Here is a 57,671-nt window from a genome sequence, read left to right as displayed (position 1 = left end):
TTTTTCCAAACAAGGTCGGAACTGCAGCCAAACCACAGTAAAAACTGTCAGATCCAGTGATATTTTACGCCTGCATACTATCTGTATCCATATCCCATCCTGCGAGACTGCGGCTATCATCACGTAATCCGACGGACCGGAGGAAAGACGAAGAAAGACAAAATGAGCTTGCGCGCAGACGGACGCAAAAACCGGCAACGCATTCTTGATACGCCTACACGTGCGGGCGTGCTCTACCCCTGTGCCATGCGGATATCATCGGTCACGAGAGGCCTTTTGGGTTTCGATCGATGGGGCTTGCTTTACCAGTCATTTGGACAGCCCCAAAAAACAAAACCCCGATCAGCTACGCCAATCGGGGTTTGTTTGTGTCACCGTGTCACCCGGCATTCCGGGTCAACAGACTACAGGCTACAGACTACAGACTACAGGGCAGCCTTGTACTTCAGACGGTAAGCGTGCAGCAAAGGCTCGGTATAACCGCTCGGTTGCTCTTTACCTTTGAAGATCAGGTCAGACGCAGCTTGGAAGGCAATGCCGTCCAGCGCCGGAGTCATGGCGGTGTATTCCGCATCACCCTCGTTCTGGCCATCCACGATAGCGGCCATACGCTTGAGGCTGTCTTCAACCTGCTCTTTGGTACAGACGCCGTGTTCCAGCCAGTTGGCAACGTGCTGGGAAGAGATACGCAAGGTTGCGCGGTCTTCCATCAGGCCAACGTTATTGATATCAGGCACTTTGGAACAACCAACTCCCTGGTTAACCCAACGCACAACATAACCCAGAATACCCTGACAGTTATTGTCGATTTCACGCTGGATCTGTTCTTCCGTCAGTGCAGCTTGCTGCTCTCCACTCATCAACGGGATGGTCAGGATATCGTCAACCGATGCGAAATCACGCTTCTTCAGCTCTTCCTGTACCGCAAAGACATCCACTTGATGGTAATGCAACGCGTGCAGGGTAGCGGCTGTTGGTGAAGGCACCCAGGCGGTGTTGGCACCGGCTTTTGGATGGCCGATCTTCTGCTCCATCATCTGGCCCATTTCATCCGGAATGGCCCACATGCCTTTACCGATCTGGGCGCGCCCTTGCAGACCGTATTTCAGACCAGTATCAACGTTCCAGTTTTCATAGCTGTTGATCCACAACTGCTGCTTCATGGTGGTTTTGGGTACAAAAGCCCCTGCCAGCATGGACGTGTGGATTTCATCACCGGTGCGATCCAGGAAGCCAGTGTTGATAAAGACAACCCGGTCTTTGGCAGAACGAATACATTCGGCCAGGTTAACCGTGGTGCGACGCTCTTCGTCCATGATGCCCATTTTCACGGTAAACCGTGGCAGACCCAGAGTATCTTCTACCCGGCCAAACAGTTCGTTGGCATATGCCACTTCTTCCGGGCCGTGCATTTTCGGTTTTACGATATTGACCGAACCCGTGGTGCTGTTCTGGAACGGGGCATTGCCGTTCAGGTCATGCATGGCGCACAAGGTCGTGACCATGGCGTCCATGATACCTTCCGGCACTTCGTTACCGTCTTTGTCGAGCATCGCCGGGTTGGTCATCAGATGGCCAACGTTACGAATAAACAACATCGAGCGGCCTTTCAGCTTCACGCTGTCGCCATTCAGACCGGTGTATTCACGATCCGGATTCATACGACGGGTAAAGGTCTTGCCGCCTTTGGTGACCTGTTCTTCCAGGTTACCTTGCATCAGACCAAGCCAGTTGCCATAGGTGATGACTTTATCTTCCGCGTCTACCGCCGCAACCGAGTCTTCACAATCCATAATGGTGGTCAGAGCCGATTCCATCAGGATATCTTTGACTCCGGCAGAATCAGTGGCGCCAACCATGCTGCTGGCGTCGATTTGCAGTTCAAAGTGCAAACCGTTGTTAACAAACAGAATCGCCGTCGGTGCCGCCGCATCGCCCAGGAAACCTTGCAATTGCGCTGCATCGGCCAAACCAGTGGTCGAACCGTCTGCCAGTGTAACCTGCAACTGACCGCCAACAATGGTATACGCGGTGCTGCCAACGTGTGAGCCGGTCGCCAGCGGAATCGCCTGGTTCAGGAAATCACGGGCATAAGCAATTACCTTGTTACCACGTACTTCGTTATAGCCTTTGCCTTTTTCGGCGCCACCATCTTCAGCAATCACATTGGTGCCGTACAACCCATCGTACAGCGAACCCCAACGGGCGTTGGCGGCGTTCAGCGCAAAACGGGCGTTCATCACAGGAACTACCAGCTGCGGGCCTGCCATCTGGCCGATTTCCGGCTCGACGTTTTGGGTTTCTGCTTCAAATTGATCCGCTTGTGGCAGCAGATAGCCTATCTCTTGCAGGAATGCTTTGTATTCTTCTGCGTTGTGAGGCTGACCTTTACGCTCGGTGTGGTACAGATCAATCCTGGCTTGCAGGTCGTCACGCTTGGCCAGCAACTGACGGTTTTTAGGGGCCAAGTCGTTGACCACTGCATCAAATCCGGCCCAGAAAGCATCGACATCCACGCCGGTGCCAGGAATTGCTTTTTCATTTACGAAGTCATACAGGGCTTGGGCAATCTGAATGCCACCCTTCTGAACGTATCCAGTCATTTTTGGGCCTCTATGGTCATAATAGCTCCGGCAAAATACAGCTTGGATACCGGAGTAACTCAGGAACTCGCGAGCTATATTGCCCGCTTATGTTAATCATTAATACAGCGGCCAGTATAGCCGTCCATCCCTCACCCTGATAACCGGTATGAAGGACATACTTGCCATTCATCAAACAAATAGAAGATAACGGTATAATGAAGATTGGACGACCAAAACAGCGCAACCACCGTCTCACGATCAATCAGCATTCCTCTGGGCCTCCCTTTGATCGTTGCTTCAATGTTATATCCAGCAGGCTGTTGATTTTATCCCTGCTGCCTACTGGCTTCGGTAAAATGCTCTTTTTCAATGAATTCCCGGACTCCCCATGCGTGGCGCTGACAATCCATTCCTCCGGAGCGTTTATTGAGAGCCTTGCTGCTGCAAATCCTCTTCAGAATTCGCAGCGAACGGCAGCTGGTCGAGCAGATTCAGTACAACTGCTCTATCGCTGGTTTGTCGGCCTGAGCATTGATAAAGCCCCATCTCTTTGAGATGTCTCCGCTTTTGCTAACGAATAAAGAACCGAATCCAGCAAACACAGGTTTTCTCGGTTCGCAGGCTGTAGCCGCGGGTGCGCATAAAGCGGCGAATGCCATTGAGAAAGGGGCTGGAAGTCATGGATCACTCCTTGATCTGATATGTATGCATATCCAGTATAATTGAAAGTTTGCCCAAATTAATGCGCGCTTTTTCAGAAACCTTGCGCGCTTTCCCGGACGTTGTTATCGTTAAGGCATTGATATACGGAAAATTGTTGCGCAGGATTACAGATTAATGCACAAGGTACACAGGAGTTAATGCGCATGCTCGCCTTCACAGAATGGACTGATCTGGAAATGGATTTTACTTCCTATCATTCAAGTAGTTACGGTAATTTCCCAGGAACCGGCTTGCCCAGAAACCGCGCATGCGCACTAATAAACTGTTAGCTAAAAAGGTGCATAGGGAATTTATGACAAAAGCTACTCAAATATTCACACCAGGATCCTTCCCCACACACACTTTTATTGACGACCATCTAAAGGCGAAGAGGGAGCAGTTAATTGACACTCTGGATATGGGATCGATGCTTATTTCCATTTCTGGGCCATCAAAGTCGGGAAAGACTGTTTTCGTTGAACAATGTCTAGGGCGGGAGAATTTAATCCAGGTTACTGGGGCTAGTGTAAATCAACCTGAAGACCTGTGGTTGAAGGTTTTCGATATAATAGGCACGCCTGTTTCGCGCTCCACTTCTTCTACATCTGGTAGCGGTGGCAAAGTGGGAGGTTCCGGCCAGATCGAAGGAGAAATAGTTATAGCTAAAGCTAAGGCAAGCGTATCTACTGAGTCGTCCCATTCGGATAGTGAAACTACCTCGTCAAGCTTGGCAATTGATTGCTTGCAACTTCTAATTCGAGAAGTGGCAAACACCGACTTTGTTATTTTTATCGACGACTTTCATTACATATCGAAAGAGGCACAAAAAGAAGTTGCGAGACAGATTAAGGAGGCCATTCGTCAAGGCGTGAAGTTTATTTGCGCCTCTGTGCCTTACCACTCTGACGACGTAATAAGAAGTAATCCTGATTTGCGAGTCCGCGTCTTTTCAATCGATTTTCAGTATTGGAATAAGGATATTCTTCAAAAAATTGCCTACAAAGGCTTTCCTGAGTTAGGGATTTCCTACCGTAATACGGCCGTTGATGTTCTGGCCAGCGAAGCCGCCGGTTCTCCGCAACTGATGCAGTACCTCTGTCTGAATTCATGCTATGAGCTGGGAGTTCGTGAATCTGGCAGTGAGGCCGTAGAGATTGCCAATGATCCGTCATTGTTACAAAAGATATGCCGAAGGACTGTGCTGTCCACTGATTATGGGTCAATAGTCGAAAAGATGAAGGAAGGCCCCAAAACGCGAGGATCCGACCGGCTAATTCACAACACATCCTATGGATGGAGTGGTGATGTTTATCGTCTTCTTGTCAAGGCGCTGTCACTTGATCCTCCAATGCTCACTTTCCGATACGGACCGCTAAATGAGCGCATCACAGGTATGTGCAGGGAATCGACTCCAAGTGGATCGAGTATTACTGGTGCTTGTGAACATTCCGCTAGAATCGTAAACGATGCGGCATTAGACCGTATTGTTGAATGGGACGGAGGAAGCGATGTTTTTGACATACGTGATCCATACTTGCTCTTTTTCCTCCGCTGGTCAGATATGACCGATAGCTAACAAGGCAATGCACGCGACGAGCGCGTGATTGCAGCGTTAAGTGTCTAGTCTGCTATATAAGTAATCTGGGATATAAAATGACAAAAAAGGTATTTATTAGTTATGCGCACGAGTCTGAGCAGCTCTCAGATTCTGTTTTAGCTCTATCTAATTATCTGCGCAGCAAAGGCATTGATTCAGAAATTGACCAATATGAAGAAGCTCCTCAGGAAGGGTGGCCCAAATGGATGACGAGACAAATCCAACAAGCCGATTACGTATTGGTTGTTTGCTCTGAGTTGTTTTATAAAAGAGCAAATGATCATTCAGGAGATGAGAGCGGTCTTGGCGTAAAATGGGAAACAACTTTAATTATTCAGCAACTGTATAATCTAAATTCAAAAAACGACAAATACATTCCCGTCATAGCGAATAATTCCGATTCGAAACATATTCCTCTTCCTTTGCAACCATATACATATTATCAATTCAATAATCAAGAGAGCTTAGAAAAATTAAAGAACAGAATATTGGGTCTTTCAAAATCAAAAAGACCAGAACTGGGTGCAGAGCCGGAAGTTGAAGTATCCGTCAAACCTCTTGACCCGAAAGAAAGAAAATCAATGTTTTTTAGTAGCATAATAGACGTTGATTTGTGGAATAAGGCGAAGTGGAGAGGAATGGCCTTTGTAAGCGACCCAAGTTTGCAAGCTGCTCCTATTGCAGGGTTTTTATTCGAAGATGATGCTGCTGGAGAAGAAATATTTTCATCATTAAAAAAACAGTTCGGTGATGTAGATATTGAAGATGAAATCAGACTCAGTTTTATTGGAGAAATATCTGATAAAGCCCCTTTAGACTATAAAGTTCATATTGGATCTGAGCGGCAGGCAATCGTAAAAAAAATGAAATCAGCAGGTTTAAACCCATATGAATCACTTTTTGTGGGGGTTACTCGCACACATGAAATGAATCCACCAGCAGGGTCTAAAAGCCTTGAAGTTTTCAAGCATGCCTATAACTATTTTAAAAAATACTACATCACAAACATCAAAGTAATAGGTGGGCAACTGCAACCTGAGCTTCGCAATCTGATAGAAAAGAAAAAAGTGCATTTTAGAAATAAATCAGATGTTATAAAAAACTCGAATGATGAAGATATTGTCGTATTTGGTCGTGAATAAAGCACTTAACAAGCGGCTGCTAGGGACTGCATTAAGCTGCGTTCCATGCAGCCCCAGAGCCGAGCGTTAAATTTCCGAGTATGAAACTACTATCAAATAAAGGAATAGATGAGATTGAAGGGGCTCTAGCAGGCTGTTGATTTTATAAGGCGGAAGAGCTTCTATCAGCGAATCAGATACGAATTTCAACGGCCTGCTATATGTGGCACCAGCCGATACTCCAGAGAAAATCAGCTGACGCAAACCGCCTGATCCTTTGACCCCTTGCTACCTTAACGACTTTTAACGGCTCTTAACGGCTTTCGAGCCACTGTTGATTAACGCGGGCATATTGGCGCGACAAGGCCGAAGACATATCGTAACAGGCCGCCAGCACCTCCGCGTCACACAACAAGCTGGCCTCTCCGGCCGCCATCACCCGACCGTCCCGTAACAACATCACCCGGTCAGCCCAGGATGCCGCCAGCGCCACATCGTGCATCACGGCCAAAGCCCCGATGGCCGGGCCAACCATAGAGCTGACCAGATCCATCACCTCATGCTGATGGGCCGGGTCCAGCGCCGAGGTACATTCATCCAGCAGGATATAAGCCTGCTGGCCATTACTTTGGTACTGGTAATGCCAGAGTTGTAACAGCACCCGCGCCAATTGCACCCGTTGCTTTTCCCCGCCGGATAATTGCGGATAAAGACGATGCTGCAAATGATGCACTTCTGTGGCTTTCATAACCTCTTGTTGCCATTCCAGGGTCTGCTGTTCGTCTCCCCAGGGAGAACGCCCCATCGCCACCACTTGCCAGACCCGGAACGGAAACACCAATTCCACCTGCTGTGGCATCACGGCGATACGCTGCGCCCGTTGTTCTGGCAACAGTTCCTTCAGACTATCGGCACCCAGCCACACTTGCCCGTCGTAGTCGGTATTCTCGCCACACAAACAGGATAACAAGGTTGATTTTCCGGCACCGTTCGCACCCAGTACCGCCAGCCGCTCACCAGTGCATAACACCATGGAAGCCGAGTCCAGCAGCGTACTTCGCCCTTTAACGACCGATACCGCATCAGCCCGGATCATCGTGACTGCCCTCCATTCTGCTGCATCAACAACAGCAGGAAAACCGGCCCACCCAGGAGCGCCATGACCAGCCCGACCGGTAAATCGGCCGGGGCCATCCAGGTGCGGGCCAGCGAATCAGCCAACAGCAACAGCAATGCTCCGCCCATCGCCGCCGCCGGAATCAGGCCACGATGATCAGAGCCCATTACCATGCGTAACAGATGCGGCACCACCAGGCCAACAAAACCGATAATACCGGCTACCGCGACTCCGGCTCCTACCATCAAGGCTGCGAAAGCCAGTAACCAGCGTTTCGAACGCTGCACATCAAAACCCAGATGAATCGCCACTTGTTCGCCCATCAACAGCGCATTCAGAACCCGTCGATAACGCAGGCTCAGCAGTAACGGCACACCAATCAATCCGGTCAGGGCGGCCACATCCTGCCAGCGACCACTGGCCAGACTGCCCATCGACCAGAACGTCATATCCCGCAGTTGCTGATCGTCAGCGGCATAGGTCAACACCCCGGTTGCGGCGCCAGCCAGTACATTGATGGCGACCCCCGCCAGCAGCAGCATTCCTACCTGGGTTTGGCCACCGCGAGTCCCCAGCCGATAGATCACCAGCGTCACGCCCAGCCCACCCATAAAGGCGGCCAGTGGCAATGCCAATGGCCCGGTCAGCGACACCCAGCCAGAGAGCAATGTTTCGTTCAGCACAATAACAGCCACAGCGGCCAACGCCGCGCCACTGGACACCCCAATGAGGCCAGGATCTGCCAGCGGGTTACGAAACACTCCTTGAGTAATAACGCCTGCCACGGCCAATCCTGCGCCGACAATCATCGCCAGCAAGGCCCGCGGCAACCGCAGTTCACGCACTACCCAGTCGTTGGCTGACCCGATCGGGGCAAAGGTGATCGCTCGTTGCAAACTCGACCAGACGTCATTAACGGCCACCGACACCGGTCCAATCGTCAATCCCAGAAGGAATACCAGTACCAGCATCACAGCCATCAGCAATAACACCAATCGCTGACCGGTCGCGCCCTGCGCCACAATCGACTCACGCCAACCATAAACAACATCACTCAGACGCCGGGAGAACAACAGAGCACGCATCATTGTTACATCCCCGTCGCCCGCGACTTACTCACCGGCTCATTGGTCTGGGGGTACAGAATGGTCTGTAACTGCTGGATAGCATCAGGTAACCGCGGCCCAAACCCCAACATCAGGCTGACATCCACCGTATGGATACGACCTTGTTGACTGGCAGGCGTCATGGCCAGGGACTGCTGCAGTGATTCTGGCACCTCATCATCAAGCTGTGCCACCAGCACCACGTCCGGTGCAGCCTGCAAGGCACCTTCGGCGCTCACCGGCTTATAGCCGCTGTAACCCATGGCATTGCTGGCTCCGACCAGCGCCAGCATGGCATCGGCCTGCGTACCGGAGCCTGACGCCATCATGCCCCGGCTACCAGCGCCGAGCAGAAACATAACGGATGAGGCATCATCCGCCGGCATCTGCTGCAGCAGTGCCTGGCTGCGCTGATGAATACGTTCAACCAATGCCTGCCCTTCGCTCTCTTTACCCAGCGCTCCGGCAACAGCGGTGATTTTATCGAGCACCCCCTGTAACGAATAATGATTCGCTACCCGCACAACCCGTATGCCAGCCTGCTTCAGCTGGGTAAAGACCATCTCTGGCCCAGCGGCCTCGGTCGTGATCACCAGATCGGGCTGCATCGACAAGATGCCTTCAGCGGACAGTTGCCGCATATACCCGACATCGGGTAATTCAGTCGCGGCTTGCGGAAAACGGCTGGTGGTATCCACCGCCACCAGGCGATCCTGGGCGCCCAGCTGATAGATGATTTCAGTAATCGAACCGTCGATACTCACCACCCGCTGAGGTGCCCCTGCCGCCTTCCCATCCTGCGCCCACGCCGTAACGGGAAACAGCAGACCGGCAAAGACCGTCGCCGCCGACATAAAGGCAAACAGCGACAATATGGCGAACAACGACGCCAGCCGGTCAGGGCATTCAGCCGCGATTGACCGACTCTCGGCACCACGTGCCGCTGACGACCGGTGCAGGTTATCCATCAGGCAACTCCTTCTTGCTCCAGCGCATAGTGCTGTTGCAAGTTTTCCAGAATCAACCGCCAGCCTTCCAGTTCTGGCTGGCCGTTTTTACGTTCACCAAACATCAGGGCCAGCTGATTGCCATCGCCGTCGTACAGTTCCAATGAACTGACCACGCCATCCACGGTGGGTTTCCGCACCAGCCAGGCGCGATCAATCAGGGTGGTTTTGGCATGCAGGTTGAAGCCTTTATCCATGATATTAAACCAGTCGCCGGTACGTACCAGGTTGCTGATCGGGCCAGTATGAATCTGGATCACGCCCTCACTGCCAACAAACAGCATGATCGACAACCCCGAAGCCTGCGCCGCTTCCAGCGCGGCAACAAACACCTCCGGAGCCAGTTCGGTCGCGTATTCCTCACCAATCACTTCGTAGGCATTTATCCGGTTCAGGTGGTACTTTTTCAACAGCGCCTGAAAATGATGAACATCCTTCAATGCCGACCAGTCCTGACGCAGCGCCGCCACATCCAGATCGGCAGGTGTGGTTTCGGGTGCGGTTTCAGGCGTTGTCTCTGGCAAAGGCTCCAGTACCATCCCCGGGGTTTGGTCCTCGGATTGAAAACGTGCCAGCAGCTGGGTGTATTGCTCCTGATCCGAAGCCTCGGTCAGATAGATCTTGTGTACGGCCTCTCCACGGCCATTAAAGAATTGCAGGCTGCATCGCATGCCGTCGGCACCCGGCAGTGGCTCTTCCACCGCAAAGCCATAAACAAAACGACTAAAGAAAATCCGCAGGTCTATAACGCCCAGCGCCAGGCCCATATTGCCGTTAACGGTCAGGCCTTTGTATTGACCGGTCTTTTCATGAACCATGGCGTTATTACGCGTCAATGCCATAACCTCACCGAGCAATTCGATATCCCGCAGCAAGCGCTTGAAATCACCGCCGAGCCGCACGACGCGACCGCCCCCGGACTCACCGTCAAGCAAGCGGGTCGCCAACAGCTCCCCCTCACTGGCGCCCAGCCGTAACGCGGCGTCCCGAATCCGCATTTTGGGTTCTTGCTGCCGCAACGATTGCCATTGCTCCGCCAACACGTGAATATTAGTAACGTTCGTCATTATTACTCTCCTGTCGACATTGTTTGAAAGCGGATTTCCGGGCTGCCGGATGCTCCCAGGCTGTAATAGTCCGACACTTGCAGCGTGAAGTAGCTGGCACTGTCATCAGTGCTGTCGGTATCAATCAGATAGGTACGGAAGTTGGGCCACAGCAGATGTCCGCCATTGAGGTTATAGGCGTACCAGCTGTCATCCGAGAATGGATTGGAGCTGCTGTCTTCACTGTAGTGGCTGGAAATATCATAGCTATCAACCAGCGTGGCACTGGTGTAATCCGCCAGCTCGGTCGCATCAATGGAACCAAAGACGGCACCATCACCATCGCCATACACTCCGCCATTGGTCCAGATATTAATTGCCCGGTTGCTGGTATCGACTTCATAAAGCAGGTCCCAGTCGGCACTGTTTTCGTCACAATCCACTTCGCTGGCGCTATCCAGATCCAGACATAACATGGTTGCATCGTCCGCAAAAGTGGCGCTGACATTCTGTTCTGTCCCGGCAAACTGCGCAGTATCCGCTGCCTGCGTTGTAAAACGGGCGGTGATATCGGTGTAACTGGCCACATCCAGGAAGACCTTGCTGTAGGTCTCGCCATCGGCATGGCGCAACAACCATCCCACCGTCGTATTGGCCGCAATCTGATGGGTGCTGGTATCGTATTCATACCAGTCAGCCCAGGCCGCTTCGTTGGCATCGGTGCTGAACGTCAAGGCGCTGGTATCGTAACTGACCTCCAGAGCAGCTGCTTCGGTATCGGCAACCGCATTGGTAAAGACCGAGACATCGGCTGCGCCGTCGTCATCGTAGAATTCGTCTTGTGCATCCGCCAGTGCCACCTGCACATTGCCACTGCCAGATACCCCACCATTCAACTTGATGGCCGTACGACGAAAAGCCAGCTGCCAGTCCGTCGAGGTAGCGGCTTCTTCATCGGTCAGATCCAGCGTTGCCCCGGTTGTCAGACTGACGTAGACCCAGGCATCGTAATCCGCGGCGTTGATTTGCAAGCTGCTGTAGCTGACATCCTCCGCACCGGAATCGCTGTCATCACTGTCGCTGTCATCGCTGCTGCCACAACTGGCCAGCAACATGGCAGCCATCAGTACTGAAAAAGATTGGTATCGCTGTTTCATAAAACACTCCGTTGAATAGCGTTATTGTTGTTAAACATGTGAACCAGCTATGTAAGTTCACGATGTAAATTATCGATATGCGTTCACTGCATGGATTAACTGCACAGCTTGCCGGCATGGCCTGAGCCACCAGAATCAGAAGGTCAGCTCAAACCCGGCATAAGGAAAGCGGCCCTCTGTCGGGCGGCGATCATAGGAGTCACTCGGGTCGCGGACGCTGTCAGTCAGATTATTGACCCCGGCATACCAGCGTAACGCCGGGTTGAACTGCCAGTTGCCTTTGATATCCCACTGCCAATAACCCGCCGACATCTGGTTTTCCGTGCCGCTGTCTTCATCTTCCACCTCGGTATAAGACGAACCGACGTACTCCGATATCAATGTCAGGTCGACCGTGTCGCTGACATCCCACATCCACAAGCCTTTGGCGTGATGCCGCGAACGCTCTGTCAGCGCGACGCCCAGTTCAAGATCGCGGGCATCCAGCAAGGAATACGACAGGCGTTGCTGAAAACGGGGAGAAAACTGCCACTGGACGGCAACATCAGCACCTCGCGTCATGGCACTGGCAATATTGCTGTAGCGATAAATCACCACGGTGCCGCTCTGTTCTGTCTCGCCAGTAGAAACCGCTTCGATCAGATCCGTGATCTGGTTATGGTATGCCGACACTTCCAGGTGTAGCCGCTTGCCATCCGTTATTGTCGCCGACAGTTGCACACTGCGGCTTTGCTCCGGCTGCAGGTCTTCGTCTCCCAGCACCTTGTAGCCGTTCACACTGTGATCAAACACGTAATAGCGATTTTTCAGATTGGGCACCCGGTAACCCATCCCGATCGATTGTCGGGTCTGGATCTGCCAGTCACCCTTTCCCAGAGACCATTGCCATTTCTGGCGACTGGCCAAAGCCGGCGACAGATAACCGCCAAAATCACTGTCGTTTTGCCAACGCAATCCCGGCGACAGCTCCAGCTCAACCAACCCGGCACCCTGTTGGCTTCCTGAATATTGCTGCGTCAAGGTTCCCTGCATAAAAGCCTCGACACTGTGGCGGGTTTCGTTCGGCACTTCGACGGTATCCACCAGGCAATAACCACTATCCAGAGTGGTGGTGGTCGAGGTGCTGCCAACACCGGAGCAACTCAGCTTGATCTCCTGCTTCTGCTGTTCCATTTGTTCGCCAAAATGTTCAAGGCCGGTCACCATCTGCAGTGACGTACTTCCCAGCGTCCATTGCGGCGCTTGCCACTGGGTCATCAACTTGTATTGGCTATAATCGGCTGAACGCCAGAGATTACCGGCCAGAATGGCGTCATCCACCACCAGCTGGGCGGTATCATCCGTCTGCTGTTCGTACAACACGCTGGCTGACAGCCGCCCAGCCAGCAGCGCCTGATCAACATTGGCGGCCAGTCGCCAGCGTTCCAGCTGCTCTTCCTTGGCGCCTTCTTGATTGCTGCTGGTCAACTGTCGGTTAACCAGATCTTCTTTATATTGCTCTAGTCGTATCGTCGCATGGCCATCCACCGCTCCGGGCCCTGCACTCCCCCAGCGTTCCTGCCAGGATGCCGCCAGCGTGGTTTTGGTACCGTCAAAGCCGTTACTGCTCCAGCTGTCGTCGTACAGATCGATATCCGAGCTTTTGCGCTGATCGGCACTCAGACTCAGCTGACGGTGACTGCTCAGGGCCAGATCGGCGGTGGCCAGATAATGGCGCTGGGGCAACAGCTCATCCGACAACTCCCGCTCCTCGCCATAACTGCCAGCATCCATCGCCAACCGGTAACGGGTTTCGCCTGTCATATCGCGAGTGATGATATTCACCACACCCCCCATTGCCGCACTGCCATACAGGGACGACGCAGCCCCCGGTATCATTTCGATATGGTCGATATCCAGTGCAGACAGTTGCGACAGATCCACCATTGAACCGGTGGTTGCCGATACCGGCATACCGTCCACCAGAATCAGTACCCGCTCACCGTCCAACCCTTGCACCTGAATCGACTCACCGGTCTTGCCGTGAATTTCCCGCATCTGCACTCCCGGTATCACCCGCAAGGCATCACGGATATCCCGGGTGTGTAAGCGCTGGATCGTGGTTTCATCAAGAATCAGAGTCCGAACCGGGGTATCGGCCAAGGGCCGCTGGCCACGCGCTGCCGTTACCACCAGGGTATCCAGATAAAAGACATCGGCGTCTTCCTGAAGCGGCGTTTCTGCCGCAACGTCTTCCGCGATAACAACAGGCGTATATGTCACAACCACCAACAGGCCAACCGCCAGACAACTGCATCGCATTTGCTTTACCGTACCTTTAACAACACATCAGAGAGATAAAAGACCCAAATGGGAATGAGCCTCATTATCCACAACATTCATTAAAATACAACGCTAATACGAATCAGTATCAATAATGACATTAAAAAAACGCCTTCCCGCAATGCGACAAAGCGCTTCAGAACAACCGGCCTGGCCATCGGCCAATCAGTCACAAGGAAGAGTCAGACGTCAATGATTGTGGACATCAGGCGATATCAGGCAGGCCAAGCAAACAGGTGTGAGCCAGAAACATAGGTGCTTGCCACCACGACTTCCGGAGTAGCAAACACATCGGCAACGGCAATTTTGAGGATTTTGGGTACCCGGTCATACGTCACCAGAAAATAGCGACCATCTTTCGTCAAGGTCACTCCCCGCGGCCGTACCAGCGTCAATGAATGCACCATGCGCTGTTCGGCAATCGACCAGAAGGTCACCAGGTCGGCATCAGGATGTGTTACCAGCGCCATGCCGTTGGCAATCGCGACACTGAGGGCTTCACCTGTCATGCGTTTAACAATGGCTTCCGGTTGTGTCATCGAGGCCATCGGCAACCCTTGCGGACGAATACTGACACCGCCGTTTGCACGGAGGCTCATGCCAGTACGTGGCGCAGATACCACTACCAGACTGCCATCTTCCGCAATCGCCACATGGCCGGTATTGAGGTCCGTGCGGGTCAACACCACCCGTTCAAGCAATTGCTGGCTGGCCACATCCACATAACAGACGCAAGGTATTGCTCCCCCTATTGGCCCACCGGCATTGGTGATCACCAGTGTTTTACCATTATCAATCAGGGTGCACTCATGAGGCTCTTTGCCATAGCTGGGGAATTCCCCGAGATACGCCAGCGAGTCTGCATCACGCACCGCAATAACACCCTCCAGGCCATCCAGACGGGTTTCTGTACTGAACAGCTGCTGATTGTCAGCGGAATAAGCCCCGTGCCCGTAAAAATAGCGCCCGGGACGAGCATCGATTTTACGGCTCAGACGCCGCGCCCCCAGATCTACCTCGGCGGCATGTGGGCCTTTTTTCTCAAACACCGCCAGCCGGTCAGGGGCGTCAGGGTGCCAGTGAATACCGTGCGGGAAAAAATCCAGATCGATCAGATCCGTCTGCTGTTGCTGCAGATCCACCAGCGCCAGCACGTAGCGCTGGCCGCTGCCATCCGGATTCATAAAACGACCACCGCCCAGCAGCAAATCGCCTTGGCGCTGACTGCAGCCGGTGGCCATCACCGACAAGGCCGAGACAGACAAGGACATGGCCGGCACCGCTGCCAACCAGCCAAGCAAATTACGTCGCGATAGCGTCATGAGGCAGCCTCGTCTGATCAGCTTGTGCAAGTTACCCTGGTGGTTAAGCCAGCTCGTCAACCGCTACCTTGTAATTGGGGTCTTCGATCACGTTGACCTCACACAAGCTGCCAGCCTGTTTCAGCAAGGTGCGACATTCCTGACTCAGGTGCAGCAAATGAATTTCCTTGCCCTCGGCAATATAACGCTCCGCCAGTGTATCAATGGCTTCCAGCGCAGAATGATCCATGACCCGACTATCGGCAAAATCGATAATCACCTTGGTCGGATCATTGCTTACATCGAACAGATCCTTGAACGACGCCACCGACCCAAAAAACAGCGGCCCATACAGCTTGTAGACCTTGGAGCCATCCTCCTGCTTCTGGCTGAGCACATGGATACGCTTGGCACCCTGCCAGGCAAACACCAGCGCCGACACCACGACACCAATAATCACCGCAATGGCCAGATCCGTCAGTACCGTCACCACGGTCACCAGCACCAGCACAAACAGGTCGTGTTTTGGGATCTTGCCGACCATACGGAAACTGGCCCACTCGAACGTGCCAATCACCACCATAAACATGACCCCCACCAGCGCGGCGATCGGAATTTGCTCGATCAGCGGAGAAGCGAACAGGATAAAACTCAGCAGAAACAGCGCCGCCGCAATACCCGACAAACGACCACGACCACCCGAGCTGACATTGATAATCGACTGGCCAATCATGGCACAACCACCCATGCCGCCAATAAAGCCAGTCACAACATTGGCTGTCCCTTGGGCAACACACTCCTTGTTGCCCCGGCCGCGAGTGTTGGTCATCTCATCGATCACTGTGACGGTCAGCAGCGACTCAATCAAACCAATGGCCGCAAAAATGGCCGAATACGGCAGGATAAACATCAGGGTTTCCAGATTGAACGGCACATCCGGCACACCGATCGGCGGCAAGCCCCCGGCAATACTGGCCAGATCACCCACTGTACGGGTATCCAGATCCAGACCAAATGCCAGTAGGCTGGCCACCAGAATACCGGCCAACGCCGACGGCACGGCCTTGGTCAACTTGGGCAGGTTGATGGTGATAAACATGGTCAGCGCAATCAGGCCAAGCATCACGTACAACTGCATGCCACTGAACCATTCACCGCTCAACCAGCCCCATTTACCTTCGGGGGTGCTGATTTGCAACTGTGGCAACTGCGCCAGGAAAATCACAATCGCCAGGCCATTCACAAACCCCAGCATGACAGGATGAGGCACCAGGCGGATAAACTTGCCCAGTCGCAACGCCCCGGCCGCGATCTGGATAACCCCCATCAGCACCACCGCTGCCAGCAAATACTGCAGCCCCATGCCATCGCCATACATGCGTTCGGCATCGGCCACCAGCGCCACCATCACCACCGCCAAGGCACCAGTTGCACCGGAAATCATCCCGGGACGACCACCGATACAAGCCGTAATCAGACCCACCATAAACGCGGCGTACAACCCCACCAGAGGATGAACACCGGCAACAAAAGCAAACGCCACCGCTTCAGGCACCAGCGCCAAAGCCACCGTCAGACCGGATAACACATCCGTTTTGATGTTGGGAGAGAATGTTTCAGCAAACTCACGAAAGAAAGACATGGTATTGGATACCCCCAGGAACCGGAAAGCCGCGCACTATACCAGCACAAGGCGCCAAATTCAGGATCGATCGACAGCAATGCGCTCATATCCATTCAGAAGCCATCGTCGCCAAACAAAGAGTGTCACTCCAAAGGTAATATGCGCATCAAGCGCCATACAATCCAATATTTCCAACACAATCCATCAAAAGGCAACAACCCCATTCGTTACCCCCCTTCACCAAAGCTCACCAAAGCCGACGAAACGGAGTGATACCTATTTACCCCTGGGTGGTGGATCTTTTGGTCATGGGACTGATTTGCCCGGCTTCCGGTATTTCTGAACCAGTAATCAGCCAATAAGCGTATTCTGGCCATAATTTTCCCAAGGCTTCCAGCTCTTCCGCATAGGGCTTGGCTATCTTGCTACTCATGTTTTCCCAACGCTTTGCCTTGATCCCAGTCGCTTTTTCAAGCATCGGACGAGTGTATCCCTCTTGTTTTATAACAAGATTGATCCGTTCAACGAGTTCCATATTCCAAACCAGAATTTCCCTAAACACCAGGGATTCCCTAATATTTAGGGTGAGTGTTGAAGCCACTCGTTAGTATTAACCCAAACCCGAAAGCCTATCACAAACTGCCACTTTCCCGGCAGCCTCGCGGAACAAGGAGGTTTTGTGTCTTGTTTGTGAACTCATATGATCGCCGTGAAAGCCAATTGATAACAGGGCAGCCGGAAGAGATGCGGCAGCCAATCACCGGCAATTATTTCGCATTCGAGTCATGTCACCCGCGCATTTTTATACCCAATGGTAAGGAAGGAACCTGTGCAACCGATTCGTTGGAGCCCGGAATTTGAAACCGGCATTGATATTATTGACACTCAGCACAAGCGTATTTTTGACTACCTACAAGAAGTTGAGACTGCCATCAAGCAACGGGATGACCAGAAAATTCGAGCCGTCGCCAAAGCACTGATCGACTATTCCATTTCACACAACGCCTTCGAAGAAAAACTCATGGAGCAAGCAAATTATCCAGTATTAAAGGCCCATGCCAAAGTGCACGAAGCCTTTCGGCGGCGAGCGCTCAGCTACGATCAGAGACTGGAAGATGGCGAAGACAGCATCAAAGTCGCCAAAGAAGTGCGCTCAGACATTGGCTTGTGGCTGACCAATCACATTCAACGCGATGACAAGCATTATGTCCCTTATGTCAAAAAAACGCTGGAGGGCAACTTTGTTCGACGCATGGTGAAACGCTTTTTCGCTTAAATACAAATAAAGCCAGTCTGCATCCGTGAACAGAATGCACTCTGACTCTGAATGCAAAGACTTTTTTTTGGGGGGGACTATACAGTCTGAACGCTTTACTCACCGGCAAATCATGAGCGAAATCGAGCAACTTATCCGAGAGCAACAAATTGTTATGTAGAAGCTTTACTTGATGTAGAGAGAAACACACCTGCACTGATAAAAACACCACCAGTTATTCTATTAAAATATTTAGCCCTACCTTCTTTTAGCAACCAATTTGACGACTTAGCTCCCAAGTATGAATATATCGTCAACCAAGAAATCTCCATAACTGCAAAAGTAATTGCGAACACCCAATACTGTATTAATAGCGACTCAGATGTGTTAATAAATTGAGGAAATAAAGCAGTAAAAAACACTATTGCTTTTGGGTTACTGGCCCCAACAATGAAGCCACCAACATAAAGAGATTTTTTTGTGACCACTGACATTGTTTTTTCTTGTTCAGATATTTTATAAGTTTCTTGCTTGGAAGCAAAAGATTTATATCCTAAATATATTAAATAAATTGCACCAGACCATTTTATAATATTAAAAGCCACTTCTGATGTAGCAATAACCACCCCTAGACCAGAAAATGACAAGGTCATTATACTAACAATTGCTGTAAGACTGCCTAAAGCAGTAAACATAGAATTTCGAAAGCCTTCAGTTACAGCCTTAGTCATACATAGCAGAACGCTAGGGCCTGGAGAAGCAGTTAATATTAATACCGCTAGTGAATAGTAAAACCAAGTTTCTATATTCATATATCTACCAATTTAAAGTTGTTTTTTAACTGATATTTCTTCGTCGCAGACACATAACACCGCATTAAGATGTGAGCAACGCCACCACTCAACCTACTGCACCGTAACCCACTTGACCATGAAAATCACCATGAAAATAAAAGACATTTGTATGTAGGTAACAACAACTTCATTGGCTGACTCGCCATTTGAAACAACAACGGAGCCTTTATCTTGATTGGCTTGCTTGCAGAGTTAGTTGGCTCAGATATGTCGACATACCAATCATCACCAACTTTACGACCAACGTAAAACCCATCTCTTACCATATCAATTGCTTTTGATGCAGTGATTCCTTTTAGTTTTGCAAACTCCTCGACCGGAATCATTCCTTCTGGTGCATCTGACATAATGTATTTCCTTTTGATTGCCTAACGCCGCCAACAAGCGCCGACCGTAAGGAGGTCCATTGCCTGGCCTTATAAAGCTACTATTCATAATGAGTCCAAAGCTTGATAACTTTAATGGCGTTTTCTTTTTCTAGTACTTGGTAAACGAGACGATGCTGTATATTTATTCTTCTTGAATAGGAACCGGCTAGATCCCCAACAAGTTTTTCGTAGGGTGGAGGATTTTGGAAAGGATTAATTTCGATTACCTCTAGCAGCTCTTTCGCTTTGGCCTTGAGGCCAGAAGATGCAAGTTTCCGAGCATCCTTTTGAGCTTGCTTGGTGTAATAAAGCTTCCAGCTCACCAATCAAGCTCTTGGTCACATTCACTGAGCTTAGTATCCAATCCTTCACGAATAGATTCCCGCATTCCAGGTAAAGAAAGCAGGTAAAGTGATTCGTTTATAGCGTTCCAATCCTCTTCTGCCAACAAGACTGCATTCCCTCTCTTGCCGGTAATGATAATAGGTTGGTGGCTAGCAGAAGCCTCATCTATCAAGGCGTACAGTTTTGAGCGTGCTTCAGTCGCATTAAGTATTGTCATAAGTCATCTCCGGACTCAAAGCGTACGTCTATACGTACGAGGTGTCAACATCCGAAAAAGATTTAACGCCTGCCATAACCGGCACCAAAAGCGGAGCGGAGTGCATATTTTTGTGCGTTCGCGCTTATGGCATTGTTAGTAGCGCTGCATGCTATCTTTAATAAATTTATTATAATCTTCGGCAGACTGAAATCACCGCCATTAAAAGAAGAACCGATATCTGGCTCTGTGGCCGAGACAGTCAAAGGGCATGTTAATAAAGCGATCACAACAGCCCATATTGCATACGTTACAGACATAAACATTCACTCAACCTGATATCGGATTGATACGACCCCAAAATTATGCGTTTGCAACCATCTACCCCGGATGCGTCTGGCAATCAACTATTCAATGGCTCCGCCGTACCCGACAATTTGCTCAGTAACTGATCCAGCAATACATACAGGGCAGGCAACACCAGCAAGCAAATAAAGGTGGTAAACAGAATCCCGAATCCGAGTGATACCGCCATGGGGGTAATAAACTGTGCCTGGCGTGAGGTTTCAAAGACCATGGGAGCCAACCCACCAAAGGTGGTCAGAGTGGTCAACAAAATGGGCCGGAAGCGTCGCACTCCGGCTTCACTGATGGCTTCCAGTGCCGTCAGCTGGCGTTTTGCCCGGATGCGGTTGGCGTAGTCCACCAGAATCAGACTGTCGTTCACCACCACACCGGCCAGTGCCACAATCCCCATCAGGCTGATAATCGACAGTCCGTATCCCAGGATAATATGACCCAGAATCGCTCCGGCCGCGCCAAAGGGAATCACCAGCATCACCAGCAATGGCTGGCCGTAACTGCGGAATGGAATCGCCAACAAAACGTAAATCAGCAGTAACGAGAACAGCCCGTACAGCTGCATCACACTCATGCTTTCACGGGTATCGGCCTGACGCCCCCGAAAATCAAAGTCGAGGCTGGGGTATTTGGCTTGCAGGTCGACAAAGGCTTCTTCTTGTAACACCGTCATCACGGCCGGGATTTGCGTACGCGGTTCGACATCGGCGGTTACGTTCACCACTTGCCGCCCGGCCCTGCGTGAAATACTCGATGGCGAGACGGTTTTCTCCAGCACCGCGACTTCTGCCAATGGCACATAACCACCGGCTGGCGTACGGATCATCAAGCGCTCGATATCGGCACTGTAGCGACGTTCGTTCTGGGGCAACCGTACCAGTACGGTGACTTCGTTACGCTGGCGTTGCTGCCGCAAGGCTCTGGCACCGTACAAGGCCGCCCGCACCTGCATGGCCACATCATCCGACTCCAGCCCAAGGCTGCGCCCGAGGTCGTTAATCGCCACATCCCATTGTGGTTTGCCACTGGTAAAACTGCTGGCAACATCCTTGACGTTACCCAGATGCGACATAAACACACTGAGGTCTTCACTGGCTTGCGCCAGCAGGTCGATATCGTTGCCGCGCAGCTCCACCGTCAGGCCGCGACCACCGGACGGGCCGCCACCGCGTTCAGAATCGAAGGTAATGCTGCGAATACCGGGAATTTCTCCCATGGCGGCACGCCAGCGTTTGGCCACTTCGTGGGCGCTGATGGGACGGATTTCAGAGTCCACCAGCCGCGCTTCCACTTCGATGGTTGAGCCATTGATACTGCCTTCAATACTCAGCAGCAAGGGCGTTCCGGCAGCTTCAACCGGCTCGACGATATCGCGTAGCCGGGCTTCCAGCTGTAACCGGACATCCAGCGCCTGTTCAAACGGCGCATTGGAGGGCAGCTCGACCGCCGCAACGGTAAACTCGCCTTCCAGACGCGGAAACATACTGAAACCCATCCGCCCGCTGAATGCCCAGGCCAACACCGTCAGCCCCAGCGCCAGCGCGATGGCCAGGGTCAACCCCGGGTTGCGCAAACTGACTTTCAGGGTCGGGCGATAAACCCGGTCGATAAAACGTCCCAGACAGCCATCAACCTTGAGTTGCAAGGCATCCATTTTTTGCCCTAAACGGCTTTCCGGTTTTTCTTTCAAATGCGCCAGATGGGATGGCAGGATAAACAATGCCTCCAGCCAGGAAATCAGAAAACAACTGATCACCACGATCGGAATCGCCAGGAACAATTTCCCCATCATGCCAGGCAGTGCCAGCAAGGGCAGAAAGGCTGCCACGTTGGTCAGAATGGCAAAGGCCAGCGGACTGGCGACTTCTTTGGCACCCACCACCGCTGCATCGGCAAACGGCATGCCTTTCTGCATGTGTTCGTAAATATTTTCACCGGCAATGATGGCGTCATCCACCACAATGCCAAGGGCCACAATAAAGGCGAACATCGAGATCATATTGATCGACATATCCACCGCAGGCAGCAACAGCAAGGCGCCTAAAAACGCCGTTGGAATCCCCATGGTGACCCAGAACGCCAGCCGGTATTCCAGAAACAGGCTTAACAGCACCAGCACCAGTGTCAGCCCGATGGCGGCGTTTTTGATCAGCAACCCGACCCTCTGGTTGTAGGTTTTGCCATCGTCATCGGTGACCACAATCTTGACCCCCGGGGGCAACCAGCCACGAATCTCGTCGAGTTTTTCGTGTACGGCGGCGGCCACGGTCAGGGGTGTTTGTTGTTCAGAACGGTATATGTCGTAACGGATGGCTTCCTGGCCGTCATACGTCACCAGTCTGCGGCTGTCGCCAAAACCTTCGCTTACCTGGGCGATATCCCCCAGCCGCAGCCGTACACCGCCGGCATCGGCGATCACCGGAATGTCGTTGAATTCTCCCGCCCAATAGCGCCGCTGGTCGAGCGCCACCAGAATATCGCCTCCCGGGGTTTGCACGGTTCCGGCACTTTGTTCGATGGCATTTTTGCCCACCGCTGCCGCGATATCTTGCAACGACAGACCATAACGCTGGAGTGCAGACTGGGGAATTTCGATATGGATTTCTTCGTCGGGGGTACCGGTCAGCTCGACCTTGGAAATCTCTGCCGACGATAACAACTCATCCTTGACCCGTTCGGCCAGACGTTTGAGGGCAAAGGTGTCCAGCGGGCCAAAAATCGCCATTTCCACCACGCTGATATTACGGCTGGCAATACTGACGCTCGGTGTCTCCATTTGCCCCGGAAAGGTGGTAATCCGGTTCACTGCCTGCTGCACATCCTGATACGCCTGCTGACGGTCCGTGCCGTTATCCAGCTCAATTGTGACTCTGGCACTGCTTTGGGAGGCGGTTGAGTTGATCTCTTTCAGGCCATCGACTTCTGCCAGTTCATTTTCAATTGGCAGTACCACCCCTTGCTCCATCTCGGTGGGCGTTGCACCGGGGTAGCTCACCTGAACGATGATCATGTCCGCTTCGTAGGATGGAATAAATTCCTTGCGGATGGTCAGCGACATCAGAAAGCCGCCAATGATCAATACGGCCATCAACAGGTTGGGCGCCACGCCATGGCGTGACATCCAGGCGATCGGGCCATTCCCCTGCGCCGCACTCATGGTGTCACCTCTGGCTCACGACTGGAGGTGCCGTCGGCGGCTTCCACTGCCGCGCCAGCATCCGCCCGGTTGGCCAGCCGCACCGGCAAGCCTTCCGTTACACTGTCCAGCCGGTTAACCAGCAACTGATCATCCGGCTGCAGGCCCGCGCCAATCCAGGCCTGGGTCCGGCCCCGGTACAAGACCTCGGGGGTGCGCCGTACCATTTGGTTGTTGTTCACGACCCAGAGGCTGCCATCGTCATTCAGCTGCTGTAATGGCACGGTGACGCTATTGGGAATGGCCTTGCCTTGCAGCTCGACAGAGACAAAATCATTCAGCATCAACACCGGCTGGTCCGGGTCCTTGAGGCTCAGTGGATCACTTACGGCAACCATTAGCCGGGCCTGGCGGTCACGCTCGTCGACGTCGGCCAACAGGTTCAGAATGCGGGCTTCGCGGCTCTGTTTACCCCAGCTGGGGTGATAAAGCCGGATCGGGGCATCCACATCCAGCCAGGCCAGAAAATTGCGCGGCACTTTGACTTCGATCCAGAATTCATCGGTATTCACCAGTTCAAACAGCTCGACTGAACTGCTCACCTGACTGCCAACCGCCACATTGCGTGACAGTATCTGACCGTTAAACGGCATCGTCACACGGGTACGCGCCAGGTTCAGTCGGGCCTGGTCGATCTCCGCCCTGGCACTGAGCAGCTTGGCCCTGGCACTGGCCAGCTGCGGTTCTCGTAACACCAGCGCCCGGTCGGCACCGGTCAGCTCTCGCTGCGCCAATTGGTATTCGTCGGCGGCCAGGGCGGACTGCCCCAGCTCCAGATCCAGATCGGCTTGCGCCTGAATGCGAGCCGCTTCGTATCGCTGCAACGCCAGCTCATAATCCCGTGGTTCAATGGTCAGCAGGCGCGCACCGGCCTTCAGGGTCGCTCCCGGCAATGCCTCGCTGGCCACCGAGACAACCCGACCGCTGACCTGGGCCTGCAGCAGGATTCGCTCTGCCGCTGACACCTGACCACCCGCCGTCCAGGTTGGCCGTCCGCCAGCGCCCGGGCGCTGCACTTCAACCAGTCGCGCCTGCACCACGGGTTTTACCCGCTCCGGCACCGGGGCGGTGGTCAGCACGATCCAGGCTGCCGCACCTCCCAGTACAAGCACCAGCAGTACCAGCCAGACATTACCGGTTTGCTTGTGCAAGCCTGTGGGTTGTTTCATATTCCGGTTGTCCTTCATGGTTGTGATTCTCCAGCATCCGCCCCTGTGAAATCGCCGTGACTGACCGATCGATACAATTGAATACGGTATTGCAACTGCTGCCATTGGCCATCGAGTACTGTTTGCTCCAGCGCCAGTACGTCCTGTTGTACGTTGAGCAACGCCAGAAAATCCCCCACCCCGCGCCGATAGCGCGCCAGCTGGAAGGCTTCTGTTTTACGGGCCAGGTGTAATTGTTTGACCAGGCTGGCCAGCTGGTCACTGGCCTGTTGTTCCTGTACCAGGAGTTGCTGCACGGTCTGGGCTGCCGCCAACAAGGTTTGCTGATAATCCGCCACCGTCGCCTGCACTCCCGCTTCCGACGCGGTCACCGCTGCGCGGCGACGGCCACCATCCAGCAGGGGTGCGACCAGACCCGCCGCCAGATTCCCTACCCAGTTATCAAAAATATCGGCCAGGTTGGCGTCGGATGCCGAATAAGACGCCGACAGCGTCAGCCTTGGATAGCGGTTGGCAATGGCTGCCGCCAGCGCGGCATTCGCCGATTGCAAGGCAAACCAGGATTGCTGCACATCTGGCCGTTGTTGCAAGGCTGACAGAGAAACACGGGGGGATGAAGACGGCAGTCGTGGCAACGGCCGTGGTGGCATGGCGGCCAATTCAGGAACAAGCTCACTCTGCAGCCAGTCGCTGCGACCCAGCCAGACCGCCAGTTGCTGCTGATAGATAATTTGCTGGGCCTGATCAGCACTCAAACTGGCGGAGAGATTTTCCAATAATTGCTGCTGTTGCCAGACATCTGAAATAGCCACCTGCCCACGATTGAATCGCACTTCGGTGATAGCCAACGCCGAGCGAACCCGCTGTTGTTGCTGGCTTAGCAACTGGATACGACCTTGTTGCCGCAACCAGCCAAACCAGGCCTGGGCGACTTCTCCTGCAAGCGTATTGGCTACTACCCGCACACTGGCTGCACTGGCCAGGGCATCCAATTGACCTTGCTGTTCCAGCGCACTGACCCGCCCCCAGAAATCCACTTCATAGGCAGCTGATAACCCGGCCTGCCAGCGATTGGTACCGGCATCCGGCCCAAATGAGCGACTGCGCGACAAACTCGCATCCAGGGTGGGAAACTGTTCCGCCCCGGCCTGCCGGGCCAACGCCTGACTTTGTTGCAGCCGGGCCCAGGCGGATTGCAGGGTAAAATTATTCGCCAGGCTGTCTTCAATCAGGCGATTGAGCATCTGATCATCAAAGGATTGCCACCAGCGGTCCGTGACCGCCTGCCCGGCAGCAACAGCCGTGGGAGAGGTACTGGCAACAGGTTCAGCCAGCCCGGAAAAGGTCATCGGCTCAGGCTGAACCGGCTCAATCGAACTGCAGCCAGCCACCGCAGTGACCAGCAACAGCAGCAGTCCCGACCGCTTGCGGCTTTTGGAACCCGCAGTGACATACGATCCAACATCCCTCACCCAGTATCTCCCTGGCAATTAAACGGCAAATGGGGCATAACCAGACAGAAGTGATATCACCGCCGTGAGGTAAAACGCCGCTTCAGACACAGTTATTTTTTGAAAAGTTCCGTCAATAATAACGGTTAACTATCTGACACATCACCAGTACAAACAGCCGTTTGCCAATCACAACGAATAGCGGTTATTCCCCTTGTTATGGCAGGCCAACAGCCGGTTACAGACCCTTAACCGCATAGATGCCCGGCAAATTACGCCAGAAGCCACGGTAATCCATACCACAACCAAAGACATAACGGTCTTCAACTTCCATACCGGCGTAATCAACGGTCAGTTCATCGGTTTTGCGATCATGCCGCTTATCGACCAGAACGGCGGTGAGCACCTCTTTGGCACCCTGTTGACGACAGGCTTCAACGACGGCCGCCAGGGTATGACCTTCATCAAAAATATCGTCCAGAATCAGTACTGTACGATCCGTCATTGGTATCGATGGCGGTGCTTGCCACTGCAGTTCGGTACTGCCTGTCACATCACCGCGATAACGGGTAGCGTGCATATAGCCAACCTCGAGCGCAAACGGCAGCCGGGGCAATAACCGCCCGGCCAGTACCAGACCACCATTCATAATGGTATAGACCACAGGAACCGTATCTTGCAGGCGCTCAGTCAGATCAGCGGCAAGCTGATTGATCGCGTCGTCCACTTGCTCCGGGGTTTTCAGCAAGTCCGCTTCTTGCAATACAGTATCCAGCTGATCTTTTGTCAGTGTCTCACTCATGGAGGCTTCTCGGCATGTCAGTAAAAAACCGGCATAGTAACACGCGGCCAGAACGGCGAAACCTGCCGATCTATTCTTCTGGCACTGATATCAAACCATTGGCTATCAACGTCATTCAGCACAACAGGGAACTTGGCTTATGTACTTTTTTCGTCATACCTCACAGCACCACCCTCACTCTCTGCGCCACTGGCAATCCGGCCTGCGATGCAGCGCATTGGCACTGCTGCTATCCGGCTGTGCCAGCTACCCGTCATCAGTCGCAGTACCTGACCCCGATATGTTGCCGTCATTGCAACAGATACAAGCCAACCCGGAGCAATACCAACATCAAACCGTTGTGTTGGGCGGGCAAATTATCAGTGTTATCAATGGTGATCAGCACACTACGCTGGAGATATTGCAGCGCCCGCTGTGGGATTCTGGCCAGCCGCGTTCAGACAGCGACCGTTCCGATGGCCGCTTTCGGGCCGAGTTCGATTATTTTATTGACCCAGAAACCTACCAGTCCGGCCGGTTAGTTACCGTTCGGGGGCAGCTGACCGGTATGGATGAAGGGCATATTGGTGAGCACCCCTATCGTTTTGCCCATATCCAGGCCGATGGCATCGAGCTTTGGCGCAAAACATCAGCCCCTGAGGTCCGCTATCACTTTGTCTGGGGAGTAGGGCCCTATTACGGCTACCCCTATCCCTACCGCAGCGCGGTTATTACCGGTGCCAAACCGCTCAAGCATCCTGTCCCCAAACACCCCGCCCACCCCAAGGCCAGCACGCCCTGAAGACGGCACCGGTGCCATTACCATCAGTGATCGATACCGGTGTTTCACCACCGCGCAGTGCGACGCGCTTTATCCCGCTCAAGGCTATGGTATTATCCGCGCCCGTTTTCGCCCTGCACCAACCTCTGGAGTTGTCATGTCCCCTACTTTACAACTGGCTTGCGACCTGATTGCCCGCCGTTCCGTCACCCCGGAAGACGAAGGTTGTCAGGCGTTAATGATGGAACGTCTTGCCAACGCCGGATTTACCAATGAGCCATTGCGCTTTGGTGAAGTCGATAACTTCTGGTCCCGCCGTGGCAACAGCGGCCCGCTGGTCTGCTTTGCCGGCCATACCGATGTTGTGCCTACCGGCCCGGAACAGAACTGGCAATATCCGCCATTTGAACCCCAAATTGTGGATGGCATGCTGTATGGCCGCGGCGCCGCTGATATGAAAGGTTCACTGGCCGCCATGGTGGTCGCAGTTGAAAACTTCACCGCCAAGCACCCTGACCACACAGGCTCGATTGCTTTTCTGATCACCAGCGACGAAGAAGGCCCGGCCCACAACGGCACCGTCAAGGTGATTGAAACACTGGAAGCCCGGCACGAAAAAATCGATGCCTGCATTGTTGGTGAACCCTCATCGACCCATCTGGTGGGTGACACCATCAAGAATGGCCGCCGGGGTTCACTCGGCGCAGTATTGACAGTCAAGGGGATTCAGGGACACGTGGCTTACCCGCACCTGGCCAGTAACCCGGTTCATCAGGCAGCACCCGCGCTGGCGGAGCTGGCCAGTGAAGAATGGGATCAGGGCAATGACTTTTTCCCCGCCACCAGCTTCCAGATTTCCAATATCAATGCCGGCACCGGTGCGACCAATGTTATCCCTGGCAGCATGACCGTGGTGTTCAACTTCCGTTTTTCCACCGAGCTCACAGCCGACATTCTCAAACAACGTACCTGCGATATTCTCGACAAACACCAGGTCGACTACGACATTGAATGGAACCTCAGCGGCCTGCCATTCCTTACCGACCACGGCCCGCTGGTTGATGCCTGCGTAGATACCATCCGCGCAGTGACCGGTCGCGAGACCGAACTGTCAACCGCCGGAGGCACCTCCGACGGCCGGTTTATAGCCCCGACCGGCGCACAGGTCGTGGAACTCGGCCCTCGCAACGACACCATTCACAAAGTTAATGAATGTATCAATGCCGCCGACCTCGACACCCTCACCAGCCTGTACGAAGGCATTCTTGAGCGCCTGCTAGGATAGCCAGCCGATGACAAGCACAGACACAGAACAGACCATCCCCCAGGCAAACGATATTCTGATCTGCCCGGTTTGCCAGCAACCCTTACCGGAACTGGCAGGCGCTACCGACAAACACGGTGCCGCCCGCAGCCGGGGCTGTGCCAATGGCCACAGTTTTGACCGCGCCCGCCAGGGCTATTTCAACCTGTTACTGGTCAACCAGAAGCGTTCGCTCAATCCCGGCGACAATATTGAAATGGTCAGGGCCAGACAACAGTTTCTCAACGGCGGTTATTATCAAGCCATTGCTGATGCCATCAACACCGCCCTGATCCCGGTATTGGCAGACCGGGCAAACACGTCTGCCTCCCAGACACTCCATATTGCCGACAGCGGTTGTGGTGAAGGCTATTACACCGCCTCACTGGCGCAACAACTGACCGCCAACCATATCCACCACCATCTGTACGGCATCGATATTTCACGGGATGCAGTCCGTACCGCCTGCCAACGCAGCAAGCAGATTGACTGGCTGGTGGCCAGTGGCAGTCGCCTGCCGTTCCAGCCTGGCAGCCTCGACGCCATACTCAGTGTGTTTACCCCGACCATGGCCGACCGCTGGGCGGAATTGCTCAAACCCGAAGCACCCGTCTGGCTGGTTACACCGGCACAGCAACACCTGCAAGAACTCCGGCAGCACATTTATACCGACGTTCGCAGCGACAGTTACGATCCAACTGATGACATGATAAAACAGGGATTTGAGCGGGTTGGCAGCAGCGAGCACAGCAGCCAGGTATTTATTCCGGCCGCCGCCCTCCCCGACCTGCTTACCATGACACCACATGGCTGGCGCATTACCGCCGAAAAGCGCCAACAGGTACTGGCCCTGAATGGTCTGGAACTGACTATTAGTGTCCGTATCTCGCAATTTTCAGCGCATTCATCAAACGATCAACCCGCACCGGCAGAGAACATATAAAAGATCCTCGTTTAATAGCATCAAGCGGTTTGAAAGCCCCCCATCAACCGGGTAGCATTCAGTTTATTAATGACCTGCAACAACGGCAGCCACGCCTCGCATGACCGATATTCTTTTTTATGTACTGGCCGCGACCACCATCGACGAGCAACAGCACTTTGTCTGTCGTTTGACCGAAAAAGTCCTGGCCCAGGGCAAGCATATTTATATCCATACCGGTTCTCGCAGCCATGCCGAGCAACTGGACCGGCAGCTGTGGGCGTTTCGTCATACCGCTTTTGTGCCACACAGCCTGGTCGATGAACAACGACCCGTAAGCCAAAGCCCGGTACATATAGGCTGGCAAGATGCGCCGACAGAGCAGCATGACGTACTGATTAACCTGAACGACCAACTGCCATCTTTTTTTGGCCGTTTTGATCGACTGGTCGAAGTTGTTATCCAGCAGGATGACGTACTGGGACATACCCGCGACCATTTCCGTTTTTTGCGTGACAGGGGCTACCCCATTACTCACCAGGATATGAGACTACGCACATGAGTACCGACAACGATTCGCGTAACTTACTCGACGAACTGGAAACCTTGCAGCGCGTCCTCGACGATGCCGCTGGTGAGCAAATTGACCTCGAGCAAGCCTTGACTCAGCTGAATACTGTCGATGATGTCCCGGTATTGAGCGACCTGTTCAGCCAGGATGAACCGCCGGTATTACGCAATATCAATCCGCCAAACAAGCGTCCCCCTCATCTGTCCGCTGTCAAAAGTCCGGAAGCGGATAGCCAACCCCGAATTGTCGCCAGCGACATTCTGGAATACTTGCGTCAGGAAATGGTACGCAAGAACGAATCCGACCACAGCTCCGACACCCTCGACGCCATTTTTGGCCCGGTCGAAGATAACTACCCGGCACCTGAAAACCTGCATATTGAGCCGGTCGCCCTCAAGCCAGCCCAGTCTGACACACCGACGCACAAGCCAGCAGCCCAACCCGCCGCTACCCCAAACCCGGCCAGCACAACCTCCAGCGTCACCTCCGGCACGGACACCATCCCGACGCTCACCGAGAGCAATATCCCGCAATACGCCATCACACCGGCACCACAACAACCGGAATCCCCCACTCTGGAGCCCCTGCATTTTGAACCGGAACAGGAACCGGAAGCACCAGTCCTGCCTGAGTCTCCAGCAGCTGACGCTGACGTGCCGGAGATAGCTGCCAAGATATCGTCCAACCCGTTTTTGCCGCAGTCGATACTGGACCGCCTCACCTCCGAGCGTCTGGCGGCCCAACACAGTGCCGAAGAAGCGCACCGCACCATGCAACGGGTGACAGAGCAAAAACAACAGCGTGACTCCGATGCCATCGCCCTGCTGGGGGCCACCGAGAAGAAGCAACTGATCGAGTCCCTTGTCGATGAGCTGACTCCAGTGATCCAGGCCCGCCTGCGCGAAAAACTGCGTAATATCCTGATGAGCAAACCTCGCGACTGATACTCTGGCTCCCGAACGGCCAGGCCATACGCCCAGACCCGCGCGTGGCCTGGGCTTCACTGAACGAACTTCACTGGCCAACCATTCCACCACCCCCCCCCCAGCAACTCACCCTGAAAACACATCCGGCCCATCCAGCGGCTGAACACGCGCCACGATTCCGCTATACTGGCCGCCATTTTTTATCGTTTAATCAGTCGCTTGCCAATCTACCCGGCTACCCGGATGGCATGCCGCACCACCATTGAGATCACACCGCCGCCATGGACAAGACCTACAAGCCCGACGCCATCGAACAAACCTGGTACCAAGAATGGGAAGCCAAAGGCTACTTCAAGCCCTATCAGGACGGCCTGGATGGCGAAGGCTACTCCATCATGATTCCACCGCCGAACGTCACCGGCTCCCTGCATATGGGCCACGCGTTCCAGCACACCATTCAGGACGCTCTCACCCGTTATCACCGCATGCTGGGCAAAAAAGCCCTGTGGCAGGTCGGTACCGATCACGCTGGTATCGCCACCCAGATGGTGGTTGAACGCAAACTGGCAGCTGAAGGCCAACCAGATCGCCACGAACTGGGCCGTGAAAAATTCCTCGAAAAAGTCTGGGAGTGGAAAAACCAGTCCGGTGGCACCATCACCCGTCAAATGCGCCGCCTCGGCAACTCCGTCGACTGGGACACCGAACGCTTCACCATGGACGACGGCTTCTACAAAGCCGTGCAAGAAGTGTTTATCCGCTTGCACAAAGAAGGCCTGATCTATCGCGGCAAACGTCTGGTCAACTGGGACCCGAAACTGCACACCGCCATTTCGGATCTCGAAGTTGAGAACAAGGAATCCAAGGGCAGCATGTGGCACCTGCGCTACCCGCTGGCCGATGGCGAGACCTACACCGACGCCGATGGCAACACCCAGAACTATATTGTGGTCGCCACAACACGTCCGGAAACCATGCTCGGAGACACCGGCGTTGCGGTTAACCCGGAAGACCCGCGCTACCAGCACCTGATTGGCAAATTTATTGAACTGCCGCTGGTGGGTCGCCGCATCCCGATCGTCGGTGATGAACACGCCGATATGACCAAGGGCACCGGTTGCGTCAAAATCACTCCGGCGCACGACTTTAACGACTGTGAAGTGGGCAAGCGCTGCGGCTTGCCGATGATCAACATCCTCACCTTCAACGCCGATATTCGCGACGAAGCCCAGGCGTTTAACAGCGACGGCTCGGTCAACACCGAAGTCGACACTCATATTCCGGAAAAATACCGGGGCATGGAACGCTTCGCCGCCCGCAAAGCCATCGTTGCCGACTTCGACGAACTGGGCCTGCTCGATGCCATCAAGGACCACGACCTCACTGTGCCCTACGGCGACCGCGGCGGCGTCGTCATTGAGCCAATGCTCACCGACCAATGGTACGTCGATGCCAAAACCCTGGCCAAACCGGCCATCGAAGCGGTCGAAAATGGCGATATCCAGTTTGTACCGAAAAACTACGAAAACATGTACTTCAGCTGGATGCGTGATATCCAGGACTGGTGCATCTCCCGCCAGCTCTGGTGGGGCCATCGCATCCCGGCCTGGTACGACACCGAAGGCAACGTCTTTGTTGGTCACGATGAAGCCGAAGTACGCGCCCAGAACCACCTCGCCGACGATGTTGAACTGACGCAAGACAACGACGTGCTCGACACCTGGTTCTCCTCTGCCCTGTGGACCTTTGGCACACTTGGCTGGCCCAATATCGACGACAAGGAAGTGGCCCGTCGACTGGCCGACTTCCACCCGACCGATGTGCTGGTGACCGGCTTCGATATCATCTTCTTCTGGGTTGCCCGCATGATCATGATGACCATGCACTTCTGTAAAGACGACGACAACAAGCCCCAGGTGCCGTTCAAGACCGTCTATGTTACCGGCCTGATCCGCGACGAAGTTGGCCAGAAAATGTCCAAATCCAAGGGCAACGTCCTTGACCCGCTGGACATGATCGATGGCATCAGCCTCGATGAGCTGATGGAAAAACGCACCGGCAATATGATGCAGCCCAAGCTGGCGGAAAAAATCGGCAAGCGCACCCAAAAAGAATTCCCCGATGGCATCGCCCCCCACGGCACCGATGCCCTGCGCTTCACCCTGGCAGCCATGGCCTCCACCGGCCGCGATATCAACTGGGACATGAAACGCCTGGAAGGTTATCGTAACTTCTGCAACAAGCTGTGGAATGCCTCTCGCTACGTCATGCTCTCCATCGCTGGCGAAGAAGCTGTCGAAGCCGCGGCCGCCAACAACACCGCCATTGCCATCACCGACGACATGCTGGCCGCCTGCGGTGCCACCGGCGAAGCCGCAGCCCTGAGTCTCGCCGACCGCTGGATTATCTCGCGCCTGCAACGCACCGAAGCCGAAGTCCGTCGCCATATGGACCAGTACCGCTTCGATATGGCCGCCCAGGCACTGTACGAATTTATCTGGAACGAATACTGCGACTGGTATCTGGAGTTGTCCAAACCCGTATTGTGGGACAAAAACGCCAGCGCCGAGATTCGTCGCGGCACCCTTGGCACCCTTGTACGCGTGCTGGAAGCCACCCTGCGTCTGGCCCACCCCATTATTCCGTTCATCACCGAAGCCGTCTGGCAGCAAGTGAAAGACCTCGCTGGCAAAGGCGGGCCTGACTCCAGCGCCTCCATAATGCTGGCCGACTACCCGGTCCCCCAGGAAGCCCTGATCGATACCGAAGCCGAAGCCGATATCGAATGGCTACAGGGTGTTATCACAGCGGTACGTAACATTCGTGCAGAAATGAACATTGGCCCCAGCAAGGAACTCGACCTGTTGTTAAAAGACGGCAATGACGACGACTTCCGCCGCGCCGACGACAACCAGACCTTCCTTGCCAAGCTGGCCAAACTCAGCAGCATCACCTGGGTCAACGACGGCGACACCGTCCCCATGGCCACCACCCAACTGGTTGGCCATATGGAAGTGCTGGTGCCCATGGCCGGACTGATCGACAAAGACAAGGAAATCGCCCGCTTAGGCAAAGAAGAAGAACGCCTGGGCAAAGAAATTGGCCGCATCAGCAACAAGCTGAACAACGCCGGTTTTGTCGCCAAGGCCCCGGCTGCCGTGATTGAAAAAGAGAAAGACAAGCTGACCGGTTACGAACGCGATCTGGGCAAGATCAAGGAACAGATCGAAGCCATCAAGGCGCTGTAACCCAACAGAGCAACATGCCGACCGGCGGACACGGAATGCCGCCTGTCGGGCACGGACGCTAGCCGACGACTACGCGCCACTCCACGGTCTCTAGGCATGCAAATGCACAAACACCTCTCCTGCCTGACAGCCACAAACAGGGCCGTATAAAAATCTGTCATTCCGGGCCGACCCCGGAATCCAACGGCCACGGACAGGGCCGCTCCCTACGTAAATTCAAATCCTTCCAGAACCGAACCAGCAGGTATCCATCCATTCGCAATCACGGCTCCTTCTGCGGGATTGTCCGCTGTGTCGAATAAGACCCATTAACAAATTGATTGTTTATTGACCTGAATGGTTGAGATATTGATAATCCCTTCAAGCTGACCACATGGTCAGGTTTTGCAACCAAGCATTCTCAGGTCATTAATCGTGATGAATATCAAACCCGTTTCCCTGCTCAGCCATATTGGTTCTACCACTACCCGATTCGCCTTCTTCGCTGCCGTACTGGCCATTGGCTTATTGCCAATCATCCTTTCCAGTACCGCTTATGCCTCCCCCATCAAAGCTGCCTTCATATTGGTCGGCCCAGCCGATCATGTTGGCTGGAGCTATTCTCATAACCAGGGACGTCTTGCGATAGAAAGAACATTTGGCGATAAAGTCGAAACAGAAGTCGTTGAATTTGTTCCGGAAGGACGCTCTTCACGTGAGGTATTACAAGACCTGGCAGACCGAAACGATATCGTATTTGCTACTTCGTTTGGTTATATGGTTTCCACCGAGAGCATTGCCCGCGATAATCCCAATGTCATTTTTGAACACGCCACTGGCTCCCGCCAAGGTGGAAACCTGGGCAATTATGCGACTCGAGCCTATCAACCCAGATACCTCTCTGGCCTGATTGCTGGCAGCATGACCAAAAATGGCAAAATTGGTTACGTTGCTGCGCATCCAATACCGGAAGTTATCCGTGGCATCAATGCATTCACCATGGGAGTCAGGGAAGTTAACCCAACGGCTGAAGTCGAAGTACTCTGGACCTATAAATGGTACGACCCGGAGAAAGATGTTGAGCTGGCCAATCAGTTGATTGAATCCGGTGTTGATTTATTAACACACCATACCGACTCATCCGCCATTGCCGAAATCGCCGAGCAGAAAAACGTTTATGTTATCGGCTACCACTCAGATATGCGTCCATTTGCACCCAGCAAACACCTGGCGTCGGTTGTTCATAACTGGGGGCCTTATTATATCAATCGCATTCAAGCCCTGTTAAACAACACCTGGAAGCCCGACAGTGAATGGACTGGCATGGCAGAGTCTACCTCTCAGCTGGTTTCAATCAGCCCTGAAATTCCCGCGGATATACGCCGGCTGGTAGCCAATAAGCAACAAGAAATAATGTCCGGCCAATACTCAGTATTTGCTGGCCCGATTAAAAGCTATCGTGGCAGCACCCGCATCAAGGAAGGTAAAGAATTATCTGACGATCAGCTATTACGGATGAACTGGTACGTAGAAGGTGTCACAGGCTCGTTATTGGCTTTCTAGCCTGTTGACCCGGGGAACGAGGCATTGCAACCGCGACCCGGATCACCAGACAGCCATTCCGCTGGCAGGCAAGAGGGTTATCATGGGGCAATACCTTGCCCCGGCCGGTAAACTTAACTCCCCCTGATTTGGTATCAAGGAACGATGCTCTGCTGCCACAGCCATTTAACCCGATCAGAGCAGGCGGTTACGGCTGATCCATACCAAAACGTTTCAGGCGTTCATTAGTGCCGTAATAAAAGTCTCGCAGCTTTTGGGGCACGCTATTAAAGTCGGCTTCTGTGTAGGTTTTCACGCTAACGCCCTCCCCGCGCAGTTGCTTCAGGTCGGCTTGCTCCGCTTTTTCCAAGCCAGCAAAAGTTGCCTGCTCTGCCTGGGTAAAGGCCGCACTGATGGCCTGCTGCTGTTCTGGCGTTAACGCATCCCACCAGCTTCTGGACACCACAAACACTCCGGGAAAAGCCATATGCCTGGTGTACATCAGGTTGGGAGCCTGGGTAGACAGCTGCAAATCAACCGCCGTAGCCAGGTCGATATCAATAGCGTCGATTTTTTCCTGTTCAAACCAGAGGCGTATATCCTGAATCTGGATCGGTTGCGGATCGGCCCCCAATTGCCGATACCAGTTGTAGAATACGTCGTTGGGGAAGGTGCCTACTTTTTTACCTTTCAAATCCTGGACAGAGGCCATCGCCGCCGGCGACATAATCACCCGCATACCGGAAAAGGCATACCCCAACGCCACCAGATTGTGGCGCTCCAGACCGACCAACATGGTTTTGGCATCATCCCGCTGCGCCGCCCGACGTAACTGCCCGGTATCGGCGAACTGGTATGGCATCAGCCAGCCATTCAACGCAGGATCAAGCGTGGTCAGTGAACCAACCGCAACAATCGCCGCCTGTAGCTGTCCTCGCCCTAACAGTTCGATAATGCTGGACTCTCCACGGACTTTGGCGAAGCGGGATTCACGCACCCGAATAGTATTGCCAGAGCTGCTTTCTACGGTATTTTTAAACTGTTGCATCAGCCTGGACCAGGCGTGATCTGGTGTTGTGATCATGCCAAAGCGAATGGTCTCGGCAGCCGCGCTGGTCGCCGTGACCATGAGTAGCAGTGCCAATATGATTGTTCGGTGCTGTTGCTGCCTTGTTATTATTTTTATCATTGCTGATCCATGCCATTACGTGGAGCGGTCGTTCGTTCACCAGAGTCATGCATCTTCGTCCGTCCACCGGAGCGTCTTTTAGGTGTGTTACGGCAACCTCTGGCTATTGCTGTTCCTGCAGCCAGATGACGTATCTGGGCATAGAGAGCCAGCATCTCTCGACCCGCGGATAACAGGAATAATACTTAAGGGCTTGAATCGCACTCCTTTAGCCCGGCCAAATCACTACTACTTTTGCTGCAATACCTGCCACGACTTCCCCATAAGTATTTCAACCGGGTTGGGTTGTTTACGGTCAAACACAATGTTTTAAATATGAACCAATTCGTTTTACAGCAAAATTTTTGCCAACAATGCAATCACGCTTACGCGAGCTATGTCATAAAGCCTACAATTCCATCCATCTGGACAGTGTCATAAAACTTACATTCTGTTGTCATCTATATGACAAATAAACCCTGTTCTCATTTTCAACCCATTGATTTAAAAGAACTTAATATTGGAATGCCTTTTGCTGGACTAGCGTATACTTAAAGGAGGAATACACATGCAACAGTTCCAGTGGGTGCCCGGATTCGAAACAGGAATCGATGTAGTTGACTCTCAACACAAGCGAATTTTTGAGTATATCCTCGAGGTCGACAAGGCGATAAAGATGAAAAACCCGGAATCTGTAAAACAGATTGCCCGGTCTCTGATCGACTATTCCATCTCACACAATGCTTTTGAAGAAACTCTGATGGAGCGCGCTGGCTACCCCATCCTTGATGCTCACGCCAAAGTGCACGAAGCCTTTCGTGATCGCGCTTTGTCCTACAATCAACGTCTGGAAAACGGCGAAGACTGTTTCAAGGTTGCCAAAGAAGTCCGCTCGGACATCGGCTTGTGGCTCACCAATCATATCCAGCGCGACGATAAGGATTATGTCCCTTACGTCCGCAAATCACTTGAAGGCGGATTTGTCGGCCGTATGGTGAAACGCTTTTTTGCCTGATTTGTTCAACCTGCATACGGATCACTTCGCCATAACCCCCAGGCTGCCTGCCTTGCCAGGCACTCTGGCCCCCAACAACCCATGCGCCATTCTATATAAATCCAACCTGGCAGAGATTTGCCTTTTATATTGATAGGCTTATCAACTTAGAAAACCCACCCTGATTATTGACAAAAATAACAATATATTTTTTATTTGCGATCCATAATTTCTTCTGCTAGCATCAAATTTTTAGCACCATAGCAGTAGTTGGAAGGCTTTATTTTACATGAATAAACAATCATTCATATCCGACTCATTTAGCAATTTTTTTACCGAAATCAACCCTTCAAGATTTTTTGCTTTCGTTCGAGAATCGATCAAAATCAATTTTCAGAGTCGAAAGCAACACCCAATAAAAAACGACCTTAAAGATATAAAAATCGCATACCCATAAAAACAACATAATTGCGAAAACACTGGCCACTCTGAAATTTTTATTTCGGCAACTATGATTATAAATATATCAACAATATACTTTATATTCATTGATTAAATAAAATTCAATTTCCTGGATTTATTAAAATCCACAAGGTTAAGACATGCAAAAATTCCAATGGATACCAGAATTTGAAACCGGTATTGATGTCATTGACTCTCAGCACAAACGAATCTTTGAATACATAATTGAGGTTGATAAAGCCATCCTGATGAGAAATCCGGACTCGGTAAAACAAATTGCCAAGGCATTGATTGATTACTCAATTTCTCATAATTCCTTTGAAGAAACCTTAATGGAACGCGCCAACTACCCCATTCTGAATGCTCATGCCAAGGTGCATGAAGCCTTCCGGAAACGGGTACTTTCTTACGACAAGCGCCTCGAAGAGGGTGAGGACTGCTTTAACGTGGCCAAGGAAGTCCGCTCGGATATCGGCTTGTGGCTCACCAATCATATCCAGCGCGACGATAAGGATTATGTCCCTTACGTCCGTAAATCACTCGAGGGGGGATTTGTCAGCCGCATGGTCAAACGCTTTTTTGCCTGATCCTCTTGGTCAGCATGTCTATTCACATGGTGATACGCTGTAGGACTGTAGGCTTGTGTGAACCGCCAAACCACACAGGTCTGCAGCTCATCTCAATACGCCGCCATTTCATATATTCAAATAACGTCACTCTCTCCTGCTGTCACAGCCATTGTCATAACAGTCATAACACTCATCACCGCCCCATATGTCATGATACCCCAGTAGAATGATCATGAGATCATCAAAAAAACATCAATATCAATCATACTTACGAAACTTACAAAATTTACAAATCTTGTTATTTACGCAAAAGAATCCCCGGTGCTAGAGTAACAAAACCATCACAAACACGATGGAATAAATAACCGGTTTTCTATGTGTCAACAAATGTGTCTGAATTTATTTAGAGCCTAAATAAACCACAAGATCTACTTGTCTTATTTTCTGTGGTTAAAACACGAACCAGGTCACATTTACAAACAAAGAACATTAAACGTCACAAAAAACTGCTGCCTTGATGAGTCAGATTTCATTTTGAATTTATTGTAATTTTAAAGGAATAATATATATGCAGAAATTCCAGTGGATACCCGAATTTGAAACAGGTATTGATATCATTGACTCTCAACACAAGCGGATATTCGAATATATTCTTGAAGTTGACAGAGCTATTTTGATGCAAGACTCTGATGCCGTAAAACAGATTGCGGGGTCATTGATCGACTATTCCATCTCACACAATGCTTTTGAAGAGACTTTGATGGAGCGCGCCAATTATCCTATTTTGGCAGCTCATGCCAAAGTGCACGAAGCCTTTCGTGATCGCGCTTTGTCCTACAATCAACGCATCGAAAACGGCGAAGACTGTTTCAAGGTTGCCAAAGAAGTCCGCTCAGACATCGGTTTGTGGCTCACCAATCATATCCAGCGCGACGATAAGGATTATGTCCCTTACGTCCGCAAATCACTTGAAGGAGGGTTTGTCGGCCGTATGGTGAAACGCTTTTTTGCATGATTGATACAATCCTAGGCACTGGCAATTCCCTCAACCCTCAGGGCAATTGCCACCCTTTTACGCTGCCAGTCAGCTTTCCAAGCAATCAGATCACCGCTTAACAACCTTATAGAGTTATCAGATACCCATACCCATACAAGGTTGCGCAGCACAGCGGCAACATCAGCAACGCGTAATAACGATTGGCCCACATCATGGCACGGGCGCTCATACCAAAACGCGCCTGCAAACTCAGTTGAATACCCGACAGTGGCGAAATCCCTACGCCAATGGCCCACCCCATCAAAAAGGTCAAACCGAGCAGGTTCGGGTCATCCACGCTACCCGCCAACAAACTGCCCGCCAGCACAACACTGGTCACTGGATGCATCCCCGCAATCGCGGCGATAACCAGCACCAACAGGGTGACACAGGCTTCTAAAGCACCAAACTGAGCGGGAGCAACGGATATATCCAAGGCATTCATACTGGCTGACACCCCCGCCGCCAGGACTGCCGCCCCGAGAAACAAGGCAATTTCACTGCACATGCCAGGCAGTCCCACCCGGATATGTTGCACAATGTCTTTGGCACCTTTTCCGCCTCGCGTCAGCAGCAGCCAGATCAATGAGAATACAATCGCTATCAGGGTAACAAGCGTCAGTACCGCCAGTTCTGGCCAGATCCAGTGGCTGACGATCACCAGTACCGCCAATACCAACGGCATCCAGAGCGACGACCAGCGCAAAGGGTAGCCGATGGCGTTTTTCGCTGCCGGGTTACGGCGAATCTCCCAGGCAGAAAACAGCAGCGCCACCAATGCCAACGGCAAACCGAACAGCACCAGTGTTATTAATTGCGCCCCCGGAGCGCTCAGCAACGTCAATCCCATCGCTGCAAAGAAAGGTGACCAAAAAGCGCAGGCCGAAAAGGCTCGCAACAGCACCATGCCCTGTTCGGGTTGCAAGGGCTGATGCTGACGAGCATGGGCCAGACGGTCACCAACAATCAGTGCGGCAGAGATATTCAATACCGATGCAATCAGATGAGTACTGAACAAGGTTTTTTGCAGCGCCTGGACGCCTTGTGGCAACCGTTCTGTGGCACTCATTCCCGCCAACGCCACCAGCCGTAAAAAACTGACGCCAATGATCATCGCCAGCAGCATCTGATTACCCTCAACCGCCTTGAGCCAATACGAGGCAGAGGAACCCTGCCAGGCAGCAAAGACCAGCCCGGCAACACCCACCAGCATCAGCCCGCCAACCTGTCGGCGTTGGGACGCTTTTATCTGAGGGATCAACAAGGCCGTTGCGACCCACAGCGGTACACCAGCCACCCAGGCTGGAAAATCGATCAACAGCGCGTTGGTCAACACCAGTACCAACGCCAATAACAACAGCCAGCCCGCTAACGGGGGAGTACCGGCGCCAGTATTCAGCCAGCACCGCAAACAAGTAAGGAACCACAAAGGGGAAGACATCCAGAATCCGACAGATTGAGCAGAAAAAACGTGATTGATAATAACCAAAGAACACGATCAGGTGATCAGATTACAACGAGCAGCAATAACAGCAAGGTGAAATCCAACCGGGACCAAGAATGGCACCGATGCTGCAGCAACAAATACCAAGACCGCACACCACACCACACCACACCACAAACCGTACAATGAGAAACGCCGTCGTGAGCCATGTTACCAAAACACCATCATCCAACACTGCTGAAAGCCTCACCGACGCTGGACTACATTATATTGGCTCCCTGATGACACCAGCAGAAGCCGATGCCTGGCAAGTCTGGCTTCTCAACAATATTACCTGGAGTGATGACGGCTACGAAGCATTTGGGCGGCGCTTCCCGATCCCGCGACGACAGGCCTGGTTTGCCGATGAGGGGATTTGTTATCGCTATTCTGATAATTTATTACCCACCCAACCGTGGCCAGAACCTTTGCAGCACCTGCGCCAGCAAGTGGAAACCCAGACCCGGCAGCGTTTTAACTCGGTACTGGCAACCCTGTATCGTTCAGGGTCAGACTCTGTTGGCTGGCATGCCGATGATGAACCGGAGCTGGGGCCAGCACCAGTGATTGCTTCCCTGTCGGTGGGCGCTACACGGATATTCCGCTTGCGGCCTAAAGTCGCACCAGAACAGCAACGAGCGGTTCCGATGCATAGTGGTGATCTCTGGCTGATGCAGCCGCAATGTCAGCAACACTGGGAGCACGCAGTGATCGCCGAACCTGGCGTACAACAGCCCCGTATCAACCTGACGTTTCGCTGGGTTACACCGCCATCGGCCTGACATCGATATTACCCGAAGCCGGCTTTATTCACGGCCGGCCGTCTCCACCAGACAATCCGCCAGCAGCTCCGCCAGATGCATGGGCCGGGCATCGCTGTGCTGGCGTATTTGCTGGCGACAGGAAAATCCATTCGCCAGGACCTGCCGGTCGCCCCGGTTACTCAGCGCGGGCAGCAAGCCTTGCTGTGCCATGGCCAGGCTGTGCTGCGCATGCTCGGCTTCCAGCCCAAAACTGCCAGCCATGCCGCAGCAGCTGGATTCGATAAAATCAAACGAATGCTCCGGAATCAGCTTCAGCACCCGCCGCACGGACTTCATCGCCCCAACGGCTTTCTGATGGCAGTGACCATGTACCAGCGTGCCGGAAACCGGACTCGACAACGGCAGATTCAAGCGCCCGGACTTGCTCTCACGCGCAATAAACTCTTCAAACAACAGACTGTGTTTGGCTGCTGTAACCGCGGCCTCCCCCAGCCCCAATGCCTGGGCGTCATCGCGCAAGCCCAGCACACAAGAGGCTTCCAGCCCCACAATACTGTAACCCTGCTCAACCAGCGGCAATATAGCCTGAATCAGCCGACTGGCCTCCGTCCGGGCCTGATCAATCATGCCCTGTGCCAACCAGGTACGACCACAACAATATGGTCGTGCATCCTGGCTGGAACCACTGGCATGAGCATCCGGCTGCAGCAACCGCACCTGATATCCACCCGCCTCCAGCACCGTAATGGCGGCCTCAACAATATGCGGCTCGTAATAACGCGTAAAGGTATCCACAAACATCGCAACTTTATGGCCATTAAGGTTGCCAGCAACCGCCGGACTGGCCAGTGCCTCAAGCCGCTTGGGGGAACGGACCGGCAGCTTCACCGCCGGGTTCAGACCCATCACAGGGTCCACCATCCGACGCAGCCAGCCACTGCGGTTACGCAGCTGTATCAAGGTATCCAGCCAGGGATGCTGATGCTGCCATTGCGGCAATGAAGCCATCAGACGGGAACGCCAACTGCGAGGCTGAAGGGCGTATTTTTGTGCCAGATATTCAGCCTTGATCAGCGGCATATCGACACTGCTTTCACACTCGCGCTTGCAGCCCTTGCAACTGACACACAGATCCATTGCCTGCTGCAATTCCGGGTCCAGCAACGGCGCTGAATCCTGACGCGTCGACAAGGCCGCCTTGAGCAGACGCACCCGGCCACCGGTAGCCAGATTCGGATCACCGCTGACCCGATAACTGGGGCACATCACCTGCTTGCCAGCGGCTTCGCACTGGCGACTATTGATACACGCGGCAATGGCCTTGGCGTAATGGCCGCCGTATTTGGGAATATCGGCATACGCGTCCCCCATCCCCGCATCACGGTAAGCAGACCAATCTAGCTGCAGTTCAAGATCCTGAGGGGCAGATTCCGGTGACAGGCACGCTGTAGAAGTCGAAGAATCCGTCATAAACAATACCAACCCGCGATAAATGTAAGCTGGTCAGAGTGCAATCTCCATTCCTACCGACGACTGGCCAAGCAGCCCCCTGTACATGCCATCACCACATGGATTCCTTGCGCTCCGGGTCGTTACATCCCCCGGAAGAAACGTGACAAAACCGGTCGCTGTTCCCGGCTTGTCGGCTTTGCGACAGCGCCAGCCAGCCCCCAATCGACCAGCCAGACCAACAGGCAAGAGCTCCCACCGGGTCCAGAGCAGAAAATGCCATCACGTACAGATTGGTTGTGTATTTGCAATATCAGCGTCTTCCCTGCCAATGAGGTAACGCCTGATGATGACGTTTTATATGACCCCCGGCTCCTGCTCGACAGGTATTCATATTCTGCTGGAAGAACTGGAACAGGTATTCAGTGCCACTGTTCTGAACCTGCCCGCGGGCGATGGACAAAAGCCGGAGTACCTGGCTATCAACCCGAAGGGCACCATTCCCACCCTGGTGCTTGATGACGGCACGGCGTTGACCGATTTTGTTGCCATTGCCTGGTGGCTGGCCCAGCGCTGGCCGAAAAAAGCCTTGTTACCAAGCGATCCGACGGCCCAGGCTGTTGCCCTCGACCGGCTCAATTATCTGGTCGGCACCCTGCATGGACACGGTTTTACCCGTATTTTTACTCCCGAGCGCTACCTGCTGCATGCGGATGATCGTGATGCCATCGAGCGCCAGGGCCGGACTCTGGTACAAAAAGGCTTCCACCAGGTTGCCCAATGGCTGGAAGCATCTCCCGGTGCATTACTGTATGAGCAGTTGTCAATTGTGGATGCCGCGCTGTTTTATAACGAGTTCTGGGCCAACCGTCTGGGTATGACATTACCCAGTGCCTGCCAAATTCATTACCAGGCAATGACGCAACGCCCAACGGTGCAACAAGTATTAATGGAAGAAGGATATCGACAGTTTTGACGGTTACGATTGTCAATATTGACTTTTCCAGCAACCACTGACCAATAAAAAACCGTATTATTCAGGAAATAAAACAATCATGTAACCATTGGAAACAAGTTACTTACCATAGGTAACAGAAAGAAACAGCGGCAAGCACAGCCAGAAAAAAGTCAGCGAAATAATTTTTAAATGACACCCATGACATATTGCACCACTTGGTGGCGCAATATGTCATTCAAAAAAATGCACCCAGCCACAAACAACCATTCAAAGCCAGCCTTGTTTTTATAGCTGTCAATAAAGCCATCGTTTGATTTTTTTTATTTTGATAACCAGATCACATTTTATTGTCGCTCATACTTTTAAATATCGTATTTTTTTTATTCTGCATCAAGCATGATGATCCACGGAACCAAACACTCGCTTCAGCGTTGCGCTGACCCAACTGCTTTCCTTGCGTAATGCCTTACGCACCAGAGACGCATAGTTCTGATCTTCTTCCTTGATGTGCTGCAGCAGCCAGCGCATCAGCCCTGTACGCATTTTCCGGGCGACATTCATCGGGTCTGTACCACCATGGAGCTGCTCTCTCAGCAACTCCATATGTTCACAAAACTTCTCATGTATCAGTAAGTGATCATCCAGCAACGGGTAGCCTGCCCGCGCCATCAACTGCTCCTCAAAGCTGAAGTGATCAACGGTATAATCTTTCAACCGATCCATCACGCTATAGACTTCACTAACGTCATTATGCTCGATCGCATGGTGCAAATCATTCACATAGTCTGCGATACGTCTATGCTGACTATCAATAATGTCAACACCAATATCATACGAAGCATTCCAGACAAAATAACTCACGACCATCTCCTTTAATCGCAGAAATACAATGGCTACTTCAACGCCAAACATCTGCATTCAAATAAGCACGTATAGAATTCAGACCAAACGGTCTCAACCAACAGGCCGGTGATTGTAGCCGCGAAATATGAAAAAAAATAATGACATAAATCACATCATATAACATATAACATATAACCAATTAGTTATATGAAAATTATAAAACCTTGGTTTTTTAATTATCGACAATCGGACAATCTAAAAAATCAGAAATGTAATATCAAAACAAAGATGACAATATGATTAATATTTAATTTTTTACAACCAACACCCTTGGATCTATTTTCTTTTTTATAAAAACTCCGCAATACCCAATGGGGAATAATTGAGTGTTCCCTGCCACCAATGATCTTTATACTGCAGGCGACCTTTCGTTTTGCCTTGCAGTGGCCACAGCCCGGTTACTGATTCCGGACACTGCATTCATACGATCAGCCACCGTCTCAACCACCACCCCACCAGAGTCATCATGTCCCGAAAGTCGTTTCCCCGCTCATCCAGCCACAAACCATCTGCCACCCCAGCGGCAAACAAGGCAGCGGCATTACATCCGCGCAATCGCCACCAGCAGCGTTATGACTTTGACGCATTGACGGCCACCAGCCCTGAGTTAGCCGCTTTTATTCGGCTCACCCCAAGTGGCAATCATTCCATCGACTTTACCGACCCGGTGGCCATCAAGGCATTAAACCGGGCCTTGTTACAAAACTGGTACCAAATCAATGACTGGGATATTCCCGACGGCTACCTCTGCCCTCCCATCCCTGGACGCGCAGACTATATCCATAATCTGGCCGACCTGTTGGCAGCCGCCAATGGTGGCAAAATACCGGCGGGCAAGCGTATTCAGGCCATGGACATTGGCTGTGGTGCCAACTGCATTTATCCGCTGATCGGCCAGAGCGAATATGGCTGGCGCTTTATTGCCGCAGATATCGACCCGGTCTCCCTGGCATCCGCCGAACGTGTGCTGACCGCCAACCCGTTACAACAGGCCGTCATTAGCCTGCGCCAGCAACCCGACAAGGACTGTTATTTCACTCACGTGCTACAGCACAATGAATTTCTCGACCTGACCCTGTGTAACCCGCCGTTCCATGAGTCGCCAGAGCAGATGTCGCGTGGCAACCAGCGTAAATGGAAAAACCTGGGCAAATGGGACACCCCTCAAGAAAGCCACAGCTCAGAGTCCACTCCCAAAAACCAGCCGCTCAACTTCGGTGGTCAAAATAATGAATTATGGTGTGAAGGTGGCGAAGTCCACTTTATCAGTCAGATGATGCGGGAAAGCCAACAGTACGCCAGCCAGGTGTACTGGTTTACGTCACTGGTATCACGACAGGCAGCGCTACCGGCGCTGAAAAAGGTCTTGCGAGAGATCGGTGTGGTGCAGCAGCAAACAATTACCATGACGCAAGGTCAAAAAAGCAGTCGTTTTATTGCCTGGAGTTTTCTCAACGCAGAACAACAGACAATCTGGCGGCAAATGCGTTGGCAAAATACAACGCGCCGTTAGCCTTCAGTACTGGTGGGAGAGCGCTGACGGAAGAGAACACAAGAACAAGACGAATAGAATAAACACAGACAGCTGACAAAGAGCCGGTGTATCACCCCGGCTCTTGCCCTGATTTCCTGAGAACAAGAAAAACCCATGAATCTCTTTGTTAATACATCCGTTGTAGCTGATCCAGCCCACCCCGATAAACGCCACTGATCACGGCTTCGGCTTCCGGTCGGGACATACCCTTGGCATCAAAGGTCGATTGCCAGGTGACTTTCGACTGACTGTCACCCATCGACGTGACACGGATGGTCGCGTTATACGCTTCGACCGGTAATGGCCCGGAGAGGATACGATAGCTGTAATTCATGCCGTTGTTGTCGCGGCTGGTCTCTTCTTCAACAATTTCCGCACCGTCCTGCAAGGTCAGATAACGTCGATCCGATACCTGCTTGCTGAGTTTTACCGCCGGATGCCAGCGGTTCAAATCATTAAACTCCCCCACCAATGCCCAGACTTCTGCCGCAGGGGCATTCACCTTGACGGATTCAGTCACCGACGCCTGTCCGTCCATGCTGTCCATATGAGCACAAGATGCGGTTAATGCTGAACCACAGATCACCAGGGTAGAAAGTGTTTTGTTCATAAATATAGGCCTACGTTTTTTGTTATTGGCCTGTCATAGCATGCGCAGTCATACGCCGGTCAAACATACTGCTTTGTATGGAGTCTTGACCTCCTTAAGCAGGGTATCTGTTCGCCATTGTTTTCTTACCCCTCCCTGCTTGACCCCGCAAACCGCTGTGCTAATGTGCGCGGCTTTTCGCTGTCCGGCTCACGAGGAATTCCATGATTTGCGGCTTCGACTACGGTACTTCCAACTGCGCCATGGGCGTCAAATCACAGGATGCCGTGCAACTGCTGGCCGTTGATGGCGACCAATGCTTTATGCCGTCGGCGCTGTACACCCTCGGCCGGGAATTGATCTGTGAGCAGGTCGGACTGGCCATGACCGAAGGACCGCAACGGGATGATTTCATCAAAACCCGGCGGGGGCCATTACAACTGGCCCAGCGGGCGCGGCGTGAGCTGGACCTGGGGCCAGCCTCCGAAGACACTGATGCCGTTATGCAGGTCGGCCAGCAAGCCTTTGCACACTATTTTGCCGATCCGGAAGAAGGCTACTTCGTCAAATCGCCCAAATCCTACCTGGGTGCCAGCGGCCTGCGACCGGAGTTTGTGCATTTTTTTGAAGACATCGTGACCGCCATGATGCAAACGGTGAAGCAGCGGGCCGAGTTATCCCTTGGCCAGACCCTGACTCATACGGTAATCGGGCGACCGGTCAACTTCCAGGGCGTCAATGCCGAACACAGCAACCGCCAGGCGCTGGATATCCTCAGTATTGCGGCCAAACGCAGCGGCTTTCAGTCCGTCGAGTTTCTTTATGAGCCGATTGCCGCCGGGCTAAGCTTTGAGCGTCATCTCACCGGCAACCAGACGGTGTTGGTGGTGGATATCGGTGGTGGTACCAGTGACTGCGCCATGGTGAGAATGGGCCCGGATCACCGCGACCGCGACGACCGCAGCGCCGACTTTCTGGGCCACACCGGTGAACGCATCGGGGGAAATGATCTCGATATCACGCTGGCGGGCAGACAGCTGATGCCGCTGTTTGGCATGAACGCCAGCCTTAAAAGCGGCAAACCCATGCCCACCAAAACCTTTCTCGATGCCGTCTGTACCAATGATGTCGGTGCGTTGTCGCGCTTCAGCAGCCTGGAAACCACCCTCCACTTGCAGCAACTGCAACGGGACTGCCTGCAACCAGAGCTGATCAGCCGCCTGTTACATTTGCAAACCAACAAGCAGAACCAGCAGCTGGTACGCTGTGCTGAAAACGCCAAGATTGCCCTGTCCGATACCGACAGCACCCGCGTAGCGCTGGATTTTGTCGAAGCCGGGCTGGACACCCAGGTCTCCAGAAGCGGACTGGAAAATGCGATCCAGCGCCCGCTGCAACGTATCAGTGAACTGATGGCTGAAGCCGTCGCCCAGGCCGGTGTGCAGCCAGACCAGGTATTTATCACCGGTGGCAGTGCCCGCTCACCAATCATTCGTCAGGCGGTGGCGCGCACCCTGGGGGATATTCCATTGCTGGACGGTGATCATTTTGGCAGCGTGGTCTCCGGCCTGACCGAATGGGCACAGCGGATATATCGCTGATATGCGCTCAGAAGCCTGTTCCGATTAACCGGGCTTGCCAGTCGGACTGTCCCCTGGCACCGGCTGGCTCAGCTGCAAAACCCAGTCACGCAGTTGCACCAGCTCTTTATCGTTCAGCCCCTTGGCGGCTTTTTGCAAGCTGCGGGTAAGCTGCACCTGCTCCAGTTTCGGCAACCGCTCCAGGCGCTCAGTCAACCCGGTCGAGGCCAGCTCTGCCACGGTACGGTCAGCATGTGTCCGTCGCAGCATCAGCTCCAGAAAATCCACCGCCCGCCCCAGCAAGACAAACACAAACGTCAGATCCCGCACTGGCCCGGCGGTCAGGGTTTTGCCCGCAACCGGCACACCTTTGATGTTCAGTTTTTCCGGTTTCCAGGTTGCTGCCAATGAGGCCAGCCCGGACAACAGTCCGCCCGCCAGTGCTCCGGCCATCAACGAACTGCCACCCACCCCGGCATCCAGCACCGCACCCGCCGCCGCTCCGGCAGAGGCCGCCAGCGCAACGATTTTCTGCCGATCCAGACCGTAAAGATACCAGTGACTGTTATCAAACAGATCCGGGTAATCAGCGCTTAACAACTGCGCTTGCACTCGCATATTGGAATGGGCAAACAAGGACTGTAGCTGGCGCTGCATACTGAATTCCATATCGCGCAAGTGGCGCTGATACTGGCTTTTCAACTGGGTCTCCAAGGCAGATTTGGCAAAATCGGCCGGGACCCGAACATCACTGACATGACTGATCATCTGCACCATATGCTCAGCCACAATCATCGCTCCCTGACTGGCCAGACGGTCAAAATAACGCGTCAGTGCCGCCATGGTGGCTTCGATTGCAGGTCGCCAGGGTTCGTGTAATTCAGCAAAGGCCGACAGCACCGCAAACTGCTTTTGGCGATCCGCGGTCATGGGATCAAACACCCGCACCACACTGAAATACTGGCTCAGGGCGTTTTGCCATTCTTCCACATGTGCAGCACCGCCAATCGGATTGATCAGTGCCATGCGAGGCTGCCCGGTCCACTGCAAAATGGTCATTTCGGCTTCAAATTCCGGGCTGTAAGGCAAGGATCCATCAACCACATAGATAATGCCGGCACCATCCAGAATAGGCTGCAGCAGCTCGATTTCATCCTGAAACCGGCTGCTCGCTGCATGCCGTTGTTCGGTCACAAAATCCTGTACCGTCTGTTTGCGTTCAGCGGCATTGGGAGCCCGTTGCTGCAACCAGGACAATACTTGTCGTGGACGCTGAAACCCCGGCGTATCAATCAGCCGATAATGACTGACACCATCAACACACAACTCAAACGCTTGTGCTGTTGTCGTGGTACCGGAAATTTCCGATATCCGGATTGCATCCTGACGCGTCAAGGTCGCGACGATGCTTGATTTACCCTTGTTCGGATGACCAACGACCGCAAATCCTGGCATCGTCATGCTAATACCCCTTTTTTAACGGAATCTGGTGACGGCTGGCAAAATACTGCCAGGATTTAAGCAGGGTCTGGTAGCGTTCATCCTCGACCTCAGAGGACACCAGCACCAGCACAACCTGGGTATTGTTGTGCTGCAATAACTCGATACAGTCTGCCAGTTCACCGGTGGGTGTCTGCGCCGGATCCACCACCAGCAGTACCGGACGCGGCCGCTTGCTGTCGGCAGAGGCCAGCCACTGTTCGTCTTCCAGCCAATCACCACTGCCCAGGTTTTTGACCACCGGCCAGTCGGTATCTGGCTGCTGCCAACTGATCAGATCGGCTGGCGTAGTGCTGATATCAATCTCGTCTGGCAGCACCAATGCTGCGTCTGATACCAGGGGTTCGTGGCTTTGCCGATGCTGCTGTGCCAGTACAAATTGCTCAACATCGGCGCTATTGGCAATGCTCCAGCGCAGCTGCCGGATAAAACGCCAGCGTAACAACAGCGCCAGCGCAACCCGAGGCAAGATACCGTACGCCATGATCGCCATCACCAGTGTTGGCCACCAGCCACTCTGGCGGCTTCCCATACCGGCACCGGCCCCCATCACATCCTGGGCACTGAAACGACTCTGACTGATCAGCTCAAGACCCGGTGATGCCACTAACCAGTGCCAGGGCCAGCTGACAACCGCCATCATGTGTACCATGGTGCGATTGTCACTGATCAGTGTCGACGACCAGCCAAATTGATAATCCTGAAAGGTCGCCAGTGCAAAAAAGGCCAGCAAGGCAGCGACTGAAAAAACCAATCCCAGCCACTGGGTTTGCCAAAGCATCCAGGGGAACAACACCTTCTGATACGGCAAAAAATGCGTCAGCCGCAGCTTGTTGGCCAACGCCAGCAACAAGGGATGGGCACTGGCCAGGCGAGCGGGTTCACGCGCTGGTGCCAACACCGTCATATAGGCGCTGCTCAGGGTAAACAGCAAGGGCAAGAAAGCGAACAGCAGCAGAGGTACCCAGATATTCACCGGCTGCTGGCTGGCGTAGTTCAACACCCCCGCCATACTGGCAAAACCGACCACCGCAATAACCAGCCCCAACAGCAACAATACCCAGCGGGCGGGGGTTGTCAGCCCGTCGTCGCTGCCCTGCTGCAAGGCTTGTTGTTCCCAACGGCGCAAATAATCCACTGGCGACAGGGTATTGCTGGCATCACCACTGGCGGTGTCGGACGCTGTTAATGACAGTGGTTTTTGCGCCACGAACAAACGGAAGTCCAGCCAGCGACACATGGCGGTGGTGGCCCCGTCCTTGAAAAAAAACTGCACAACCTGGTTTGACGATACTGATAACGCTGAAGACATAGAATCCTGAATTTCCGCAACAAAAACCGTTACGCCCAGCCGTCAATGGCCGACCGCAGATTAAAAGATGGGCCAGTATACGTGGCGAATCGCTCCGAGGGCATATTCGCAGTCATGGGTATAATGGGTTGAAGGCTGACAGCCAGGTGTTTAGCAACAAGATCTTAAAACAAGATCTTAAAACAAGATCTTAAAACAAGATCTTGAATAGGCAGCACCGTGGCGGCAGTCGAACTTCGCATCATATGGCCAACACAATGCACTCCAGCACTCCAGCGAGCCACATTGCCGATTAATGCGTACCCGGGCCGTCCGTCGTCATTATCGATCAGAACCCCGTTGAAACCGAGTCACCGGACTCTGCCATGGCACTCATCATCCACTCCTTGAAAGCCTTCATCCCGGTGGTCAAGGGCCGGTTTTTGCGGTACACCAAGTAAAACGCCTTATTGGTATCCAGCTGGATATTAAACGGAATCATCAGGCGGCCAGAGGCAATTTCACGGGAAGTCAGCGTACTGTCGGCCAAGGCCACGCCCAGGTTCTCCTGCGCCGCTGCCGTCGCCAGCTGACTGCTCGACAGCTGCAAGCTGCCCTTCGGCACCAGATTGTCGACCCCGGCCTGATGCATCCAGTTTTCCCATTCCCACTTGCGCTTGCTGACGTAAATCAGCGTATGACGACGCAAGTCACTGGGTTTTTCCAACGGGTATTTGCCGGACAGCAGCGCCGGGCTACACACCGGCACCAGCATGACCTTGCAGAGAAAATGGGTTTCAATATCGTCCCACTCGCCATTACCGTAATAAATGGCGATATCCGTACTGACACGATTAAAATCAATCAGCCCCTGCGAGGCGTTGATTTGCAACTCAATATCCGGATACAACTCCTGAAACTGCGACATATGCGGCATCAGCCAGCGCGTCAGAAAATTGGGCGCCACACTGATCTGCACCACATTGCTTTCGTGGCCATTGGTCAGCCGCTGGGTAGCAACCTCGATTTCATCCAGCGCGTGTTTGATGCCATTCAGATACTGCTCTCCAGCGGAGGTCAGTGCCACCTTGCGCTTGTTGCGACTGAACAGCTGTACTCCCAGATATTCTTCAAGTGTCTTGATTTGATGGCTGACCGCCGAAGCCGTCACAGCCAACTCATCGGAGGCAGCAACAAAGCTGGATTTTCGGGCCGATGCTTCAAAGACACGCAAGGCATTCAAGGGAGGCAGGCGACGCATGAACAATCCTGAAAGATGAATTTATTTCAGCATCATGTCGCTAGCCTGACGGTTTTTCAACCACCTTGGTCTCTCTGTTACAATCCCGCCTCGACTTACTCCCTCACCGACCCTGGCTGCTTTATGACCTCCCACTCGTTACGTTATCTGTCGGCCTACTCGGCCGATCTGCAGCACCAGGCCAGCCAGCTGCTGCAGGCAAACAAACTGGGCGACTTGCTCAAACACCGTTACCCTCAAGCACACACCCTGGCGTCGGCCGGATTACTGTATGACTACGCGCAGGATCTCAAGCACCGCTATATGCGTAAATCACCCCCGATCAGCAAGGTGATTTACGACGACAAGATCCACGTAGTGGAACACGCTCTGGGGCTACATACCTTTGTCAGCCGGGTACAGGGCGGCAAGCTGAAGGCCAAGCACGAAATCCGTATTTCGACCCTGTTTCGCAACACCCCTGAAGCCTTCCTGCGCATGATCATCGTCCATGAACTGGCTCACCTGCGCGAAAAAGCCCACAACAAGGCGTTCTACCAACTTTGTCAGCATATGGAGCCAGACTATTTCCAGCTTGAGCTGGATGTCCGGTTATACCTGTGTCAGCGCGACCAATACGGTGATTTATGGTGACTGCTGCCGGATTCTGATGGCTTCACATCGCGCATGCGGCTCTGCCTTGAAGTCTTCCGGCCACAAAAAAGCCCGGTCATCCAGACCAGGCCTTTTTGTGGTGTTCCAGGGTGCCAGAACTCAGGGGGCATGATACCCGCAATCTATCGACTTACCATTTACTTGGCGTTGATCAAGGCCGCAAATTCAGTATAGCCGCCGACGTGTTCAGTGCCGATAAAGATTTGGGGCACGGTATCCACCGGTTTGCCAACGGTCTTTTCCAGGTCAGCCTTGCTGATACCTTCAACATTGATATCAATGTATTTAAAGTCCAGCTCTTTGATTTCACACAATTCTTTGGCACGCCGACAGTAGCCACAACCTTCTCGACCAAAAATAGTGACACGTTTCATAAACAGCTTCTCCGCAGTAAGGGGCATGACCGCCACTCTGATTTACTCTCTGGAGTGCGATTCAGGGCTAGGCCATAGTGGGTAAGTATTCTCATAGCTTATATCGATAGCTCAACCTCTGTTAAATCAATATTTACTATAAAGGCTATAGCCTGCCGCCCAGACCGCTGCCACCCAGGCAGCAGTCAGGACTTTCTCGCACAGAAGCCAGGAGAGCAATAAAATGAAGCTCATCCGGTCGCGTCTGGTTATTGCATTTCATATATTAGTATATTCTAATACAGGAATATAAATAATCTGGAATTCACACCAGTCTGTGAGTCCTGCCAGTAAACCCAGCCAGTAAATAAAGGATGCTCCTTATGCTGCCTTCTCGTTTGATGTTGAGCCTTGGCCTGTCTATCCTGCTCACCCTGCCGACCCATGCGCTGGAGACACGTACGTTACAAACCAGCCGCATCCCGGTGTTTTACGATTTTGAAGCCTCGTTGGAAGCGGTTAACGAAAGTACCATTTCCGCACAAACCAGCGGCTCGATTCTGGCCGTCCATGTGGATGTAAACGACCAGGTCAAAAAAGGGGCGTTGCTTATCGAAATCGACAACACCCAGCAAAAAGCCCAGCTCGCCCAAGCCCAGGCTGAACTGGCAAAGGCAGAAGCCCAGAATGAAGACGCCCAGATCCTACTCAAACGTAACCAGCAACTACTGAAGCAACGGTCTATTTCCCAAGGCCAGTACGACAGCGCCTCCGCCCAGGCCAAAAGCGCCGCGGCGGCAGTTGCAGCAGCCAACGCCAATGTCCGTCAGGCCCGCACCCAATTGTCCTACACCCGTGTTACCGCCCCCTACTCCGGCATCGTCAAAGCCCGTATGGTACAAGTGGGTGAGCTGGTCAGCCCCGGGCAACCCATGATGACTGGTCTGGCATTACAACCACTGCGAGCGGTCACCAATTTACCTCAGCGTATCGCCCGTTATTTCCGTAGCCGTCAAGCCGAAAGCAGTGTTGAGGTTCTGGTCGATGATCAGCAGATCCATATCAACGCCGACAAAATCACCCTTTACCCCTACGCCGATGACCAGCATCACAGTCTGCGTCTACGGGCCGAACTCCCTTCAGAAGGCGCCGCCAGCCGGTATCCCGGAATGTGGGCACAAGTGAGGGTACCAGTGGGAGAACGGGAAGGCCTGATGATTCCACAAGATGCCGTCGTCAGACATTCCGAAGTCACCTCGGTGTACGTTATGAAGGACCAGCAACTGTCCATGCGTCAGGTACGGCTGGGCAACAACAGCAACGGTGAGACTGAAGTTCTGGCAGGACTCAGTGCCGGTGACACCATTGCCATTGATGGCTACGCAGCACTGGCAATGATTGCCCAACAGGCTGAAGCCTCCTCCAACCACGCTGGAGAATAATGACCATGTCTGCAGACACCACTCCATTGGGAATTTCCGGTAAAACCGCCCACGCTTTCCAGAATTCAGCCATTACGCCATTACTGGCGCTGGTTGGCCTGCTGCTCGGTTTTTTTGCGGTGATGATCACCCCGAAAGAAGAAGAGCCGCAAATCGACGTTACCTTCGCCAACGTTTTTATCAGCTACCCGGGTGCCAGTGCCCGCGAAGTCGAGCAACTCGTCGCCATCCCCGCTGAGCAAGTCTTGTCTGAGATTCAGGATGTCGATGATATTTTCTCCATCAGCCAACCAGGCCAGGCCATACTGACCGTTGCCTTCAAGGTTGGTGTTCCGCGAGAAACGGCCATCATCAACCTCTATAACAAAGTCCACAGCAACAATGACTGGTTTCCGCAAAACCTGGGAATCAGCCAACCCATTATCAAACCGATGGGGATTGATGATGTCCCGATCATGGCAATCACCTTATCTTCTGACGACCCTCTGGTCTCTGCTGCCGAGTTAACCAAGATCGCCCATACCCTGGAAACCGAACTCAAGCGCATCCCGGGCACCCGTGACATCTACAGCATCGGTGGCCACTCCGATGTGGTGCTGGTCAAGCTGGACCCTGCTCGCATGAATGGCTACAACCTCGCCTTTGACGACGTTCGTAATACCCTGATGAGCGCCAATGCCGGTGGTCAACGCCTGCCTCTGGTACAAAACAACGAAGTGATTCAAATCCAGGCCGGAGCATTTTTGCAGCACAGTACCGACCTCGGACAGTTGATTGTTGGCAAAACCGAGACCGGGCTGGTCTATCTCGCCGATATCGCCGACATTCACCAGGGTGCCGACGTTCCGGAACAATTTGTCATGCATCGCGACCTCGGCAACACTCACAGTCAGGTAGCCGTTACCATTGCGATTGCCAAACAGCCCGGCACCAATGCGGTCGACATCACCCAATCCGTCGAACAACGCCTGATCGACCTCAAACAGCGCGTTATTCCCGACAATATCAACGCCGATATCACCCGTGACTATGGCATCACAGCCAAAGACAAATCCGACAAGCTGATCGCCAAACTCCTGTTTGCAACCACTGCCGTGGTGGTTCTGGTATTGGCAACCATGGGCTGGCGCGAGGCCATCATTGTTGGTGGTGCTATTTTTATCACTCTGGCCATCACGCTGTTTGCCAGCTGGGTATGGGGCTTTACGCTCAACCGGGTATCCCTGTTCGCGCTGATTTTCTCCATCGGTATTCTGGTGGACGACGCCATTGTGGTGGTCGAAAACATCCATCGACACCTGCATCTGGGCGGCAAAAAACTGCTGGACGTAATCCCGATTGCGGTCGACGAAGTCGGTGGGCCAACCATTCTCGCCACCTTTACTGTGATCGCGGCTCTTATGCCCATGGCGTTTGTAACCGGCCTGATGGGGCCTTATATGAGCCCAATCCCGATCAACGCCTCAACCGGTATGCTGATTTCCCTGGTGGTGGCGTTTGTGGTTACACCCTGGTTATCCTACAAACTGCTCAAACGCCACTTACCCGACAGCACATCGGCTGATGAAGCCCCTGCCGATTCAAAGCTGCAGCGGTTTTTCCATGCCCTGATGTCACCCTTCCTGCAAGGCTCTGGCGCAGTCAAAAAACGTATTCTGTTATTTGTGGGGATTACCGGCCTGATTGTTGTCGCCGTTGCCTTGCCCGCCACAGAACTGGTGGTCTTGAAAATGCTGCCATTCGACAACA

At 53.1% G+C, this 57,671-nt stretch carries 47 protein-coding genes and 1 pseudogene (1 of these 48 cut by a window edge); 21 read left to right on the top strand and 27 right to left on the bottom strand.

Annotated elements, in window-relative coordinates:
- Positions 1 to 425: 425 nt before the first annotated feature.
- Positions 426 to 2,603, bottom strand: coding sequence for a malate synthase G (locus Q8W32_RS00770; RefSeq protein ID WP_305413242.1), 2,178 nt, complete (start codon positions 2,601 to 2,603; stop codon positions 426 to 428).
- Between the two features lie 387 nt (positions 2,604 to 2,990).
- On the opposite strand from Q8W32_RS00770, the pseudogene Q8W32_RS00765 reads away from it, so the two are divergent.
- The 3 genes and pseudogenes from Q8W32_RS00765 to Q8W32_RS00755 all read left to right on the top strand — a co-directional run.
- Positions 2,991 to 3,121: pseudogene (locus Q8W32_RS00765) on the top strand (transposase); the annotation flags it as partial.
- A gap of 434 nt (positions 3,122 to 3,555) precedes the next feature.
- Entirely contained in the window at positions 3,556 to 4,863 is a 1,308-nt protein-coding gene (locus tag Q8W32_RS00760) for a hypothetical protein (protein ID WP_305413241.1), read from the top strand.
- A 77-nt stretch (positions 4,864 to 4,940) separates the two neighbouring features.
- On the top strand, positions 4,941 to 6,026 hold the full coding sequence (locus Q8W32_RS00755; protein WP_305413240.1) for an SEFIR domain-containing protein: 1,086 nt from the start codon (positions 4,941 to 4,943) through the stop codon (positions 6,024 to 6,026).
- Positions 6,027 to 6,318: 292 nt separating this feature from the next.
- Here Q8W32_RS00755 and Q8W32_RS00750 read toward each other — a convergent pair whose 3' ends face one another.
- The 9 genes from Q8W32_RS00750 to Q8W32_RS00710 all read right to left on the bottom strand — a co-directional run bounded on the left by Q8W32_RS00750 (position 6,319) and on the right by Q8W32_RS00710 (position 17,220).
- Complete coding sequence (locus tag Q8W32_RS00750; protein ID WP_305413239.1) at positions 6,319 to 7,101, bottom strand: heme ABC transporter ATP-binding protein; 783 nt, start codon at positions 7,099 to 7,101, stop codon at positions 6,319 to 6,321.
- A complete protein-coding gene (locus tag Q8W32_RS00745) occupies positions 7,098 to 8,210 on the bottom strand; it encodes an iron ABC transporter permease (RefSeq protein WP_305413238.1) in 1,113 nt (370 codons plus the stop codon). The genes Q8W32_RS00750 and Q8W32_RS00745 overlap by 4 nt, the downstream gene beginning before the upstream one ends.
- 2 nt (positions 8,211 to 8,212) lie before the next feature.
- Entirely contained in the window at positions 8,213 to 9,196 is a 984-nt protein-coding gene (locus Q8W32_RS00740; RefSeq protein ID WP_305413236.1) for a hemin ABC transporter substrate-binding protein, read from the bottom strand.
- Positions 9,196 to 10,302 carry a hemin-degrading factor gene (locus tag Q8W32_RS00735; RefSeq protein WP_305413235.1) on the bottom strand — a complete coding sequence of 369 codons (1,107 nt, stop codon included), beginning with the start codon at positions 10,300 to 10,302 and terminating at the stop codon, positions 9,196 to 9,198. Before Q8W32_RS00735 ends, Q8W32_RS00740 begins: the two co-directional genes overlap by 1 nt.
- A gap of 2 nt (positions 10,303 to 10,304) precedes the next feature.
- A complete protein-coding gene (locus Q8W32_RS00730; RefSeq protein ID WP_305413234.1) occupies positions 10,305 to 11,438 on the bottom strand; it encodes an HmuY family protein in 1,134 nt (377 codons plus the stop codon).
- Positions 11,439 to 11,573: 135 nt separating this feature from the next.
- On the bottom strand, positions 11,574 to 13,700 hold the full coding sequence (locus Q8W32_RS00725) for a TonB-dependent siderophore receptor (protein ID WP_305413233.1): 2,127 nt from the start codon (positions 13,698 to 13,700) through the stop codon (positions 11,574 to 11,576).
- A gap of 275 nt (positions 13,701 to 13,975) precedes the next feature.
- Complete coding sequence (locus tag Q8W32_RS00720; RefSeq protein WP_305413231.1) at positions 13,976 to 15,082, bottom strand: YncE family protein; 1,107 nt, start codon at positions 15,080 to 15,082, stop codon at positions 13,976 to 13,978.
- Between the two features lie 43 nt (positions 15,083 to 15,125).
- Complete coding sequence (locus Q8W32_RS00715; RefSeq protein WP_303431683.1) at positions 15,126 to 16,703, bottom strand: SulP family inorganic anion transporter; 1,578 nt, start codon at positions 16,701 to 16,703, stop codon at positions 15,126 to 15,128.
- Between the two features lie 262 nt (positions 16,704 to 16,965).
- Entirely contained in the window at positions 16,966 to 17,220 is a 255-nt protein-coding gene (locus tag Q8W32_RS00710) for a hypothetical protein (RefSeq protein ID WP_303431684.1), read from the bottom strand.
- 294 nt (positions 17,221 to 17,514) lie between these two features.
- Here Q8W32_RS00710 and Q8W32_RS00705 point away from each other — a divergent pair, with 294 nt between their 5' ends.
- Positions 17,515 to 17,961: a bacteriohemerythrin gene (locus Q8W32_RS00705; protein ID WP_303431685.1), complete on the top strand. Its 447-nt coding sequence runs from the start codon at positions 17,515 to 17,517 to the stop codon at positions 17,959 to 17,961.
- Between the two features lie 152 nt (positions 17,962 to 18,113).
- Here Q8W32_RS00705 and Q8W32_RS00700 read toward each other — a convergent pair whose 3' ends face one another.
- The 8 genes from Q8W32_RS00700 to Q8W32_RS00665 form a co-directional block, all read right to left on the bottom strand.
- The gene (locus Q8W32_RS00700) at positions 18,114 to 18,752 is read right to left on the bottom strand and encodes a LysE family translocator (protein ID WP_305413229.1); all 639 of its coding nucleotides are present in this window, start codon (positions 18,750 to 18,752) and stop codon (positions 18,114 to 18,116) included.
- 125 nt (positions 18,753 to 18,877) lie between these two features.
- A complete protein-coding gene (locus Q8W32_RS00695) occupies positions 18,878 to 19,141 on the bottom strand; it encodes a hypothetical protein (RefSeq protein WP_305413228.1) in 264 nt (87 codons plus the stop codon).
- Positions 19,142 to 19,221: 80 nt separating this feature from the next.
- A complete protein-coding gene (locus Q8W32_RS00690) occupies positions 19,222 to 19,485 on the bottom strand; it encodes a Txe/YoeB family addiction module toxin (RefSeq protein ID WP_305413227.1) in 264 nt (87 codons plus the stop codon).
- Positions 19,482 to 19,724, bottom strand: a complete 243-nt coding sequence (locus Q8W32_RS00685; protein WP_303431690.1) for a type II toxin-antitoxin system Phd/YefM family antitoxin — start codon at positions 19,722 to 19,724, stop codon at positions 19,482 to 19,484. The genes Q8W32_RS00690 and Q8W32_RS00685 overlap by 4 nt, the downstream gene beginning before the upstream one ends.
- A 382-nt stretch (positions 19,725 to 20,106) precedes the next feature.
- The gene (locus Q8W32_RS00680) at positions 20,107 to 23,220 is read right to left on the bottom strand and encodes an efflux RND transporter permease subunit (protein ID WP_305413225.1); all 3,114 of its coding nucleotides are present in this window, start codon (positions 23,218 to 23,220) and stop codon (positions 20,107 to 20,109) included.
- On the bottom strand, positions 23,217 to 24,428 hold the full coding sequence (locus tag Q8W32_RS00675) for an efflux RND transporter periplasmic adaptor subunit (protein ID WP_305413224.1): 1,212 nt from the start codon (positions 24,426 to 24,428) through the stop codon (positions 23,217 to 23,219). Before Q8W32_RS00675 ends, Q8W32_RS00680 begins: the two co-directional genes overlap by 4 nt.
- A 14-nt stretch (positions 24,429 to 24,442) precedes the next feature.
- Entirely contained in the window at positions 24,443 to 25,900 is a 1,458-nt protein-coding gene (locus Q8W32_RS00670; RefSeq protein ID WP_305413223.1) for a TolC family protein, read from the bottom strand.
- A gap of 217 nt (positions 25,901 to 26,117) precedes the next feature.
- Positions 26,118 to 26,681, bottom strand: a complete 564-nt coding sequence (locus Q8W32_RS00665; protein WP_303431699.1) for a hypoxanthine-guanine phosphoribosyltransferase — start codon at positions 26,679 to 26,681, stop codon at positions 26,118 to 26,120.
- Between the two features lie 139 nt (positions 26,682 to 26,820).
- On the opposite strand from Q8W32_RS00665, the gene Q8W32_RS00660 reads away from it, so the two are divergent.
- From Q8W32_RS00660 to Q8W32_RS00630, 7 genes are all read left to right on the top strand, one after another.
- Positions 26,821 to 27,462: a Slp family lipoprotein gene (locus Q8W32_RS00660; RefSeq protein WP_303431700.1), complete on the top strand. Its 642-nt coding sequence runs from the start codon at positions 26,821 to 26,823 to the stop codon at positions 27,460 to 27,462.
- A 136-nt stretch (positions 27,463 to 27,598) separates the two neighbouring features.
- Positions 27,599 to 28,726 carry a succinyl-diaminopimelate desuccinylase gene (dapE, locus tag Q8W32_RS00655; protein ID WP_303431701.1) on the top strand — a complete coding sequence of 376 codons (1,128 nt, stop codon included), beginning with the start codon at positions 27,599 to 27,601 and terminating at the stop codon, positions 28,724 to 28,726.
- Positions 28,727 to 28,733: 7 nt separating this feature from the next.
- Complete coding sequence (locus Q8W32_RS00650; protein ID WP_303431702.1) at positions 28,734 to 29,687, top strand: putative RNA methyltransferase; 954 nt, start codon at positions 28,734 to 28,736, stop codon at positions 29,685 to 29,687.
- Between the two features lie 100 nt (positions 29,688 to 29,787).
- Positions 29,788 to 30,228 carry a DNA polymerase III subunit chi gene (locus Q8W32_RS00645; RefSeq protein ID WP_303431703.1) on the top strand — a complete coding sequence of 147 codons (441 nt, stop codon included), beginning with the start codon at positions 29,788 to 29,790 and terminating at the stop codon, positions 30,226 to 30,228.
- A complete protein-coding gene (locus Q8W32_RS00640; RefSeq protein WP_305413220.1) occupies positions 30,225 to 31,181 on the top strand; it encodes a hypothetical protein in 957 nt (318 codons plus the stop codon). Before Q8W32_RS00645 ends, Q8W32_RS00640 begins: the two co-directional genes overlap by 4 nt.
- A gap of 263 nt (positions 31,182 to 31,444) precedes the next feature.
- Positions 31,445 to 34,411: a valine--tRNA ligase gene (locus Q8W32_RS00635; RefSeq protein WP_305413218.1), complete on the top strand. Its 2,967-nt coding sequence runs from the start codon at positions 31,445 to 31,447 to the stop codon at positions 34,409 to 34,411.
- Positions 34,412 to 34,828: 417 nt separating this feature from the next.
- Positions 34,829 to 35,953 (top strand): BMP family ABC transporter substrate-binding protein, encoded by a 1,125-nt coding sequence (locus Q8W32_RS00630; RefSeq protein WP_305413217.1) that lies wholly within the window; start codon positions 34,829 to 34,831, stop codon positions 35,951 to 35,953.
- A 187-nt stretch (positions 35,954 to 36,140) separates the two neighbouring features.
- Here Q8W32_RS00630 and Q8W32_RS00625 read toward each other — a convergent pair whose 3' ends face one another.
- Complete coding sequence (locus Q8W32_RS00625; RefSeq protein ID WP_305413216.1) at positions 36,141 to 37,061, bottom strand: TRAP transporter substrate-binding protein; 921 nt, start codon at positions 37,059 to 37,061, stop codon at positions 36,141 to 36,143.
- Between the two features lie 607 nt (positions 37,062 to 37,668).
- Between Q8W32_RS00625 and Q8W32_RS00620 the strand changes: the two genes are divergently transcribed.
- The 3 genes from Q8W32_RS00620 (at position 37,669) to Q8W32_RS00610 (ending at position 40,140) form a co-directional block, all read left to right on the top strand.
- Positions 37,669 to 38,115, top strand: coding sequence for a bacteriohemerythrin (locus tag Q8W32_RS00620; protein WP_303431709.1), 447 nt, complete (start codon positions 37,669 to 37,671; stop codon positions 38,113 to 38,115).
- A 581-nt stretch (positions 38,116 to 38,696) separates the two neighbouring features.
- Positions 38,697 to 39,143: a bacteriohemerythrin gene (locus tag Q8W32_RS00615; protein WP_303431710.1), complete on the top strand. Its 447-nt coding sequence runs from the start codon at positions 38,697 to 38,699 to the stop codon at positions 39,141 to 39,143.
- Between the two features lie 550 nt (positions 39,144 to 39,693).
- Positions 39,694 to 40,140 carry a bacteriohemerythrin gene (locus Q8W32_RS00610; protein WP_305413214.1) on the top strand — a complete coding sequence of 149 codons (447 nt, stop codon included), beginning with the start codon at positions 39,694 to 39,696 and terminating at the stop codon, positions 40,138 to 40,140.
- 106 nt (positions 40,141 to 40,246) lie between these two features.
- On the opposite strand, the gene Q8W32_RS00605 is transcribed toward Q8W32_RS00610, so the two are convergent.
- Positions 40,247 to 41,602 (bottom strand): hypothetical protein, encoded by a 1,356-nt coding sequence (locus tag Q8W32_RS00605; RefSeq protein WP_305413213.1) that lies wholly within the window; start codon positions 41,600 to 41,602, stop codon positions 40,247 to 40,249.
- Positions 41,603 to 41,805: 203 nt separating this feature from the next.
- Here Q8W32_RS00605 and Q8W32_RS00600 point away from each other — a divergent pair, with 203 nt between their 5' ends.
- Positions 41,806 to 42,426, top strand: coding sequence for an alpha-ketoglutarate-dependent dioxygenase AlkB (locus Q8W32_RS00600; RefSeq protein WP_305413212.1), 621 nt, complete (start codon positions 41,806 to 41,808; stop codon positions 42,424 to 42,426).
- Between the two features lie 24 nt (positions 42,427 to 42,450).
- Here the strand turns inward: Q8W32_RS00600 and Q8W32_RS00595 are convergent, their stop codons facing one another.
- Positions 42,451 to 43,878 carry a (Fe-S)-binding protein gene (locus Q8W32_RS00595; RefSeq protein WP_305413211.1) on the bottom strand — a complete coding sequence of 476 codons (1,428 nt, stop codon included), beginning with the start codon at positions 43,876 to 43,878 and terminating at the stop codon, positions 42,451 to 42,453.
- Between the two features lie 325 nt (positions 43,879 to 44,203).
- Between Q8W32_RS00595 and Q8W32_RS00590 the strand changes: the two genes are divergently transcribed.
- Positions 44,204 to 44,833 (top strand): glutathione S-transferase family protein, encoded by a 630-nt coding sequence (locus Q8W32_RS00590; RefSeq protein ID WP_303434310.1) that lies wholly within the window; start codon positions 44,204 to 44,206, stop codon positions 44,831 to 44,833.
- Positions 44,834 to 45,205: 372 nt separating this feature from the next.
- On the opposite strand, the gene Q8W32_RS00585 is transcribed toward Q8W32_RS00590, so the two are convergent.
- Positions 45,206 to 45,676 carry a bacteriohemerythrin gene (locus tag Q8W32_RS00585; RefSeq protein ID WP_303434311.1) on the bottom strand — a complete coding sequence of 157 codons (471 nt, stop codon included), beginning with the start codon at positions 45,674 to 45,676 and terminating at the stop codon, positions 45,206 to 45,208.
- Between the two features lie 508 nt (positions 45,677 to 46,184).
- Between Q8W32_RS00585 and rlmF the strand changes: the two genes are divergently transcribed.
- Positions 46,185 to 47,231 carry a 23S rRNA (adenine(1618)-N(6))-methyltransferase RlmF gene (gene rlmF, locus Q8W32_RS00580; protein ID WP_305413210.1) on the top strand — a complete coding sequence of 349 codons (1,047 nt, stop codon included), beginning with the start codon at positions 46,185 to 46,187 and terminating at the stop codon, positions 47,229 to 47,231.
- A 148-nt stretch (positions 47,232 to 47,379) separates the two neighbouring features.
- On the opposite strand, the gene Q8W32_RS00575 is transcribed toward rlmF, so the two are convergent.
- Entirely contained in the window at positions 47,380 to 47,862 is a 483-nt protein-coding gene (locus Q8W32_RS00575; RefSeq protein WP_305413209.1) for an SRPBCC family protein, read from the bottom strand.
- A gap of 203 nt (positions 47,863 to 48,065) precedes the next feature.
- Here Q8W32_RS00575 and yegD point away from each other — a divergent pair, with 203 nt between their 5' ends.
- Entirely contained in the window at positions 48,066 to 49,442 is a 1,377-nt protein-coding gene (yegD, locus tag Q8W32_RS00570) for a molecular chaperone (protein WP_305413208.1), read from the top strand.
- A 24-nt stretch (positions 49,443 to 49,466) separates the two neighbouring features.
- Here yegD and Q8W32_RS00565 read toward each other — a convergent pair whose 3' ends face one another.
- From Q8W32_RS00565 to gcvA, 3 genes are all read right to left on the bottom strand, one after another.
- Positions 49,467 to 50,882, bottom strand: a complete 1,416-nt coding sequence (locus tag Q8W32_RS00565; RefSeq protein ID WP_305413207.1) for a DUF3482 domain-containing protein — start codon at positions 50,880 to 50,882, stop codon at positions 49,467 to 49,469.
- A gap of 1 nt (position 50,883) precedes the next feature.
- A complete protein-coding gene (locus tag Q8W32_RS00560; RefSeq protein WP_305413206.1) occupies positions 50,884 to 52,233 on the bottom strand; it encodes a DUF2868 domain-containing protein in 1,350 nt (449 codons plus the stop codon).
- Between the two features lie 328 nt (positions 52,234 to 52,561).
- Positions 52,562 to 53,473 (bottom strand): transcriptional regulator GcvA, encoded by a 912-nt coding sequence (gene gcvA / locus Q8W32_RS00555; protein ID WP_303434317.1) that lies wholly within the window; start codon positions 53,471 to 53,473, stop codon positions 52,562 to 52,564.
- 123 nt (positions 53,474 to 53,596) lie between these two features.
- Between gcvA and Q8W32_RS00550 the strand changes: the two genes are divergently transcribed.
- Positions 53,597 to 54,106: a M48 family metallopeptidase gene (locus Q8W32_RS00550; RefSeq protein WP_303434318.1), complete on the top strand. Its 510-nt coding sequence runs from the start codon at positions 53,597 to 53,599 to the stop codon at positions 54,104 to 54,106.
- Between the two features lie 158 nt (positions 54,107 to 54,264).
- On the opposite strand, the gene Q8W32_RS00545 is transcribed toward Q8W32_RS00550, so the two are convergent.
- Positions 54,265 to 54,501, bottom strand: coding sequence for a GrxA family glutaredoxin (locus Q8W32_RS00545; protein ID WP_303434319.1), 237 nt, complete (start codon positions 54,499 to 54,501; stop codon positions 54,265 to 54,267).
- A gap of 362 nt (positions 54,502 to 54,863) precedes the next feature.
- Between Q8W32_RS00545 and Q8W32_RS00540 the strand changes: the two genes are divergently transcribed.
- Positions 54,864 to 55,922: an efflux RND transporter periplasmic adaptor subunit gene (locus Q8W32_RS00540; protein WP_303434320.1), complete on the top strand. Its 1,059-nt coding sequence runs from the start codon at positions 54,864 to 54,866 to the stop codon at positions 55,920 to 55,922.
- Positions 55,922 to 57,671: the 5' portion of an efflux RND transporter permease subunit gene (locus Q8W32_RS00535; RefSeq protein WP_305413204.1), read on the top strand. It continues 1,502 nt past the right edge of the window; 1,750 of the gene's 3,252 nt are visible here — the first part of the coding sequence; the start codon lies at positions 55,922 to 55,924; its stop codon lies off the right edge, out of view. Before Q8W32_RS00540 ends, Q8W32_RS00535 begins: the two co-directional genes overlap by 1 nt.

The sequence above is a fragment of the Oceanobacter sp. 3_MG-2023 genome, from assembly GCF_030688925.1.
In the GTDB taxonomy this organism is placed as follows: Bacteria; Pseudomonadota; Gammaproteobacteria; order Pseudomonadales; family Oceanobacteraceae; genus Oceanobacter.
The sequence above is the reverse complement of the archived record's forward strand: the minus strand, read 5'-3'. Positions and strand labels throughout refer to the sequence as shown.

Bases quoted from the DNA above. Each gene is read 5' to 3' on its own strand.
- Q8W32_RS00770 (WP_305413242.1), bottom strand. From the start codon at position 2,603: ATGACTGGATACGTTCAGAAGGGTGGCATTCAGATTGCCCAAGCCCTG.
- Q8W32_RS00760 (WP_305413241.1), top strand. From the start codon at position 3,556: ATGCGCACTAATAAACTGTTAGCTAAAAAGGTGCATAGGGAATTTATG.
- Q8W32_RS00755 (WP_305413240.1), top strand. From the start codon at position 4,941: ATGACAAAAAAGGTATTTATTAGTTATGCGCACGAGTCTGAGCAGCTC.
- Q8W32_RS00750 (WP_305413239.1), bottom strand. From the start codon at position 7,101: ATGATCCGGGCTGATGCGGTATCGGTCGTTAAAGGGCGAAGTACGCTG.
- Q8W32_RS00745 (WP_305413238.1), bottom strand. From the start codon at position 8,210: ATGATGCGTGCTCTGTTGTTCTCCCGGCGTCTGAGTGATGTTGTTTAT.
- Q8W32_RS00740 (WP_305413236.1), bottom strand. From the start codon at position 9,196: ATGGATAACCTGCACCGGTCGTCAGCGGCACGTGGTGCCGAGAGTCGG.
- Q8W32_RS00735 (WP_305413235.1), bottom strand. From the start codon at position 10,302: ATGACGAACGTTACTAATATTCACGTGTTGGCGGAGCAATGGCAATCG.
- Q8W32_RS00730 (WP_305413234.1), bottom strand. From the start codon at position 11,438: ATGAAACAGCGATACCAATCTTTTTCAGTACTGATGGCTGCCATGTTG.
- Q8W32_RS00720 (WP_305413231.1), bottom strand. From the start codon at position 15,082: ATGACGCTATCGCGACGTAATTTGCTTGGCTGGTTGGCAGCGGTGCCG.
- Q8W32_RS00715 (WP_303431683.1), bottom strand. From the start codon at position 16,703: ATGTCTTTCTTTCGTGAGTTTGCTGAAACATTCTCTCCCAACATCAAA.
- Q8W32_RS00710 (WP_303431684.1), bottom strand. From the start codon at position 17,220: ATGGAACTCGTTGAACGGATCAATCTTGTTATAAAACAAGAGGGATAC.
- Q8W32_RS00700 (WP_305413229.1), bottom strand. From the start codon at position 18,752: ATGAATATAGAAACTTGGTTTTACTATTCACTAGCGGTATTAATATTA.
- Q8W32_RS00695 (WP_305413228.1), bottom strand. From the start codon at position 19,141: ATGTCAGATGCACCAGAAGGAATGATTCCGGTCGAGGAGTTTGCAAAA.
- Q8W32_RS00685 (WP_303431690.1), bottom strand. From the start codon at position 19,724: ATGACAATACTTAATGCGACTGAAGCACGCTCAAAACTGTACGCCTTG.
- Q8W32_RS00680 (WP_305413225.1), bottom strand. From the start codon at position 23,220: ATGAGTGCGGCGCAGGGGAATGGCCCGATCGCCTGGATGTCACGCCAT.
- Q8W32_RS00675 (WP_305413224.1), bottom strand. From the start codon at position 24,428: ATGAAACAACCCACAGGCTTGCACAAGCAAACCGGTAATGTCTGGCTG.
- Q8W32_RS00665 (WP_303431699.1), bottom strand. From the start codon at position 26,681: ATGAGTGAGACACTGACAAAAGATCAGCTGGATACTGTATTGCAAGAA.
- Q8W32_RS00660 (WP_303431700.1), top strand. From the start codon at position 26,821: ATGTACTTTTTTCGTCATACCTCACAGCACCACCCTCACTCTCTGCGC.
- dapE (WP_303431701.1), top strand. From the start codon at position 27,599: ATGTCCCCTACTTTACAACTGGCTTGCGACCTGATTGCCCGCCGTTCC.
- Q8W32_RS00650 (WP_303431702.1), top strand. From the start codon at position 28,734: ATGACAAGCACAGACACAGAACAGACCATCCCCCAGGCAAACGATATT.
- Q8W32_RS00645 (WP_303431703.1), top strand. From the start codon at position 29,788: ATGACCGATATTCTTTTTTATGTACTGGCCGCGACCACCATCGACGAG.
- Q8W32_RS00640 (WP_305413220.1), top strand. From the start codon at position 30,225: ATGAGTACCGACAACGATTCGCGTAACTTACTCGACGAACTGGAAACC.
- Q8W32_RS00635 (WP_305413218.1), top strand. From the start codon at position 31,445: ATGGACAAGACCTACAAGCCCGACGCCATCGAACAAACCTGGTACCAA.
- Q8W32_RS00630 (WP_305413217.1), top strand. From the start codon at position 34,829: ATGAATATCAAACCCGTTTCCCTGCTCAGCCATATTGGTTCTACCACT.
- Q8W32_RS00625 (WP_305413216.1), bottom strand. From the start codon at position 37,061: ATGGTCACGGCGACCAGCGCGGCTGCCGAGACCATTCGCTTTGGCATG.
- Q8W32_RS00620 (WP_303431709.1), top strand. From the start codon at position 37,669: ATGCAACAGTTCCAGTGGGTGCCCGGATTCGAAACAGGAATCGATGTA.
- Q8W32_RS00615 (WP_303431710.1), top strand. From the start codon at position 38,697: ATGCAAAAATTCCAATGGATACCAGAATTTGAAACCGGTATTGATGTC.
- Q8W32_RS00610 (WP_305413214.1), top strand. From the start codon at position 39,694: ATGCAGAAATTCCAGTGGATACCCGAATTTGAAACAGGTATTGATATC.
- Q8W32_RS00605 (WP_305413213.1), bottom strand. From the start codon at position 41,602: ATGTCTTCCCCTTTGTGGTTCCTTACTTGTTTGCGGTGCTGGCTGAAT.
- Q8W32_RS00595 (WP_305413211.1), bottom strand. From the start codon at position 43,878: ATGACGGATTCTTCGACTTCTACAGCGTGCCTGTCACCGGAATCTGCC.
- Q8W32_RS00590 (WP_303434310.1), top strand. From the start codon at position 44,204: ATGATGACGTTTTATATGACCCCCGGCTCCTGCTCGACAGGTATTCAT.
- rlmF (WP_305413210.1), top strand. From the start codon at position 46,185: ATGTCCCGAAAGTCGTTTCCCCGCTCATCCAGCCACAAACCATCTGCC.
- Q8W32_RS00575 (WP_305413209.1), bottom strand. From the start codon at position 47,862: ATGAACAAAACACTTTCTACCCTGGTGATCTGTGGTTCAGCATTAACC.
- yegD (WP_305413208.1), top strand. From the start codon at position 48,066: ATGATTTGCGGCTTCGACTACGGTACTTCCAACTGCGCCATGGGCGTC.
- Q8W32_RS00565 (WP_305413207.1), bottom strand. From the start codon at position 50,882: ATGACGATGCCAGGATTTGCGGTCGTTGGTCATCCGAACAAGGGTAAA.
- Q8W32_RS00560 (WP_305413206.1), bottom strand. From the start codon at position 52,233: ATGTCTTCAGCGTTATCAGTATCGTCAAACCAGGTTGTGCAGTTTTTT.
- gcvA (WP_303434317.1), bottom strand. From the start codon at position 53,473: ATGCGTCGCCTGCCTCCCTTGAATGCCTTGCGTGTCTTTGAAGCATCG.
- Q8W32_RS00550 (WP_303434318.1), top strand. From the start codon at position 53,597: ATGACCTCCCACTCGTTACGTTATCTGTCGGCCTACTCGGCCGATCTG.
- Q8W32_RS00545 (WP_303434319.1), bottom strand. From the start codon at position 54,501: ATGAAACGTGTCACTATTTTTGGTCGAGAAGGTTGTGGCTACTGTCGG.
- Q8W32_RS00540 (WP_303434320.1), top strand. From the start codon at position 54,864: ATGCTGCCTTCTCGTTTGATGTTGAGCCTTGGCCTGTCTATCCTGCTC.